This window comes from Bacillus sp. SCT118 (assembly GCF_058566435.1).
The window spans coordinates 3,054,774-3,111,124 of record NZ_CP191225.1; the positions used below are offsets into that span (position 1 = coordinate 3,054,774).

Here is a 56,351-nt window from a genome sequence, read left to right on the forward strand (position 1 = left end):
AATTGAGCATTTTCTGCATGCGTATCATTTTGAACAGGATTACGCCGTTTTAGAAAAGATGCTGTATTCCCTTCTCCGTTATATTGATCATGCCACAGAGCTGACTTATGAAGATCATATAGCCCTTCTCACATAAACAAATCCCGGCGTTTAGACGCCGGGATTTCCTGCTTTTGCGAACATGCTGAGTTCTTCGACAAGCTCTTTTAAGCTTTCCTTAATGTTTTCAGCCACTGTAGCATTTTCAACATCAATATGCACCGGATCAAGCACCAGCTGCTTCGGGATGACATTGGCGTAGACACCCCGCATCACAGTTCTCATATTGTTCAGCGCATTGATGCCGCCTTTTCCGCCTCCCGCTACTGCCAATAATGCAACGGGCTTATATTTGAATTGTTCGCTGCTTAGAAAATCCAAGGCATTTTTTAAAGCGCCGCTCATGCCGCTATGATATTCAGGCGATAATAATACAATCGCTTCCGCTTTAGTAACGCGTTGTTTAAGCTCCTGTACCTTCAACAGTACAGATTGATCCGCTTCACCGTTAAAAATCGGCAATACAAACTCACTTAGATCAATCAAATCCGTGTGATACAGTGCTGAAATATAGGATGCTGCAATTTTTGTCCTGCCATGTTTTCTAGGCGTGCCATTTATGACTAACATGTTCATTTCGAGATCTCTCCATTCAGGTTATATTTCACTGCGAAAAGCGCTGCTTGCGTACGATCAGCCACTTCAAGTTTTGCTAAAAGATTCGATACATGGGTTTTTACTGTTTTTTCTGAAATAAACAAGGCTGCTGCGATTTCTTTATTGCTTTTCCCGTTCGCTATTTCAGTCAGAACGTCTTTTTCCCTTCTTGTTAATTGATAGTATTTTTCTTTTTCCGGGTCGTGCTGATTTTTCATATGTGTCAGCACATGGGGCATAATAGCTGTAGAAAGCTTGTATTCGCCAGCATGCACTTGTCTTAGTGTTTTCACCAATTCCTCGGGCTCCGTATCCTTTAATTGATACGCCTTCGCGCCTGCCCGAAGCGCGGGGATGACGTGCTCCTGATCAGAGTAGCTCGTCAGCACAATGATATTCGTCTCCGGGAATTGCTGTATTGCTTTTTTAATGGCTTGAATGCCGTCCATCTCGGGCATAGACAGATCCATTAGCACAAGATCCGGCTTTGTCTCTTCGATGACACGGAGTGCTTCTAATCCGGTTGCAGCTTCTCCGACAACTTCAATATCATCCTGGGTGGCAAAGAAAAAACGCAGACCCTTTCTGACAACATGATGATCATCAGCAATGACAATTTTCATACCGCCCCTCCTTTTCGGCTTTTTAGCGGAAGCCTGATGGACAGCTTTGTTCCAGTTCCAAGCGCTGACTCAATCCAAAACTTAGCGCCGGCTTTTTCCGCCCGTTCTTTCATACCCTTGATGCCAAGTGAAGGCAGACCGGCATGCGCTTCATAGCGAAATCCTGCCCCATGATCGATTATATCCAGCTCCGCATGGCACAAAGAAGCAGTCAGACTAACATACGCCGTATCCGTTCCGGCATGCTTTTTGCAGTTATTTAAAGCTTCCTGTACGACACGCCATAGCATATGCTCCTGCTCATCAGTCAGAACAGGACAGCCTTTTTGTGTAAAAATGATCTTCAATCCAATGAGCGCACCATAGCTTTTAATGGCTTCAGCCAGCCCTTTTTCCAATCCTCCGGGGCGAAGCTGCCAAATTAACGCTTTCATTTCTGCGAGCGCGTCCTGTGATAGGTTTTGGATGAAATCAATCATCTGCTGTAAATTCTCATCTGTTGTTAGTGTCTTCGCAGCTTTGGCAGTTAAACTGACGGAAAACAGCATTTGATTGACTGAATCGTGAAGCTCCTGAGCGAGGCGGTTACGCTCCATTAAAAGAGCATTTTTTTGTTGATATTCAGAAAGCCTCATACGCTGAATTGCCGTTCCGATCTGAAAGGCGACAGACTCGAGTAAATGCAGCTCTTCCTCATCAAACATGGTTTTTCCGGCCGCCGCTACATTTAACAATCCGAATCTTCTGTCCCCATCTTCTAAAGGCACAGTTGCATGATGCGTAATCCCTTCTGTGTCAAAACAATGCAGGTTTTCTGCTGATTCGATGCGTTTGCAGTTCATGATATTTGCAGCCTTTCTAAGCCCTCCGTTATTGAATTTCGTCAGACAGTAACACTCCCCTTCGCACATCAGCACTTTTTCCTTGCGGCTTAAAGCCGGAGGCAGATACGCGTCGGCCGCTAACGTATAAGTTCCATCTTCTTCGATCAGAAAAATCCATCCGGATTGAAGGTTTGTCAGACTCAGCAACTCTTTTAAAACCTCATCCAGTGTTGCTTTGATATCGTGCCCTTGATTTAAGGTTTCCGCAATCGTTTTTAGCGTTTTTAATTTTTCCATCCCCGTTTTGCTCACGTTTCTCACTCCGGCATTGATCTTGTATTTAAGATTATACCAGTTTTTTGTATTTCATTACTTCACTTGTAGGATGATTTTCTTTCAGACTTTTGGATGAGAAAAAGAAAAAGCCGGATCATTTACAATGACCCAGCTCATACTTGAATTATTTTGCTGTCGACTCAACAATTTCATCCACCGTCTTCATTACATCTTCAGAAAGGGAGACAAGACGCTGTTCACTGTCTTCCAAAGATGACCCTTTTACGGCGAAATAAAATTTCACCTTCGGCTCAGTTCCAGAAGGACGAAGACAGAACCAAGACCCGTCTTCCAGGAAGTATTTCAATACATTTGATTTTGGCAAGTCGATGGCTTCTTCTTTGTTTTCAGTCAGAAGCGTCCGTTTGCTTACAGCGTAATCTTCTGCTGTGACAACCTGTTTGCCCGCCATTTTCTGCGGTGGATTTTGTCTGAAGGAAGCAAGAATCGCTTCAATTTGCTCTGCTCCTTGTTTGCCTTTCAGCGTCAGGGATTTCAGCCCTTCACGATAAAAACCATACTCGTTAAAGAGATTGATGAGCGCCTCATACAAAGACATTCCCTGTTTTTTATAAAACGCGCAAACTTCAACTGCCAAAAGCGCAGCCTGAATGGCGTCCTTATCGCGGGCAAAATCCCCGATTAAATAACCGTAGCTCTCTTCATAACCAAATTGGAAGGTATACTGGCCTGATGCTTCGTATTCCTTAATCTTTTCACCGATAAACTTAAAGCCTGTCAGCGTATCAATCGTATCAAGGCCGAATGAAGAAGCTACAGCACGACCGATTTCGCTTGTGACGATCGTTTTGAGAACAACACCGTTATCAGGCAGGATGCCTTGTTTTTTCTTTTCAGAAAGCAGGTAATGAAGCAGCAGCGCTCCGGTTTGGTTTCCTGTCAGCACTGTATATTTGCCTTGATCGTTTTTCACCGCGATGCCGAGGCGGTCAGCATCAGGGTCTGTCGCGATGAGAATATCTGCATTCTGCTCCTCCCCAAGCTTAATGGCATATTCGAATGCCGCATGCTCTTCCGGGTTCGGCGATGTAACAGTGGAGAAGTTTGAATCCGGCAGTTCCTGTTCTTTGACAACCGTTACATTTTTGTAGCCGAGTGCTTCAAGACCGCGTCTGACCGGTTTATTTGCAGTTCCATGCAGCGGTGTGAAAACAACCTTTACATCTACTTCTTCCGATAATTCAGGATGTACAGAAATCGACGCCAGTTTTTCTGTATAAACTTTATCAATATCTTCACCGATGATTTTAATTAAGCCTTTTTCTTTTAACTTATTTTCTTCGTCTACTGTGATCGTCAGCTCATTTTCAATCGCGTTTACCTGCTCAATGACAATGTCCGCTTCCTTTGGAGGCAGCTGACCGCCATCATCCCCATATACTTTGTAGCCGTTATATTCAGGCGGGTTATGGCTTGCCGTTACCACAATTCCACCATAAGCGTTCAGCTGTCTGACAGCGAATGACAGCTCTGGCGTCGGGCGAAGCTCATCAAACACGTATGTTTGGATGCCTTGTGTCGCAAGTGTTTTTGCCGCTTCCATCGCGAACTCCGGAGATTTATGGCGGGAATCATAAGCAATGACAACGCCCCGTTTTTTCGCTTCCTCACCTTGCTTCGAGATGTATGCCGCAAACCCGGCCGATGCTTTGCGCACAGTGTAAATATTCATCCGATTTGTCCCGGCGCCGATTTCCCCGCGCATTCCGCCGGTACCGAATTCAAGGTCTTTATAGAAACAGTCCTCAAGGGCCTGTTCATCTCCCTCTAATTCAATAAGGCGCTCTTTTAATTCCGGATCTAAATGTTCTGTCTGTTTCCAGCGTTCATAGCTCTTTCTCCAAGTCATATTCGTCCTCCTATGTATCAGCTTATGCCATTATTTTATATGAAGCGGGTGCCTCTGTCACTTGATAACCTGAGATCTGGCCCTTTCCACGTAAAAAGAAATAACGGGCTGCAGACAGCCCGTTATGATTTATTGCTCAAGCGGTACGACCGCATCGTGTAAAAGCTTGTTGAGGTTTTCTGTATGTTTGTTTTTCGCCTGCTCATCCCATTGGAATCGCTCGCTCATAAAATCAATAACGGCATCTTTATATGTTCTTACCCAATTGATATCAAAAAATAAACGTCCCGTTCTGCGGACAAAGAAGTCAGCAGGGGTTGCAGTCATCTCTTCTTCTATACTGTATTCTGCCTCAGCAAGAATATGAACCGGAATGTTGCGTTTCGCGGCTTCATCTTTCAGCGCTTCTACCCGGTCAAAGACGCGATCTACGTTAGAGCCGTATCTGATCGCCAGCTGTTTTGCGTCTTTTTCTGATAAACCGGCTGCAATTCCTTCTTTTGTTTTCGTGGTAACGAAGGACATGAGATTTTTCGAACCGCCGACGTGCCCGCCAGAGATTGGCATGTTTTTCGTTTTACATGGTCCAAAATCCTTTTCGCCCTCTTCTTTTAAGCGATCACGGACAAGATCAACGATGTGCTCCGCCATTTTTCTGTATCCAGTCAGTTTTCCGCCGGCAATGGTGATCAGGCCTGAGTCAGATGTCCAAATCTCGTCTTTCCGTGAAATTTCAGAAGGATCTTTGCCTTCTTCATGAATCAGCGGACGCAGCCCCGCCCAGCTGGATTCGATGTCATTCGCAGTGATATTCAGTTCCGGGAACATGTAATTGATTGATTTGATGACATAATCACGATCCTCCGTTGTCATCCGAGGATGCTCCAGCGCCTCTTTGTAAACAGTGTCTGTTGTTCCCACGTATGTTTTGCCTTCACGAGGAATCGCAAATACCATCCGGCCATCAGGTGTATCGAAATATACAGCCTGTTTCAGCGGAAAGACAGACTGGTCAAATACAAGGTGAATGCCTTTTGTATGCTGCAAATGCTTTCCGTTTTTCGAATGGTCTTTTTCTCTGAGCTGATCGACCCAAGGGCCTGTAGCATTGACAATTTTTTTCGCATACACTTTATATTCTTTCTTTGTCAGCACATCTTCAATTAATACGCCGACGGCTTTGCCTTTTTCGTAAAGAAGCTCCTTCACTTTGGAGTAATTCACAGGCTCTGCCCCGAATTTCACCGCTTCCTTCATGACTTCGATGGTCAGTCTCGCATCGTCAGTGCGGTATTCCACATAATACCCGCCGCCTTTTAAGCCGTCTTTTTTCACCAAAGGCTCTTTTTGCAGCGTTTCTTTTGCTGAAAGCATGCTTCTTCGTTCTGACTTTTTCACACCTGCAAGGAAGTCATAAACTCTTAACCCGATAGATGTTGTAAATGAACCGAATGTGCCGCCTTTATGAAACGGAAGCAGCATCCATTCCGGTGTAGTGACATGCGGGCCGTTTTCATACACAATCGCCCGCTCTTTTCCTACCTCAGCGACCATTTTCACTTCAAATTGTTTTAAATAGCGCAAGCCGCCATGTACCAGCTTCGTTGATCGGCTTGATGTTCCCGCCGCAAAGTCCTGCATTTCGCTTAGTGCGACCTTCATTCCCCTTGATGCCGCGTCAAGAGCTGTTCCGGCTCCTGTAATTCCTCCTCCGATAATAAATAGGTCATATGTTTTTTTCGTCATGTCTGTCAGCATGCGATCTCTTTCAAGACTTGAAAATTGATGTTTCATCATTACGTTTCCTCCTTGTTGTCACGGTAAATAGAAAAAGAGACCACAACAGCCAAAGTGCATGCTTACACTTTGGTGCTGTGGTCTCTCCTCATCTCAGGACCGTTCTTATTAACTTGTAACCATTATACCATAGTATTACTTTATTTAAAAGCCATAGCTGCTTTCACGGCTTTTTGCCAGCCTTTATACAGCTCATTTCGTTTTTCTTCTTCTAATTCAGGTTCAAACCGTTTATCCAGATTCCACTGGTTCGCGATTTCAGAACGGTCCTTCCAGAATCCCACAGCGATACCTGCCAAATAAGCCGCGCCAAGTGCAGTCGTTTCATTAATTTCCGGACGCTCCACAGGAACATTCAACAGGTCTCCTTGGAACTGCATTAGGAAATTGTTTTTTACAGCTCCTCCGTCTACACGAAGCGTCTTTAATGAAATGTTTGAATCTGCTTCCATTGCGTCAAGCACATCTTTTGTCTGATAAGCCAATGACTCCAGTGTCGCACGGATAAAGTGCTCTTTTGTTGTCCCTCTTGTCAGGCCGAAAACCGAACCGCGCACATCGCTGTCCCAGTAAGGCGTTCCCAGTCCGACAAAGGCCGGAACGACATATACGCCGTCAGTTGAATCCACTTTCTCTGCATATGATTCGCTAAGCGAAGAGTCCTGGAACATTCTCAATCCGTCTCTAAGCCACTGGATGGCAGAGCCAGCGACAAAAATGCTTCCTTCTAACGCATAGTTAACTTTTCCGTCAATGCCCCAAGCAATTGTTGTCAAAAGCCCATGTTCGGACTTAATTGCTTTTTCCCCTGTATTCATCAGCATGAAACATCCAGTGCCGTATGTGTTTTTCCCCATGCCTTCTTCAAAGCATGCCTGGCCGAACAATGCGGACTGCTGGTCGCCTGCCGCTCCCGCAATCGGGATATTTTTTCCGAAGAAGTGATAATCAACAGTCTCCGCATACACATGGGAAGACGGCTTCACTTCAGGGAGCATGGATTTCGGTACGCCTAGAATGTCGAGCAGTTCATCGTCCCATTTTAAATCGTAAATATTGAACATCAGTGTTCTTGAGGCATTAGAGTAATCGGTCACATGCGCTTTTCCGCCTGACATTTTCCAAATGAGCCACGTATCAATCGTTCCAAACAGCAGCTCGCCTTTTTCCGCTTTTTCTCTTGCGCCTTCCACATTGTCTAAAATCCACTTCACCTTTGTGCCGGAGAAGTATGGATCGATTAAAAGCCCCGTTTTTTCTCTGAATTTATCATTATATCCTTTTTCACGAAGTTCCTCACAAATGCCGGACGTCTGTCTGGACTGCCAAACGATTGCATTATAGACAGGACTTCCTGTATCTTTATCCCACACAACCGTCGTCTCGCGCTGGTTCGTGATGCCGATGCCGGCAATTTGAGAAGCGCTGATTCCTGATTCAGAGATGACTGAGGCAATAACCGCGAGGACAGAGCCCCAAATTTCATTGGCATTATGCTCAACCCAGCCAGGATGCGGGAAGTATTGTGTAAATTCCTTTTGAGCAGAGTGAACGATCTTGCCTTCTTTATTAAACAGAATCGCTCTTGAACTTGTCGTCCCCTGATCTAAGGATAAAATGTACGTTTCCATAAGATGTCTCCCCTTTGATTAAATATATTTTGAATTTGATAATGTTTTAGCTGAATGTGATTTCGTATACACATAGAGTCCTAACAATACCACAACCAATATAACGCTTACAATCCAGAAGCTGCTTGTGATGTGCCCTTTAAATGCAGCGTTGTAAAATACGCCGCCGAATGATCCGCCTAAAATCGGGCCGACTACCGGAACCCATGCGTATTTCCAGTTTGATGAGCCCTTCCCCGGAATCGGAAGAAAAGCGTGGGCTATCCGCGGACCTAAGTCACGTGCAGGATTGATAGCATAGCCGGTGGTGCCTCCCAGAGAAATACCGATTGCTACAATGAGGAAACCGACGATTAAAGGATTAAGTCCTTCTGTAAATTGATTTGCCCCAATGGCCAAGATTCCAAGCACAAGGACAAATGTCCCAATCACTTCGCTTAAAACGTTTGCAAATGTATGCGGAATGCTGGGCCCTGTTGAGAAAACACCCAGCTTGGCAGCGGGATCATCCGTTGACTTCCAGTGCGGGAGGTAATGCAGATAAATAATCACCGCACCGATGAACGCTCCGATCATTTGCGCCGCAATATAAACCGGAACCTCTTTCCAAGGAAAATCTCCTACAAATGCAAGCGCTATCGTTAGCGCCGGATTCAAATGGGCGCCGCTGATGCCGCCAACCGCGTATGCCGCCATGGCAACACCCAATCCCCATCCAAATACAACAACAATCCAGCCAGACTGGAATGAAAGCGATTTCTTTAAATTGACACCTGCACAAACACCTGCACCAAAAATGATAAGCAGCATCGTACCGATGACTTCTCCCCAAAATGCTGTCATAGCACATTCCTCCTAAAGTCACGATTAAAAAGCATGATAGAGAAGAAGAGAATAAAAAAACCACAACAAACCGCTTTACGGGTGCATAAACATTTGCCGTAAAGAGCTGCTGTGGTCTCCGAGTTCTCCATCACAATGTATTAACCTAGTGCAATTGTATCAGTGCATGAAAGCGGTGTCAATCACTTTCCGTCAAAAAGTTTTCATATTTTTTCCACAATTTGGTATTAGATGTTGTGACAGCTACAGCCCCCGCTTTCAATGCCTGCTCTACATCCTCTTCCGTACGGATGAAACCCCCGGCAAAGATGGGAATCCCTGTTTTCTCTTTTATTTCCTGAATGAGTGACGGAACGATGCCGGGAAGCACTTCGATGAAGTCAGGCTTATGCTTGCCGATAAACTCCATGCTTTTCTCCATCGCGCTTGTATCAAGCAAAAACAGGCGCTGAATGGCATAAATTTTCTTCTGCTTCGCTTTGGCAATCACGTTCGATCTTGTGGAAATAATCCCAGCGGGCTTGATATCCTGACATATAAATTCCGCACCGTATTCGTCATGCTTAATCCCTTGAATGAGATCGACGTGCACCATCATGTTCTTTCCGTGCTTTTGCGCTTCTTTGATCACGCCCTTCAGCTGGCCGAGATGAATATCAAGAATAACACCGTAAGAGAGCGAACTGTTCAAAAACTCATCAAATTGCTTCATATTGCGAATAGCCGGTAAGATCGGCTGGTTGTGAAAACTCATCATGTTCTCCTTTAATAAATCACTTTTATATTATATCGTTTGAAAGCTTTCTTTCACCGTTTTCACGATAAAGGAAAGGTCCTCTTCTGTCAGGCAAAATGGCGGCGCGAGCTGGATGACGTTGTTGTAACCGGCGACTGTATCGCCGTTTTTGCCGATGATCAGCCCTTTTTCTTTGCATGCCGCAACCACTTGGTTTACTTTGGCGGCATCAGCCGGCTCTTTAGTCAATTTATCTTTGACGAGTTCGATTCCGATCAGCAGCCCTTTTCCTCTAACATCCCCGACTGCCGGGTGTTCTCTCAGAGCTTGAAGCTCACCTAAAAGCTTTGCTCCAAGATCGCGGGATCGCTGAATCAGCTGTTCGTCCTCCATAATTTGCAGGTTTTTCAACGCCAAGGCACAGGCAGCCGGGCTTCCGCCGAACGTGTTCACGTGGCGGAAACGGTCATAAGGAGCTTCCCCCTGATACGCTTCGAAAATGTCCCGTTTAACAGCAGTCGCTGACAATGGCAGATACGCGCTTGTGATTCCCTTTGCCATCGTAATGATATCAGGCTTCACACCGTAGTGCATAAACCCGAACGGCTCGCCTGTCCGTCCAAACCCGCAGATCACTTCATCGCAAATCAAAAGGGCTCCGTGGCGCCGGCAAATGTCCTCCACCTTTTTCATATATCCGTCCGGCGGCATTAGGATGCCCCCGCCTGTAATGATGGGCTCCATAATGACCCCGGCAATCGTTTCGCTTAATTCCCATGTCATGATGCGGTCGATTTCATTTGCGCTTTCAAGCGTGTCTGCATCATCAGGATTCCGGTATATATCTGGCGGAGCTGCATGCAGAAATCCTTGGCTCAAAGGCTCGTATTTATATTTGCGCTGCGCCTGTCCGGTAGCTGAGAGCGCTCCCAATGTATTGCCGTGGTATGCCCGATATCTTGAGATGAATTTATAACGGCTGTGGTCGCCGTTTTGCAGATGGTACTGGCGGGCAATTTTAAAAGCAGTTTCGTTTGCTTCCGATCCGCTGTTGGAAAAAAAGATAACATAATCGCCGCCAAGCCATTCATTCAGCTTTTCCGCCAGTTGAATTGCGGGTGCGTGACTTTGCGTTAACGGGTAGTAAGGCAGCTCCTTTAGTTGCTCATAGGCAGCCTCCGCAAGCTCCTTTCTGCCGTAACCAATGTTGACGCACCACAAACCGGACATCGCATCCAAATAGCGGCGTCCGTCTATGTCGGTTACCCATGCCCCTTCGGCCTTCTGGGCTATCAGGCTGTCCGCTTGATGCGCTCCCTTCATGGCATGCCACACAAATTGCTCATCTTTTTGCTTTAATCCCTGATTTTGCTGAATGTTTTCCATCCCCATCATCTCCATTTCATTAGCGTTCCCTATAATGCCAATTCAATTGAAACAGACCTTCTCTTTATGTGATGTCTTGGTGATGATTTCCCTGCCTTCAATATAAAGCCAGACCGGGTCAGAGTCAATAAACCGTGTAAATAATAAAACATCCTCTTTCTCAAGAAGAAAGAGGATGCAGCATCCAAAGCAAAACAGGCAAAGTGACAATGCTCAACATCGTACTGATAAAGGTTGCACTCGAAACGACTTGGACAGCCATTATAATAGCAATGTGAAGCCTAGCCGTTTTCTGTATGATATATGAAATGGCGAAAATACAGAAACTCCATAAGGCACCTTCTTTTCCACTATACAATTTACTTTTAATTTAAAGAAAACCTAAACAATTCCGCTTTTGTTTAAAAAAACCCGCCAATGCAGGCGGGTTTTTTCGGGATTATTTTTTATATTGAATATGATAAATATCACGCCGTCTGTCTTTTAGCTGGCGCACTGTACCGTTTTGGCGCTGTCTTCTGAGAATTTCCAGGTCAACATCGCCGATGACGACCATTTCAATATTCGGGTTTGTTTCGCCGACAATGCCGTCTCGGGCGAATTCAAAATCAGACGGGGCAAAGATGCCTGACTGGGCGTATTGGATATCCATGTTTTCCGTTTGCGGAAGGTTTCCAACCGTTCCCGAGATAACCGTATAAATTTGATTTTCAACCGCTCTAGCCTGCGAACAGTATCTGACACGCAGATAGCCTTGACGGTCTTCTGTACAAAATGGCGTAAAGATGATTTTGGCTCCTTTATCAGCCGCAATCCGGGCAAGCTCAGGAAATTCAATGTCATAACAGATCTGGATCGCGATTTTTCCGCAGTCCGTATCAAACACGCGAACCTGGTCTCCTGCGCTGATCCCCCACCATTTGCGTTCATTCGGCGTAATATGGAGTTTGTATTGCTTTTCGATTGTTCCGTCCCGTCTGAACAGGTAAGCGATATTATAGATCTTACCTTCCTCTTCGACGAAATGAGATCCGCCGATAATGTTGACGTTATACTTCACAGCCAAGTCAGTAAACAGGCTGATGTAATCTTCTGTATACTCGGTAATTCTCTGCACCGCCAAGCTCGGTGACCGTTCCTCAAGGAAAGACATCAGCTGGGTTGTGAAAATTTCCGGGAACACCGCAAAATCAGATCTTGCGTCGGAAGCAACATCGACATAGTATTCTACTTGATTCGCAAATTCCTCAAAGGAATAAATTTTCTTCATTTCGTATTGGATCACACAAATTCTAACAGGGAACGCCGATTTATAATAGCGTTTTGTCTGCTGCGGTAGATAATCGACATTATTCCATTCCATCAGCGTCGCATACTTGATCGAAGCTGTATCATCCGGGAGATAGTTCGGGTTAATTCGCATAAGGGTAAAGCCGTTCATCAGCTGAAAAGAAAGAACCGGATCGTAAATTTGGTGGCGTGTCACCTGTTCAACATACTCTCTCGCTGTCATTTCCTCTGCATATTTGTGATAGTTTGGAATCCGTCCGCCTATGATGATGCTTTTCAGGTTTAAGCGTCTGGCTAAGTCCTTTCTCGCCTCGTACAAACGGTGGCCGATCTTCATTCGTCTGTATTTCGGGTGCACCATGACTTCAATTCCGTACATATTCAAGCCGTCAGGATTATGGTTGGTGATATAACCGTCATCTGTAATGTCCTGCCACGTATGGCGGTCATCATATTCATCAAAGTTAATCAGGAGACTTGAGCACGAACCGATAATTTCACCTTCGAATTCTGCACAAAACTGCCCGTCTGGAAAATGCTCCAAATGGCTGATTAAATGCTCTCGCTTCCAAGGCTCCATCCCCGGAAAGCAGTCCTTTTGAAGATCGATAATTTTGTCGATGTCTTTCTCTTCGATATTGCGGATAACCATTTTCTTTTCAAACCGGGTCAAATCTAATTTCTCAGACAACCTACTCGCTCCTTTCTAGTTTTGTGAGTTCAGATGATCAAGCAATAGGGTGAGCTCCATTTCCGCCATTGATTCAAGCCTGTGATCATAGTCTTCAAACATCAAGGTGCCCGTTACTTTATTCGGGACAATGACACACTTCATTCCTGCGCGTTTCGCAGCAATCGAACCATTGACAGAATCCTCAAACGCGAGACATTCCGCTGGCGATACCCCGAGGTTCTTTGCCGCCAATAAATAGAGTTCAGGATTCGGCTTCACCTCTTCCACATCATCAGCCGTTTGAATAACTTCAAAATCATCAAACAGGCCGATTAGCTTCAAATGGCCGGACACCCATTTATAATCAGAGCTGGAGGCAAGGCCTATTTTTAGGCCTAAATCCTTTGCCGCATTCAAATACGCTTCGACACCAGGTCTCGCTTTTTCTGTTTCCATGCGTTTGGCGAACCGCTCTCTTCTCAATTGTGTGAGCTCTTCATGGTTCAGCTTTTTCCCGATCTGCTCTTCTAAATAGTCAAAAGGCCGGAAACCCGCAGCAGTTCCGATGACCTTTCCCCAGACAGATAGCGGCAGCACTGAGCCGTGCTCTTCAAATATTTCCTGAAGAACCTCATATTCGTGTGTTTCTGTATCTAGAATAAGCCCGTCAAAATCAAAAATTAACGCTTTAATCACTGGGTACAACTCCTTTAGTCCGAATTGAGACATATGTATACACTCAACTATACCCTGAAACAAATCTGCTTTCAAAAAGTAAGGTTTTATGTGAAGAAAGAGCCTGCACACTGCAAGCTCTTTCTTATTAATGAATGTTTTGGTGAGAAATGTTTGTCAGCGCTGATCCCGCAGACTCGTTCGACATCTGATTGACTGCCAGGTCTCCAAGCGCAACGATCCCGACTAGATTGTTTTGATCTACAATAGGAAGGCGGCGGATTTGGTGCTGGGCCATCAGCTGCGACGCGTCTTCCAGACTCATATTAGGGTTTCCTGATACGAGTTCTGTTGACATCACTTCTGAAACGGGTGTCTGGCCATCACGGCCCTGAGCTGTAGTTCTTAATGCAATGTCACGGTCAGTCAGCATTCCTTTTAAAACACCTTGCTCTACAACGGGGATCGCCCCGACGTTATGCTGTTTCATTAGAGAAGCCGCTTCCTGAATCGTTTGATTCGGAGAAACGGTTGCCACCTGCGTTGTCATTGTATCTTTAACTGAACTCATTGTCAGCACCCCTTTCAATCATTAGTATGTTCAGACACGAGCCGTTTAAAAAGGGAGTTAGAGGAAAGGTTTTATGATATGATTTCTCTGATACAAAAAAGAGCTTTTCTAAAAACAGAAAAGCTCTTGCCGCATGATTATATCAGCCTTCTTTGACCGAAAAAGGCTTTGTTAGTCTTCTTTTGAAAGTCAGAAAAAGCAAACGGAAAATAAATCCCAAGATCATTCAGCATCTTGCTGTTTTTTTCAAAAATCGCCTGATCACTCAAATCAAAGTGCGGCGAAGGCTTGGTCAGGATAATATGTATCATTTGCAGACAAGCCATAATTTGAAATGCTTCTTTTAATGTTCCTTGGTAATAATGGTTATTTAAAGACAGAACGCCTTTCTTTTTAAAGCGCTGAATGTCCAGTTCGGAGAAATAAAGAGGAAATACATCATGGATCAGCTCCATAGACAGCTCCTTGATAAAGCTCTCCTGTTCTGCAGTTGCTGCGTTCACAATTCTCACGTCAATCACCTTTCTTGCCATCGAATATCCTAAGTCTTACTCAAGAATAGCACAGAAAAAAACGCGAAAGCTAAGGTAAGTGTTTCCTATGAGAAACAGCAGCCTTCCGCTTCGAAAAGGAGCCATTTAACATGAACCAAAAAGGCAGAGGGCTTGAGATCCTCATCAATGAAAAACAAGACGGCCAATGGCTGTTTTCCGTACTCAAAACAGCGCTCAAAGCTTCTAAACCAGTGATACAAGACTGGATGTCCCATCAACAGATAAAGGTCAATCACGAATCCGTCTTAAACAATATGATTGTAAAAAAGGGAGACCGCGTGTTCATTGATCTTCAGGAAAGTGAAGCATCTTCGGTCATTCCGGAGTATGGCGAGCTTGATATTTTATATGAGGACAATCATATGCTCATCGTCAATAAACCCGCTGGCATCGCGACGCATCCGAATGAGGATGGGCAAACCGGTACACTGGCTAATTTGATCGCTTATCATTATCAGATAAATGGCGAAACATGTAAGGTGCGCCACGTCCATCGTCTTGATCAGGATACATCTGGCGCTATCGTTTTTGCCAAGCATCGTTTGGCACACGCCATCTTAGACCAGCAGTTAGAGAAAAAGACGCTGAAGCGTACGTATACCGCCATCGCTGAAGGTAAGCTAAGGACGAAAAAAGGGACAATTAATTCACCGATCGGCAGAGACCGATCACACCCGACAAGACGCCGGGTTTCACCAGGCGGGCAAACAGCCGTCACTCATTTCAAGGTAATGGCCATCAATGCGAAAGAACGGCTGTCGCTCGTTGAATTAGAGCTGGAAACAGGAAGAACACACCAAATCCGTGTCCATCTGGCGAGCCTCGGACATCCGTTGACAGGAGACTCGCTTTACGGAGGCGGGAGCAAGCTGCTAAACAGGCAGGCACTGCACGCCAATAAAGTACAAGCGGTTCACCCCATAACAGACGAGCTCATAGTTGCTGAAGCCCCTTTCCCTGCTGATATGAAAAACCTTTGCCGCACATATTTTTCATGAAGAAAAGCCGCAGGCACAGCCTCGGCTTTTTAAGTCACTCGTTTTCCATATATAATATAGCGTTTCGGGGCATTTCCGACGTATGAAAACGGATAGCAAGTCGTCAGAATCAGCTCTTCCTTTTCATGCTGGAGCGTGATAATAGATGTGTCATCCTTATCGACAATTTTTGTTTTTACAATTTCATATGTGAATTCTCCATATGACAGGAGAAGACGGAGCTGATCCCCCTTTTCCAGCTCTCCCGTCCGGCGAAACACGGTATCTCGATGCCCTGACAGCACAATTTGTCCGTTTTCATTAGGATAATAGCTGTCCTTGTAATGCCCGACACCTTTTTCTAAATCATCAGCATCGGTGCCCTCCACGATCGGAAGCTCTGCATTGATTTTCGGTATTTCCAAAATGCCGCTCGCTTGGCCGGTCTCAGGCTTAAATGATGCTTTGTTCTTTACTTGATCTGTGCTATTTTTCGTCCCCAAAGGTTCCTGCGGCTTTTCAGCCGCCAGTTTTGCTTCTTTTAATGTCTGTTCCGTTTTCATATTCGTATCGATCAATTTAAAGCCTCCATAGCCTGCGATCACTAGGCCGGCAGCAATGATGAATAGTGGAATAACTTTTTTCACGTTCTGGAGGCGCTCCTTTTTCTTCTGACATATAGATAAGTTCCTGACAATGTCACCACCGCACCGATTACCATAAAGTTATAGTAGCCCGCTGACGTATCCGGAAGCGGATGATCAGACCCGCTTTCCGCAGTCTCGGTTTGTAACGGCAATGTGCTGATGCTATTAGCAGTATCAGCGGTTTTTGTGTTGTTGATTGGTATTTCATTGAATCTCGAAATGGCTGAAGGCGGCAGCTGATGAACCGGTGCTGTTCCCGGAGTTTCTTTTATATCAGGCAAATCTTCACCTGGCCTTGGATCCTCTTTAATCGGATCCTCCGTCCCCGGATCATCTCCAGGCTCTTCCGTAATCGGGTCTTCTGTTACAGGGTCTTCTGTTACAGGGTCTTCAATATCACTGACTTCAGCAAGCTTAATTCTTCCCTCTTTTGTATACGCAATTGGCTCATCAAAACTCTTCACGTACTCAACTGTCGCTTCCAAATCCTCAGGCCCTGTCACCGGATTTTTTCCCAGCAGTCCGATTGGCTGATATTTGGTTCCTGTCGCCGTCGCCATAAAGTTGTTGACGGTCAATGTATATGTGGCATCGGGTTGGATCTCGGTGCCATCTGCCATTTTCAAATCAACTGCTTTTCCGGTTTCTTTATCCCACGTATACGTAAACCCGCTGATGCTGTAGTCAGGCCCAAAAACCGGTGAGATTTGAGCATTGATAATCTCTCTTAAATCTTTTCCTTTAATCTCAAGCTTCGTTAACACATTTCCAAACGGCTGAATATTGTAAAGATCTCCCCACGTAATCGGGCCCTTCTTCAGCGCTTCACGTATGCCGCCGCCATTCATAAGGGCAAAATCCGTTTTCATGGCAGCTTTCATACCATCCGCAATCAGGTTTCCAAGAGGTGTATCGCCGTCATTTGAATACCCCCCTTCCATATCAACAGCGGCTTCGCCGACTACCTCGCTGATAATCGGTTCCGCAATTGTTTCGTATTTCTTTAAAATGGCTGACGCGCTGACATCCGGTTCGATTTTACTTTGATCAACATATACGATTTCCGCGGACTTTTTGACAATGTCTTTTGTCGTTTTATCGATCTCTACATCAACGACACCTATCGCTTTTCCATATTCAAACGCTTGAACAATCAGTTTTCCATTCACTTCACCGTTAACAACCTTATGATTATGCGCGGCAAAAATCACGTCAATTTCAGAATCTGTTTTGTTTGCAAGATCAGCAGACTCACCGGAAATGGCGTTGCCGTTTTGTTCAGCTGACATATGTGCGAGAACCGCGATGGCCTTCACGCCTTTTTTCTTCAGCTCTTTGGCCGACTTATTCACCGCTGTTGCTTCATCTGTAAACTCGATATTTTTTATTCCTTCAGGCATAACCATGCCAGCTGCCGACTGTGTGACAACCCCGATAAAAGCAACGGGTACGCCCTCCACATTTATGATGTCATAAGCCGGCAAAAAGGGCTCTCCAGTTGATTTCATTTTACAATTGGCACATACAAGGGGAAAGTTCTGTCCATCATATCCGCTTGTGCCTTTCGGATGATCACCGCCATTTAAGATCCTCAGCAGTTCATCCGTGCCTTCATCAAATTCGTGGTTTCCCACGGTTCCGACATCAAATCCGATGTCCTCCATCAGTTCTACAGTCGGTTCATCCTGAAGAAGAGAGGAAACTGGAGAGCTTCCGCCGATCATATCTCCAGCGTGCACAATCAGCGAGTTTTTCTTTTCAGCCTTTTTTTCTTTTAAATATGCGGCGGCATAATCCATGCGTCCAAACGTGCCGTCTGCAGTTCCATTTCCATCAAGATCAAGCTCATATTGCTGATCGATTTTGCCATGCAAATCATTCATGCTGAGAATTCTAAGCGGCACATGTTCTTGAGGTGCCGTTTGCCTTTTTTTATATCCCGCGCTCTCCGCTTCACTTGCTGAAGCGAAGAAAATTCTGTTTTCCACAGCTACCTTCTTCCAGTCAGCTGGCTGGACATATGTTTGATTCGACGAATCCCCTACATATCTTGTCAAGCCTTTCCCTTGCTCTCTGGCTCTGAATTCAAACGGCATTTCCATGAGCGGATCGTTTTCATTCCAGATTCCTTTTTGGCCTTTTTTTGCAGCGGCTACTGCGGCCTGAAACTGCTGATAATCCTCTTCATTGTCAACCGGCCAAATAAAATACGTCGGAGCATAGCCATTTTTCACAAGCTCTAAGTTCACGTTTGAACCTGATTCGGTTATGACTTGTCCGAGCAATCTGCCATAGCTGTCCTTGACTTCACTTCCGACCTTGACAGTAATTTTATCACCCGGGGACAGAACCGTTTTCAGATAGTCAGATGCTTTATTGCCAAATCTTAATTGATTTTCATCTGCGTCATTTTTTGGCGTGTGATATGTTTCGGGTGTATCTACATTTACAAACCGGATTTTTGTTGTTCCAAGCACCGGAGATTTAAGATGAATGGTATCGCCGTCAACTACCCGGTCAACAATCCCTTCATATTCTCCCTCCGCAGACGGAGGTGAAGGCTGCTCTTCAAGCAGCTTCAGGTCAGCCGATTTTCGCGGAAGCAGCTGAAAGGTTTGGTACCTGCTTAACACACCGGTAAAGTCATACCATTTGCCCTCACCAAGCTCGTCTATCACCCCTGTTTCATTCATAACCCGGAGCGTCATTGCATGATGGTCGTCATCAATCATTGTTACATTGTAACCGCCGCCGGCAGGAGAACTTGGAATTGAGGAAACAAAAGCGGTTAGTTTCACAAGGCGTCCTTCATACTGATCACCTAGGCTGCCGTTAATGAGTTCATTGATTGTTAAGTGTTTGGGGGCGGGGAGGGATTGGTTTGACTGGTTGATTTTGATGCCTGATGAGCTTGGAACGATTTCTTTCAGCCCCTGGTAAGACGTGATTTTCCCTGTCACCGTGACATCCATACCCTCTTTTAATTCGGGAAATTGTTCAGGGGATGGCGAATAAATGTTAATGCCTCCGGTTTCATCTTGCAAAAAGGTCGACAGCTTCCCGCCTCCGATTGCGTTTTGATCAGCTGTAATGATCCCTTTTATCGTTACTTCTTCATTCAGCCTTCCCCGTGCTTCATTTATGGTCACTGGCTGTTCAGCCGGCGGAGTTTTCGTGTCATCGGTTACGTTCATCGACTGAACGTTTTTAAGTCCTGTCGCATTAAAGTAATTTTCAAGCTTTCCTTGAACCGTTATCTTTTTCCCAAGAAGAAGCGGATTGGTTTGCAGCCCAAATTGGCTTCTGAAAGCGGAGGGGATTTGCACAGGAAGGATGTGTTCGGGCGATGTCTCGTTTTTACGGTCTGCCAGCGCGACATTATAATCATTTGAAAAAGGGCTTGTCAGCTTATAATGCTGCGGGGAAACAGCCTGGCCGACTGCATATCCTTCGACAAGCGCCTGTCCTTCTTTTTGCTGTATTGCCTTCTCAATCGATATAGGCTGTTGCGGTTCAGCTGCCTTTACAGCTTCGAACGTGTACATTACATTTAAGAACATCAATGCCGTGATCAACACAATATGCAGAATACGCCTCATCATATTTCCTCCCTTAATATACATGCTTATCATTTCGACAGGCAGCATATAATTCCTTTCAGGCTTCTGCATAATACACGGCAGACTGACACAAAATACAGCTGATCTGAAAAAAAAGGAGGAATTCGGTTTGGATCAGTTCAATCAGCAGCAGCAATCCCAAATGAACAAAGGTATTCCTGGCAAACCGCATAAAAACCACGGCGGACATGAAATGTTTGATATGCATGAGGTGCTTTCCGGAACACTTACTGTGCTAGATCAGTTTATGATGCTAAGACAATTCTGTAAGGATCAAGAATTATTAAACATCCTTGATCGTCAACATCAATTCATCACATCTCAATACAATATAACTGCAGAATGCTTCAAAACAGGAAGCGAACCTTCACAAAAAACAGCAACTTATATGATGAAGGAAGACAACCAGACTGTTTACGGCATGCAGCCGTCACAGCCTAAAAAACCTGTTCAATCCATGAATGATATTGATGACAGCATCATCAGCCGACAAATGCTTTGCGCGATTAAAGCACAAGCTTCTATGCTGACAATGGCTTCTCTGGAAATGACAAATCCGGCCGTAAGACGCGTACTGTCTGCGCAAATTCAGGAGTATGTTGAAATGGCATTTGAAATTTTCCTATACCAAAACAAACACGGCTATTACCAGGTTCCTCAGCTTGATGCGCAGGATATGGAACAGCTGAGAAATTCATTCGCCCCTGCCCAAGGACAAATGCCTCCGACACAAGGCGGAATGGGTCAGCAAGGACTTCACTAATAACAAAGGCATTGGATAGATACTATCCAATGCCGCACTGTTTTTTTCAAATTTTTTCTTAAAATCTTTTTCAAATTGATCTAGACTTTCCTTTGTTGCTGATTTAAACCCTTTTTCAAAGTCCCCTTTTTTTGCTGTTTCCTTAATCATTTCTGAAATAATGTCTTTCCCGTATTTGTCCGTCAGCTCATCGATCATATAAAAGCTTTGCAAATAGACATCAGTGTCATATTCGGCTCTGGCTTCCTGCCAGTCTCGATCAGTCTGCAAACCGTCAAAGGGCACGACAGAAAACGTGATCGGATCTATGAGCAATTCATAGTTCGCAATCCACTCGCTTAACCCTTCATGAAACCATAACGGAAACTCATCGGAATCCGTCTCAAGCTCCTTCAATTTCTGGTGAAATGCATGGTGCGAGTATTCATGAATCAACAATCTCTGGTACAAATAAACCGCTACCTCGTCCCCTTCTAACAGTTTCTTTTTCTCTTCAGGCAACAATCCGATCAGCTGCTCCCGTTCAGAATAAAAACCAACTACATCCAATAAACCGGAGTAAGCCTCCATCTGTTTTTCATTAGGAAAAAAAATAATGTCAATAGGCTTTTGATTCGAATATCCAATCATAATCTGATTAATACTGACCGCATATTCAAGCGTTTCTTTCGTCAATGGCAGTAAGGACTTTTCCTTAGAAGTGTAATAAATATCGGCCTGTTTGAATGACTCTTTCTTCATGTGCTTCGTCACTTGTTCTTTTGTTATTCCAGATGCCTGACCTGGAAAAGACAGGATATACATCGCGCTTGATACGATGGCTGAGCTTACAGCCAGCATCACAAGGACTCCGCACAGGAATAGAGCGGATGCCGCACGCTTTCCTATGCCATCCCGCAAACGTCTCCCTCCCTGAGCCGGTCCGTCTTGTACCTTTTTATTTTTACTCTATGCAGCCTGAGTTCGCAGTGTGTCATTAACGCAAAGAAAAAGCCGCACAATTTGTGCGGCTTTTTTCATTTATTCAGCGTTAGGGAATACGCGCTGTACAGTTTGTGTAAATTCATCAAATAATCCGGCGATTGGGTCACCATTTTGAATACGCTTTCCATATCCTTGCATACGCTCTACAAAATCAGGGTTAGCTGAAACGTAAACATTATCAATGTTTTTGTCAGTAGATCTTACCTTTTTGGCTATTTTTTTCTTCAAATTGTCTTCTACTGCACCTTTATTTCCATTGGTTAAAACGACTGCAACGTAGGCTTGATTTCCAGCCACAATGATATCGGCATGCTTTACTTCTTTTAGGTCTGTTACTTTATCAGCTGCTTCATCAGCAACCTCAAGTTTTCGGTCGTTGTTATTATCGTCATTTACACGATTGTTATTGACATTATCATTAACATTGTTGTCAACGTTATCCCGATTGTTTACATTGCGCATATCGTCATTGGCCGGATTTCGATAATTTACGTTTCTTACATCATTATTATCACGTCTGCCCTCACCTTGGTCGGCCACACCGCAGCCAGTCATAAGCAAAGGGATAAGAAGCATAGACGCAAGGACTTGTTTTTTTCCAAACATGTGAATTCCTCCTTTATCACTTTACGTATAGGTTTTTCTAACTGGCTTTAATTATGCATGCAAATCTGGAGGAAATGCTTTCCCGGGAAATATAACGGTTAATTTGTCTAACGAGGGGGAAAATATGAATACACTGCAAAGGAGGGATCATGTTGTTCAACCAGCGAAGAGGAATCAGCCCCGCAGCATTGATCATAGGATCAACTATGCTTATTGCTGCATTATCACCTCAGATCCGCCACAGAATCAGCGGGTTTATCACAGGACAAATGAACAGACGAAATTCAGAAAATAGCACGTTTGATGCTTCTAATGTAGGAAACATGGTCAAACAAGCATTTAGCGGAAGCAGCGGTGATAACCAAGACCGTTCGCAACATCAAAGCCAGCGGCAAAATGGCCGTCAGCACCAGCACGCAGGACAGCAGCAACCACAGAATCAGCATACACAGTCTCAAACTAGGCAAACTGAGACAGCCGCGAAAAAAAGACAGCCGCATTATGCTGAACCCATTCATTTTGAACAAAGCGCAATGAATGTCATGGACGACAACACGATGATGGAAATGCTGGAGGACTTAGAACCCGGCCGTTAAAAAAACGTGTAATCCTGTTGGATTACACGTTTTCATATGTTACGCTTCTTCAGCTTCAATCACTCTGGATTGATCATGAAATGCCCCTTGATCAATTTCCTTTGTGACCTTACTTGTAATAAGACCGGATGTCATGCTTCCGCTGACATTCAAAGCAGTACGCCCCATGTCGATTAACGGTTCAATTGAGATTAATAAACCGGCGAGCGCGACAGGCATGTTTAATGATGATAAAACAAGAAGCGCCGCGAATGTCGCTCCGCCGCCGACTCCGGCAACACCGAAGGAGCTGATGGCAACGACTGCGATAACAGTGATAATAAACACCGGGTCAAATGGATTTTGGCCGACAGTCGGAGCAATCATCATCGCCAGCATCGCAGGATAAATGCCGGCACATCCATTTTGGCCGATCGAAAGACCGAACGAACCGGCAAAGTTTGCGATTCCCTCCGGTACACCCATGCTTCTCTGTGTTTTAATATTCAGCGGTAAAGCACCTGCGCTAGACCTTGACGTAAATGCAAATACAAGTACAGGCACCGCTTTTTTCAAATAAATCACCGGATTCAAGCCGCTGAACGTCAGCAACAGCAAATGAATGATAAACATAGTGATTAACGCGGCATATGAAGCAATCACGAACATGCCCAGTTTTAGAATACTGTCAAGATCACTCGTTGCAATTGTTTTTGTCATGATGGCCAGCACCCCATAAGGCGTCAGTCTCAAAATGAGTGTGACAACACGCATGACAATGGCATAAACGGCATCAACCAATTTTTTAAATGTTTCTGCCTGTTCCGGCTGTTTGTGCTTTACGCCGAGGAATGCCACTCCAAGAAAAGCGGCAAAAATAACGACAGCGATCGTTGAAGTCGGTCTAGCTCCCGTAAAATCTAAAAACGGGTTTCCAGGCAGCAGTTCAACAATCTGCTGCGGCAGCGTTTTCGCTGTCATATCCTCTGATTTCTGCTGAAGCTCCTGTCCCCGTGAAAGCTCTGTACTTCCTTGGTCAACCTGAATCGCCTGCAGATCAAATGAAAGCGCGGACGCGATACCGACAGCTGCAGCAACTGCTGTTGTTGCTACTAAAATCCCGATAATCAAACCGCTGATTTTCCCAAGATTTTTTGTCAGCTTCAGCTTTGTAAATGCACCGAGAATCGAAATAAAGACGAGCGGCATGACAACCATCTGAAGCAATTTGACATATCCGCCCCCGGCAATATTAAACCAGTCGGCTGTTTGAATGACTATATTTGAAGTCGGGCCGTAAATCAGCTGAAGCGCAAATCCGAATACAATCCCCAGCCCCAGCGCAGTAAATACACGTTTAGAGAAGGAAACATGTTTTTTCTGCATAACAAAGAGCCCTAAGATAAGTAAAAATAAAATAAATACATGTAATACAACCAGTAAAGTCTCCAAAGCAGGTAAACTCTCCCTTCAAATTTTCTCATTTACTATATTACACTAATTCCGATGGGTCAAGTGCGAATTATTTCAACTTATCAATTCAAGTAAAAAAACCTTATATAATGCCTTTTTTGTTCTTTTCTTTCCCTTCCATCTTTAGTACCTTATATAAGGGTGATAATATTTGCTGAAAGAACTGTTTGTAAATTTGACCATTTTAATCACATTTAATTATCTCTTCACCCACCTGTTTAAAGAAAGGCTAGTACATAAAAAAGACAGCATATCTTTTCAAGCTGTTAAAGGACTGGCCTGCGGTTTGCTCGGGGTTATTCTGATGGTTTTTGGATTTACCTATCAGCATTCAATTATTGATCTTCGAAATATCCCTATTATGATTGCCGCTCTTTATGGAGGCTGGGTTTCAACGGCAACGGCTCTGGCCATGATCACTGCAGGCCGCTTGCTGATTACGATGAACACATCTGCACTATACTCGGTTATTATCATTTGTATCGCTGCCATTCCGTCACTCATTGTTTCTAGAAGAAAAAAAGTTCAACTAAAACATGCTTTCTATCTTTTAATCATCACAAATAGCTTGATCTCCTTTTCCTTTTATTTTCTTATAGATTTACATTCATACGAACTTCATTTGTATTTTTGGATCATATCAATAGCGGGCGGCATGCTCAGTTTATATATTATTGATCATGAAACAAATGCACATCTTCTTTTTAAACAATATAAGTTTCAGGCGCACTTTGACTTTTTAACAGGCGTGTATAACCGAAGAAAGTTTGAAGAAACCACAAAAGCTCTGTATCAGCAGGCGGCCGATACCCCGCATTTTCAATTTGCACTGATTTATATGGATATCGATCATTTTAAGACCATCAATGACCAATATGGCCATCATGAAGGAGATCAGGTGCTCAAAGAGCTGGGGTTACGTCTGAAGCAGAGCATCCGAAATACTGATCCTGCCGCTCGGATCGGCGGTGAAGAATTTGCCGTGCTCCTGCCGAACTGTTCTCTTGATAAAGCAGCCCGGATCGCTGAACGGATCAGGAGCACTGTAAGTGATGCACCGATTGTATTAACAAACGGCGAAGAGCTTTCAGTTACGATATCACTAGGGGCCGCTCATTACCCCAATAATACGGAACAGCCAGGATCCTTGCCCATTCTTGCCGATCAAATGCTTTACAAAGCGAAAGAAACGGGACGGAACAGAGTGTGTTTTTCAGAAAAAAAAGAATGAATTCAATGTACGAATTCATTCTTCCAATCTGAAAGACGTTTCAAAGGCAGAAAAGCGGGAACAAGATCTCCCTGATATTCTTTTTCTATAAATGCCGCTGTATCATCAGCTTGATAAAGCTCAAGAATGGTTTGCAGCGCTTCCCGATCTTGATCCTCCGCTCTGACAACAATCAAATTCATCTCTTCCTCAGACATGAGTCCGCCGCTCTTTAGCGTATGCTTTTTCGGGTTCAGGCCCGCTTTTTTTGCTTCTGATGGTTTCATGACAAACACGTCGGCACCGCTCACTGCATCCTGTTGCCGGACAGCTTTTAATTTCAGGTGTCTCGGATTATCTTTAATCATATCAACTGAACCTGTTCCGTTAAATCCGTTTTTCAGCGTTAGCAAACCCGCTTCCTGGAGCACTGTAAGTGCCCTGCCAAAATCGAACGCTTTATCCGGAACAGAAACGACCGCTCCTCGCGGTATATCTCGGATTCGGTCATATCGTTTTGAATAAATGCCCACGGGCGTTATGTATGTCGTCCCGAGCGGTGCCAAATTAAGTTTGTATTTTTGAGTGAACGACTGAAAATATGAAATGGTTTGAAAGGCGTTGGCATCAATTTCTTTGTTAGCAAGTGCGATATCAGACTCCGCATAATCAGAAAAAGGGATCAGTTGAATATCCAGCCCAGCCTCTTCAGCCTTTTGAGCAATATAGTTCCATATTGCCCCGTCAGACTCAGCAATCCCGATTTTTATCGATTCATGTTCTGCAGACGGTGAACATGCAGTAAATGAAACGAGAAGAACAAGGGCGAAACTGCATATAAGCCACTTTTTCATTGTGACCATACTCCTATCTATGTATTAGAGCATGCAAGCAATATCAGACATAAAAATCATACGCTCTCTTAGTTGATAAACGTTGTCATTTGTAATATTGATTAACTTTTACCTTACTCATATCCAATAAGGTTGTCAATTCCTATTACCTATCTTCCCCAAATGAAGAATACTAAGGCAAACGTATGATCACATATCGAGAAAGCAGATGAATTTCCGCAAATAAATATCAAATCGAAAAATAAATATGGTATTTTCCGAAAAAAGTTTCAATAAGCAGTTGTTTTTTCTGAAGATTACTGGTAGAGTAAAGGTAATTATTTTTGTTCGAACTATCTTTAAGAAGAAAGTTTTGTAAGAGTTTTCGTCTTGAAAGTTTGTTAAGAGCAAGAATAGTGAATTTAAGCGTTATGATCGCTTTAGGAGGAAATTTCATGTTAGAAGGTAAAGTAAAATGGTTCAACTCTGAAAAAGGTTTCGGATTCATCGAAGTAGAAGGTCAAGACGATGTATTCGTTCATTTCTCTGCTATTCAAGGCGAAGGCTTCAAAACTTTAGAAGAAGGCCAAGCTGTTTCTTTTGAAATCGTTGAAGGAAACCGCGGACCACAAGCTGCTAACGTTACTAAAGAAGCGTAAGCATAAATTGATATGAAAAACTGCAGGTGCAAACCTGCAGTTTTTATTTTGACAAAAAAGCTGTTTTGCTTATGCAAAACAGCTTTCTTTATTAGTTTGCAATATCCCGCTTCATGAAGATTCCGAAAGCAAGCAACAAGAAGATGATAAAGTAGATCGCCAGCATGACGATAGAAAACGTCATAGTCATCCCTTTTATTAACGGTGTGCCATCCACATACTGAGTCAAGTCGACATTAGCAAACAATATATACTTTGCCCAGTCAAATTTCGCTGCAATAAATGCAGTTGCAGTCGTACCGGCAACCAACAAGAAGATGGAAAAACCAACCGCAAGAGAGCTGTTTCTGAATACCGCAGACAGCATAAACGCCATCGTCGCCACCATTAAAGCCGAGACGGATTCAGAAAGATACGTTGTGGCCAAATGCCCCATCATGTTTTGCTCAATGACATGGCCATCCTTATAGATTAAATGAATATTCGCGGCGGTTTCACCACCCGTCCCGAAGAAGATCAACCCTAATAAAGTAGAACCGATAAATAAAATCAACAGCAATAGGAGCCCAAACAGGAGAATTGTAATATATTTGGACATCAAAATTTGAAAACGGCTGAGCGGCCGAATCATTAATAGCTTAATCGTTCCCCAATTAAATTCGTTAGCGACAATTCCGGCCGCGATGATAATAGTAAACAGACCGGTAAGAATGGTAAAGTTTGCTGAATCCGTTACATAAGACCATACCGTATAGCCCGTGTCACTAGGGATATTATGCTCGATGCGATAGTCGTTGAGTGTGATTGTTTCTTTATACCCATCTTTCAGTGAAGGATCTTCTTTGATTTCTTTCTTTAATTCGGCGTTTTGTGCTTGAAGTTCTTGTTTCCAATGGGAATTTGATTCACCAGCAGAAAAATGATTCGCCAAAAATGCAAATCCAACCATTGTCAGCCCCAGAATTCCGATCATCACCCATGTTCCGGCACGGCTGAAAATTTTGAGCCACTCATTATAAATCAAATTAAGCATGCTGAACCTCCTCTTTTGTTTCACCTGTCATTTCTAAGAAACGGTCCTCTAATGATTTTGTTATGACCTTGACCTCATAAATACGGATTTGCTGCATCACCAGCAATTCAATAACCGCAGGGACTTCCTCTTTAGCCAGTTTGATTTCTACACCATTTGTCTTACTCAGCAAATCGTACTGATTTAAAACAGTAGCGGCTTCACTCGGCTGCTCAACCTGGAAGAAATATGTATCGTTCTCATCAATGTTTTCATCTTTTACATTTTGAATATCAATCAGCTTTCCTTTTTGCAGAATCGCAATTCGATCACACATCAGTTCCATTTCTGACAGCAGGTGGCTTGAAACGATGACAGCCATTCCTCTTTCTCGGGTCAGCTTCTTTAAATGATCTCTGATTTCTCTGATCCCCGCCGGATCAAGGCCGTTTGTCGGTTCATCCAAAATTAGCACTTTCGGATCGTGCAGAAGGCATTGTGCCAAGCCAAGACGCTGTCTCATCCCCAGAGAATATGTTTTCACCTTGTCGTGGATTCTGTCTGTTAAACCGACCAGTTCAACAACTTCATCAATTTTTTCCTTCGTGACACCCTTGACCATCCTTGCGTATTGCTGGAGATTTTTATATCCGCTCAAAAATTTATACAGCTCGGGATTCTCAACGATCGCTCCGATATGCTTAATCGCCTTGGCATATTCTTTCGTAATTGATTGGCCGCAAATGAGGACATCACCTTTCGACAGCTTCATTAACCCCACCATCATCCGGATGGTTGTCGTTTTCCCAGCTCCGTTTGGTCCCAAAAAACCGAATACTTCGCCTTCACGAATCGTAAAACTGAGATCATCAATGATCGTTCGGCCTCTGATGTTTTTAGTCACGTTTTTCAATTCCAACACTGCTTTCATCATATTCCTCCTCTTTCTAGCAAACTTCCATTTTTGATTTAAACCATTGCAAAACAGACATGCCTTCCTGTTCACGAATATCTTCTACTTCACGCTGCGCAACTTTTTCTCCATTGGCGAGGATGATTACTTCGTCTAACAAAGTCTCAATTTCATCAATTTCATGTGTCGCGATCACGACAATCTGCTGCTCAAAATCAATGTACGACACAAGGCTGTTTACGATGGAATCCCTGACCATCGGATCAAGCCCGGAAAAAGGTTCATCAAGCAAGATGACGTCTGCCCGTCTCGCTAAAGCAAGAACGATTTTCAGCCGGCCCCGATTTCCTTTTGATAGCTTTTTGATCTTTTTTTCCGGATTCAGCTGCATCTCCTTCAATAGCTTATAAGCCTGTTCTGTTTGAAAATCAGGAAACTGCGACTGATAAAAATTCACCATATCTTTAACAGTGAAATGCGGATAAAACATATCAAGCTCAGTAAGATAAGCCGTTTGACGCACCATTTCTCTCGTAACCTGCTCTTCATCAACTTTCACAAATCCTGAAGTCGGAAACAGAAGGCCAGCCATCATTTTCAGGGTCGTTGACTTGCCGCTGCCGTTCGGTCCGATCAGGCCATAAATCCGTCCGGATGATAGGGTGATTGACACATCATTGACGGCCGTATGGCGGCCGTATTTTTTTGATACATGTTCTAGCTTGATTTCCATTTTAGCCTCCCTCTGTGAATGTTTTAATCCCTTCTACCATTTCCTCTTTCGTTAGCCCCAGCTCTTTCATTTGCTTGACAAAGCCTTCCAACACCTCTCGTGTCAGCTTGTCTTTCAGCTCGTCTACGATTTCTGCTTTTTCCGCAATAAACGTCCCTTGACCTCTTCTTGTCTCCACAATACCCAGCCTTTCCATCTCACTGTAAGTTCTTTGAATTGTATTGGGATTTACCTTAGTTTGAATCGCCATTTCTCTTACAGAAGGAAGCTTGTCTCCTGGGAGCAGCTCCTTCCTGACCAGCCTATAAAAGATCTGATCAGCGATCTGCAGATAAATCGGTTTCGAGGATTGGAATTGATTATCCATATTTACACCTCTACTTTACGATCAAGCAGTTTTGAAGCCATGATGAGCAGCAAGAACGTAATGACTATAGCAATAGGAAACCCTAGCACAGACAGATGGATAGGTTTTAATTCCAATCTCCAAACATTGTGGAAGTAGAAATCAAAATTGCAATAGACTGTTACAGGCCAGAAATGCTTTTGAGATTCAACCAAAGGGCTTATGATGTATTCATCGAAGAATAACCACACTGCGACCAACAGAACCATCGCAGCCCACCGCATTCCGCGCCAATTTCTGAGAGAGTGAAAAACAGTCCAAAACACAATGACTGTTACTGACATATCTAACGAAGAAATAAGCCCATACATATTCAGCAAAGCCACTGTACTCGTTATATCAACTTGATGCTCCAGCAGATTTTTTACAGAGAGCATATGATACATCCATATGCCATAGGCTGTTAATGCCAACTGAATCACAAATTGATAGAGCAAAGATGCTGCCAATTTAGAAGAAAACAGCCAGAAGCCGCCATTTGGATTGTACAGCCAAAGCTGTGATTTCCCTTCCTTGCGAAGGTGATAAAACACAAAAACAGGAGATAAGAAAAGCAGAAAAAAAGCAACTACAACAAAAAAACCAAAAATGACTAGAGGTTCTTTCGTGCGAGAAGCTATAATATGGCCTGTTCCCAATAAGAAAATGATTCCGCAAATCCATACTAGCAGCCACATTCTTGAAAGCTTGATATCTTTCTTTAATAAACCTAAAAAAGAATTCATGTCTTTACCTCCCGGAAAAAACCCTCGGTGTATGAGTAACATAGTACACTAGATCAAGATGGAATACAACATATTCCATGGATTTATTTGATAAAAACATAATTGATGGAAACAGCAAAAAAGGCAAACCCGCATGAGTAAACGGATTTGCCTTTTTCATTACTTTTTCTTATTTTTCATAGAGAGCAGCGCATCACGATAGCTGCGGTCCTGCATTTTGTCACTTTCCTCAGTGACCTCTTCTTCTGCATGAGCTTCATCAGAATGCTTAAACTTTTGCAGCGCCTGCCTGTAAATATCATCACCCATTGTGTCACGCTTCTCTTTTGGAGAATCGTTTTTGACAACGGATGGCGTATGCTCGGCAGCCCTTGCTTCAGCAGGGTAATGCGCTTCGTTTTTTTCCTCTTCTGGAGGTGCGATTCTATCGGTTGCTTCTTGCTTCTCAGGTCCAGGTGAGGCGTTGCGGACGTTAAATGTAATAAGGGCCGCAATGACAATGACAGCAGCAATTATTGCTATAATAATGGCCATTTCAACCTCTCCTTACTGTCCTGCTGTTAGGTTTCCTGTGACTTGGCTGACACGTCTTCCCAACGCGCGTCCAAGCTGAATACCTTCCTCAGACATTAACTCATCACTGTCTACCGGACAAGTGACACCTGCTCCGTAATAAGAGCCATAAAGTGCGTTTTCAGGCACGTTGCCAGGCAGTCCGACAACAATCATGCCTTGGTGGAACATCGGCGTGATTAAATTGTGCATTGTCATTTCCAAGCCGCCGTGTGTTGTTGCCGTTGTGCAGAAGACAGCACCGACTTTGTTGATCAGCTCGCCTTCAGCCCACAAGTAGCCAAGTCTGTCGATCCAAGTTTTAAGACCGGAGCTGATTGTTCCGAAATGCCCTGGGCATCCCCAAATAATCGCATCCATATCTTTAAGCTTGCGGATATCAGCCTGATCTACATGGTCGATGAACACTTCAGCCGCGTCGTTTTCTCTCGCGCCTTCAGCAATTGCTTCTGCAAGCACTTTAGTATGTTCGCCTTCACTATCATACACTACATAAATTTTCATTCAGGAAACCTCCCTGTACAGATTAAGATTCCTTAGCTTCTTTTGGAGCAGGAAGTAATGAAAGCTCCTCTTTTTTCTTCTTACGCAATTTATCTTTTCTGACGTCACGCAGGAAGATACTTAAAATCAGACCTGCTACACAGAATAAGGTTGCCCACATAAAGGCATCATTTATCCCCATGACATTGGAATCGAGTGACGCGTGTTTATAAATATGTGAGTACACATATGTTTTCGCCGTATCATAAGACACATTCATATTCACCATTAAATTCGAAACTGCATTTTGGAACGCATGGAGGAAGTTCGGGTCCGCCGTGCTTGTTTTATCTGCAATTTGTGAATAATGGAACGTCGTACGGTTTGTATAAATCGTCGTAATTAAGCTTGTACCAATTGATCCGCTGATTTGGCGAAGCGTGTTGCTCATCGCCGTACCGTGGCTGTTCAGACGGGCAGGAAGCTGGTTCATACCCGCTGTCATAACCGGCATCATTAAGAGTGACATACCGAATGCACGGATTGAGTAGATCAGCATGATGTGTGTATATGGTGTATCAATCGTTAATTGCGTATATTGATATGTTGTCACCACTGTAACGAGAAGCCCGATAATCGCAAGCGGTCTCGGACCGAATTTATCAAACAAAATACCTGAGATCGGTGACATGATCAGCATGACGATCGCACCTGGAAGCAGAAGCAGACCGGATTGAAGCGCCGTAAAGCCGACCAGGTTTTGCAGATAGATCGGTAAAAGGAACATACCAGTGTAAAGTGCCACTGTAATAATGATATTAATGACACTCGAGAGTGAGAAAATGTCATATTTAAACACTCTGAAATCAAGCATCGGATCATCATGGCGCAATTGCTGAACAACAAAAGCAACAATTGCAATGGCTCCGATAATAACTGTAGACAATACAATCGGGTCGGTCCAGCCGTCAGATCCGGCTTCACTGACTCCGTATAATAAGGAGGCGAATCCGACAATCGAGAGGATTGCGCCAAGAGTATCGAGTTTGATTTTTTGCGGCTCCACCATATTTTTAAAGATGAAGAAAGCCACAATGATAACAATTGCGCCGATCGGCACAAGTCCGTAAAACATAATGCGCCATGTATAATGCTCAATAATCCACCCGGAAAGAGTCGGGCCGACCGCTGGAGCAAACATCATCGCTAGCCCGAAAATCCCCATTCCTTTCCCCCTGCTTTCAGGCGGGAAAATTAACAGAATGGTTGTCATAACGAGCGGCTGCAAGATACCTCCGCCCACGGCCTGAATCAAACGGCCGATCAGCATTGTAGAGAAGTTAGGTGCGATACCGCAGACTAACGTACCGAGCGTAAAACAAAACATTGCGACGAGAAAGAGACTCCGCTGGCCAAATCGTGTAATCAGGAAAGCAGATAACGGAATCAATACTCCGTTAACAAGCATGTAACCTGTTGTCAGCCACTGAATCGTCGTTGCACTTACGCCAAATTCAGTCATTAAGTGCGGCATTGCAACATTAAGCAGTGTTTGGTTTAGAATTGCCAAAAATAAACCCGCCATTAGCACAATCAGCAATGACATAGGGTTTTTTGCATTTTTTTCTTTGCCTGTAGCCATCTAAGACAACCTCCTTTCATGGTTTGATGACTGATCTGTTTTACTCAGAAATTTTAACAGATGCATTCATTCCAGGAAGCACCTTATCAGATGGGTTTTTGATTGAAATTTTCACAGGAATTTTTTGTGTTACTTTTGTGTAGTTTCCGCTTGAATTTGTAGAAGGAAGCATATCAAAAGTTGAGTTAGTCGCATAGCCAATTTCTTCTACAGTACCGTCAAATGTTGTATCAGGGTCTCCGTCAACTACTACGTCTACACTATTTCCTACTTCAATATCCGCAATATCTGTTTCTTTAATATTTGCTGTGATGTATAGGTTGTCCATGTCAATCGTTTGTGCAATTGTTGTACCAGCTTGTACGGTTTGTCCATTTTTCACTTCGTTTTTCACAATTGTTCCATCCATAATGGATTTTACGTCAACAGTTTGTTCACCTTTGATTTTTGCAACTGTGTCGCCTTTTTTCACTGTTTTTCCTTCGTCCAGATCCCAGTCAGATACTTTACCTGCTGCTGGAGCAGTAATAGCAGCCATATCGCCCGCTACTTTTGCTTCATCTGTTTTTACGTAGTTTGTGCTTTGATAATAGTAATAAGCACCTCCAGCTATAATTGCAAGAACAACAATCAAACCGATAATGTTGGTCAGAATTAAACGTCCTCTGTTCATTTTGTTTTCTCCTTTCGTTTCATCCTCTATCATTTTGCGGAAAGCTGGTGAAAATATGTGAGAAGTTTTTAATTACCGCTTTTTTCTGAACAGCCTTCAGCAAGCTTCGTTAAGCTTCCGGCTAGTTTGCGCAAATACTGCAGCTGGGAGGTATCAAGCTTTTGGTACAAGCCAGCACCCATTTTTGCATATTGCACAGCGGCTTTTTCTATCAGTTCTTCCCCCTCTTCGGTTAACTGAATCATGACGATACGGCGGTCATCCGGACTGTCATATCGATTCATCAATTGGCGCTTATACAGAATATCTGTCATCCGCGTCACAGAAGCAGGCTTAAGATCAAGCGACATTGCCAGCTTGCTTAGCGGGGTGCTTCCGCTTTGATGAATTTTAAACATCAGCAAATATTGAAGGACTGTAATATCAAAAGGCTCAAGCACAATCTCCAATATCTTCTTCTGTTTTTTATATATCGCCCGAGACGTATCGAAGAGCTGTTCAAAAGTGAGCAAAGCACGTTCTGATTCAGTCAACTCCTTTTCACCTCATTCCTCAATAATAGTTCACAAGATAAAATATTAATAAATGAAAGAAGATTTGTCAAAGGAAAAATTTCTTTTTCTCCCGTATTTTTTTCGCAAACGTTTTCTTGCTTTTATTAAATAAAAAAAAGCCCTGAAATGGGCTTTTCATTACGAAAATTGATGGCTTACACCAGACTCTTCATTTCTGAAAAAATTCTTAAGAGCCTGAAAAACATCAGATTTCTGTTTTAAAATATAGTACTTAAATTTCTCATCTTTTACATTTTTATATGCAGACATTAACGTTGAATGCCTGTTGTACTGATTGACCTCGCCGTAGCAAAACAGATTGGCCTTCTTCATAATATCATTGACCAGCTTCACACAGCGCGCGTTATCCGATGTCAGGTTGTCACCGTCAGAAAAATGAAACGGGTAAATGTTATAGCGGGCGGGATTGTACTTTTCATCAATAAGCTCAAGCGACTTCCGATATACGGAAGAACAAATGGTTCCGCCGCTTTCTCCCTTTGAGAAAAAATCCTCCTCCGAGACCACTCTTGCTTCTGTATGATGGGCAATAAATTCAATTTCCACAGTCTCGTATTTTGTCCGCAAAAAACGGGTCATCCAGAAAAAGAAGCTTCTGGCCATGTATTTTTCCCAAACCCCCATACTGCCGCTTGTATCCATCATGGCTAAAACGACCGCTTTTGATTCGGGCTTTGTGATGTCATTCCACGTCTTATATTTCAGGTCCTCCGGATAAATTGGGTAGAACGACGGTTTTCCTGACATTGCGTTTCGTTTAAAGGCTGACATCATCGTTCTTTTCTTATCAATATTACCGGTTAACCCTGTTTTACGGATATCATTAAACTCGATATCTGTATGAATGATATTGTCCCGCTCTTTTTGCTGGAGATTCGGAAGCTCTAATTCTTTAAAAAGCGCTTCTTCTAAATCCATTAATGAAACTTCCGCTTCATAATAATCCTCGCCTGCCTGATCACCGGCACCCTGCCCTTTTCCAGGCCCTTGTTTTTTGTCTGAACCATCCCGGGCCACAACATCTCCAACCTGGCTCTCGCCGTCTCCTTGCCCTACATGTTTATTTTTATCATAGTTATAACGGATTTTATACTCATCAAGTGAACGGATTGGGATCTTCACTACATCTTTTCCATTAGACATAATAATGCTTTCCTCAGTTACGAGGTCCGGAAGATTGTTTTTGATCGCTTCCTGCACTTTTTTCTGGTGGCGCTGCTGGTCATCGAAGCCTTTGCGATGGAGGGACCAGTTTTCCTCAGAAATCAAAAAATGGCCGCTGTCATTTTGGGACATGAATTCCCCTCCTTAACCATTTGTGGTCGTGATACATACGTATTCCGGCTTGTGCCAGATTATGAAACAAGTCTTTCGAAAAGATTTATATTCATCATATGCATAAAAGCACATTTAATTGACAAACTATTTAGAAAATGGGACAAAATAACCCGCCCTATTCGGACGGGTCACGTTGCTTATCGGTTCAGCAGGCTGCCGACATATTTCAGCAGCTCATTGGCGCTCGTCGAGTTGTAGCCGTGCTCATCAATTAAACGGGCCACGACTTCGTTTACCTTTTTCAGCTGCTGCTCATCCGGCGTTTTTGTTGAAGTCGTAATTTTAACGACATCCTTCAGATCAGCAAACAGCTTTTTCTGGATAGCTTCACGCAGTCTTTCATGGGAATTGTAATCAAACCGCTTGCCTTTTCTCGCATAGGCCGAGATGCGGATTAAAATTTCTTCGCGGAACGCTTTTTTGGCGTTTTCCGAAATGCCGATCTGCTCTTCGATGGATCTCATCAGCTTTTCGTCAGGGTTCATTTCCTCTCCAGTCAAAGGATCACGAAGCTTGTTTTTATTGCAATAGGCCTCTACGTTATCGAGGTAATTGTCCATAAGTGTTTTTGCTGATTCTTCATACGAATACACAAACGCTTTTTGAACTTCCTTTTTCGCAATGTCGTCATATTCCTTGCGGGCGGCAGAAATAAAATTCAAATACCGCTCCCTGTCCTCGCTTGAAATTGATGGGTGCTGATCAAGACCTTCTTTTAAGGAGCGAAGGACATCGAGAGAATTAATCGATTCCATATTTTTTCTGATAATCGTTGAAGAAATCCGGTTGATCACGTACCGCGGATCAATGCCGCTCATGCCTTCATCATTATATTCTTTTTTCATATCCTCAACGTCGACAGAATTATATCCTTCCACACTTTCTCCATCATACAGTCTCATTTTCTTGACCAGATCAATATCCGACCGCTTCGGCTCTTTTAACCGGGTAAGGATTGAGAACATCGCGGCGACCTTCAACGTATGCGGGGCAATATGAACATCCGCCACATCGCTCTCAGCGATCATTTTTTCATAAATTCTCTCTTCCTCAGACACTTTTAAATTATAAGGAACCGGCATCACGATGATTCTTGAGTGCAGGGCTTCATTCTTCTTATTAGCAATAAATGAGCGATACTCCGTTTCATTCGTGTGAGCCACGATCAGCTCATCAGCAGAAATTAACGCAAACCGCCCAGCTTTAAAATTCCCTTCCTGTGTCAAGGAAAGCAAATGCCAGAGAAATTTCTCATCACATTTCAGCATCTCCTGAAACTCCATCATCCCGCGGTTCGCTTTATTCAGCTCTCCGTCAAACCGGTAAGCGCGCGGATCCGATTCTGAACCGTACTCGGCGATTGTTGAGAAATCAATACTCCCCGTCAAATCGGCAATATCCTGAGACTTCGGATCAGAGGGACTGAATGTTCCAATTCCCGTACGCTTATCTTCTGAAAAGAAGATGCGCTCCACCTTCACATCCTCAATTCTTCCTCCGTACTCTTCCTCCAGCCTCATGACATTTAAAGGAGAAAGACTTCCTTCTATTCTAATGCCGTATTCCCTGTAAAAGTCATCGCGTAAATGATGGGGGATTAAATGTAGAGGGTCCTCGTGCATCGGGCAGCCTTTAATCGCATATACAGCGCCATTATCTGTCAGCGTGTACGCTTCGAGACCTTTTTTGAGCATCGTGACCAGCGTGGATTTACCGCCGCTCACAGGCCCCATCAGCAATAGAATCCGCTTTCTGACATCTAGACGTTTGGCAGCCGGATGAAAATACTCTTCCACAAGACGCTCCAGAGATTCTTCAAGCCCGAACAGCTCGCGGTCAAAAAAACTGTACTTCTTGCGTCCGTCAATCTCCTCTATCCCGCTGTCTTTTATCATATTAAAAACTCGAGAATGAGCAGATTGCGCGACCATCGGATTTTCTTTAATAATCTCCAAATAATCGGCGAAAGTTCCTTCCCATTTCAGCCGCTGCTCTTCCTCTCTGTACTGTTCAATTTTCTTTAATATATCCATAAGGACCTCCTCTATCATGTTTGATACACTATGCAAATAAGGTACTTTGTTACAATCTATGCCGCCATCTCGTGATACATGCTTTGGTTTCTTAAAAATAAAGATACTTATACATCGTTGACAAGGCAGACTTCGACCGTTCATAATAAAGAAAAATACAGAATCATCCAGACTCGGACAGCACGGAAAAATTGAAGAGGGGGAGAGACGGTGAAAACAATCATCATGATGGGTGTCATTGTCACTTTTTTAGTATCAATTTTTACCGCAGGATACGAAAGCAAGCCTGGAAAAGAATAAAAAAGGGTGCTCCTGAAAGAGCACCCTTTTTATATAACAGAACAATGTTTTATAGTTTTGTTTTTTCTTTAATCTGTGAATGCGGATTGCATTCATATTTGTTTTCGTACTCAATTGTTCCGATGCTGCATCCTGGCCCGATGATCACTTCTTTTCCCCTGACGACTGCCGCTTCGGTATTCTCCAAATAAACCCGATCGCCTTCTATGACATCGGCGATCAGCTTCCCTTTCTTCCGGTTAAAAAAACTCGCGCGTCTTTTCACTGTAATTGTTGTTCCGCCGATTTCCTGCACATGGCTTATATCATGGCTCAATCCCAGCTTGATCTCACCCGAATTTAATAACCCCGATACATCAACACAGCCTGTGACATGGAACATTTCTGTTTCACAATCACCTTTTACGCTAAGCTTCCCTTTCACATCGCAGGATTCTCCAGTCATATTCCCGCCAATTTCAGTCTGGCCTTTCAGATTGAATCGATCAAATTGAAGTGAGCCGCTGACTTTCATTGTCCCATATATATTGATTTTGCCGGCTGTCAGATCGCCTTTACATTCACTTTCTCCGAGCACACGCAGCCGCTCAGTCTCTGCTTTTCCGAGAAAAAGGCCCGTTCCGTATATGCGGCAGCCTACAGCAGACAGCCCTTCTCCAACTACACCTTCTCCTTTGATGCTGACATTGTGATACGCGCCTCCTGCGGCATGCCCAGCGCCATATAATTTTAAATTTCCCAGTTTTGTTGTCTCCATTACGATCCTCCTTACAACTTTGTAGATGTTTCAACCGATGCGCTTGGGTCACAGGTATAGTCCCCGCTGTATTCGACAGTTTCAATCTGGCAATCCGGGCCGATAACCACTTTATTTCCGCGCACGGTTTTCGCCTTTGTATTTGTCAATTCAATCACGTCACCTTCGATCAGCTCTGCTGTTAGAACAGGCTGCGGCATCAATCTGAGCAATGTCAGCATTCCTTTTCTGCAGGTCACTTGAAGATGGCGGCAGCCGATCTCCCGCGCATAGCTTTCCCCTGCAGAAAGCTTAATGATCACCTGGTCTGCATTTAAAAGCCCGCTGATTTTGCATTTCCCTTCTGATTGAAAGGTTTCTGTTTCACAATCTGCTTCCATGACAGCTTTTCCGCTAATGTCAATGGCATCAGCCTTGACAGTGCCGCCAAATGTTGATGATCCAGCGATTTTCAATTGTTTTGCAGATACCTCTCCTTGAATAAAACCAGTGCCATTCATCCGGATAGATTCTGCTTCAACGTCTCCATGTATCTTTCCTGAACCGCTGATGGTTACCGCTTTCGCTTTGACGCTGCCGTCCGCTTTTCCGTTTCCATTAAAAGAAAAAGTGTCACACTCCACGTCCCCGGCCACTGTCCCGCTGCCATTAATCTCAACAGATTGAAATGTTCCTCCCTTTGAACTTCCTGATCCGTTTATCACCAGCTTTTCCACTACATCCATTGATGGCCCTCCTGCATAAATGTTGTTTTTAATTCCTCTGAAGCTTTTAATAAATCTATCCGTTCCACAACCTTTACGGATGATTCAAACAAAATGCTGTCCGCCGCAGCCGCTATAAAACAAGTTGTGACACCGAGCTTGCGGAGCACAATCAGCTCCGTCTGTTTTTCAATCTCTTCAGTATCATGCTTCTTTAATACCTCTGCAGCCATTTTTGCTTCTGCAAGGCTGACATTTCCAGACTGCAGCAGTCCCTCAAGCACATACAGCGAAAGCAAATCGCTGGATGAAAAAACCCGACTTTCTCCGTCTTCTGAATAGGCTTCAAGAGCAGGCCTTGAAACCAAACCCTTATGAAGCAATTCATCAGCGGTCATGCTGACATCCTTCATTTTCGGCGACAGCATTTCCCTCATTTCATCCAAAGACAAATTTTCTTTCATCTTTTGAATCATTGATATACGTTTTAAAATCTCCTCTCTCGGAAAAAACGTCTCTTGCCCTGTAAATGTGGATTTACGAATAAACCATTCCTCAGGTATTAAGTTTTTCCGCTTCCATCGATACAGCTGACCGTATGAAATCGATGTTCTTTCAAGTAATTCTTTTTTAGAGATTAATTGTTCTTCCATAAGTCCAGCTCCTTTGATGGGTACATTGTAACATAACACTGTTACGTTGTTAAGCCCAAAAACGAAACAAAGCATTTCAACATCTGCAAAAAACCCGCCCATCATCGATGAGCGGGTTTTTTCACTATTTTAAATCACGGTAATTTTGCTGGCGCAGCGCTTCATAAACAAGAATCGCGGCTGTATTGGACAGATTTAACGATCTGACGTGCTCTGTCATCGGAAGACGCAGGCAGCGGTCCATATTATTTTGAATTAAATCCTTTGGCAAACCGCTTGTTTCTCTTCCGAACACGAAGAAATAATCCTCGTCAAGATCAGTGTAATCAAATGATGTATGAGGCTGCTGGCCAAATTTTGTAATAAAGAAAAACTGGCCTTTTTCATATGCCTCAAACAATTCTTCTAACGAATCATGATACACAACGTTAACAAACTCCCAATAATCGAGTCCGGCACGCTTCAGCATTTTATCATCCGTTGAAAAGCCGAGCGGACGAATCAGGTGTAGCGTTGTATTGGTTGCTGCACAAGTACGTGCAATATTCCCTGTGTTAGCGGGAATTTCTGGTTGATATAAAACGACATGTAATGCCACAATGTTCACCTCTGTTTTTCTTATCCGCCCATCATTATAACATTAATTACTCTTTTGTCGTATCATCAACGATATGAAAAAAGGCATATCGTATTGAGGGTGTGTATGCCGTAGAATCCTCATATGACCAATACCTCATCCGGCTGTCATAGGTCTGGGCGTTGACAAGCGGCATATTGCCTTTGTCCTTTGCCACGACAATCGTTGTATGATTAAACCGGCCGTCTCCTTCGAAGTCATAGCAAATCACATCGCCCGGCATCAGTTCTTCCGCTGATTTCACCCGCACCGCACGCAGTCCGGCCTTTGAATTCGACAAATACATTTTCATAGAGTGAGCCACCGTCCAGCTGTAGCTCCATGAGCTTTGTTTCATCCACCAGCCTGATCCCCTGTTCGGATGACCGCGCATCGGCGCGCCTCCTGCATGAAGACACTGAGAAATAAAATTGGTACAGTTATCGCTGAAATTTTTATAAGCAGGATTGCGCTTGTTCCAAAATTTCTCGGCATATTGGACAGCGCCGAGACGATCGTATTGAAAAGCCCTGCCAAACGCTTCTCTTTCCTCTTCAGCTTCAGAATAGTCAATAATACTGGTCCCTTCATGAAATCCAGCCTGCTTTTTCGCAATTTCCTGATCACTAATCAAAATGTGATCATACAGGAAAGCCATTCGCTCCTCTATGTGCTCTTCTATATACAAGCTGTCATCTTGTTCCTTACACACGTATTCGTAATGGATGGTATACGAAAGGCAGGTCGTTCCGTCATCCTCAACCCGCACATGATTAATCACGGCCTTTGCTTTCGCTTTTATGATGTCAACTTTACGTTTTTCCAGAAGCTTTTTCTTACGCTCCATGACTTTAAGGTCTCCGACTTGAGACTCCTGTCTCATAGCATGCCCGTTAACCAGAAAGCCCAGCCGCTCCTCCGCTAATTGTTCTAAAATGTGCTTCAAGCTCACCCCACCCGCCATACTTTTTTATAGAGAAAAAACACTTGGATGATCTCAAGTGTTTTTTCCTTCTGCTCTATACGTATGTCAGGACAGGCCTTGTTTAGTCATGCCTGAAGCTTTTAGCAACTCAATTCCTTTTTCAATTTCCAGCTTTGCCTCTTCATCCTTCTCTTTTTCCAGCGCTTTTTCAAGCTCTTCCGCGTATGCGGGGTCTCCGATTTTCCCGATTGCCCATGCGGCTGTCCCCCTGATGACAGGACGCGGATCCTTGTGCATCAATTCCGCCAATTCAGGCAGTGCGGAAGCATCCTTAAAATGCGCAAGCGCGAGAATGGCGTTTCGCTGAATCGGTTTTTTCCCGCGCCAAGAACCTGAGACATGCCCGAATTTCTCCTTAAATTCCCGATTGCTGATGGTCAAAAGCGGCTTCAATAACGGTTTGGCAATCTCAGGATCAGGCTCCATTTCCGGATGAAGTTGAAAATCCTTCCCTTTATTGAGAGGGCATACCGTTTGGCACGTATCGCACCCGTACAGGCGGTTTCCGATTTTTGTCCGGAATTCATCAGGCAAAAATCCTTTTGTCTGGGTCAGAAAAGAGATGCAGCGCTGCGCATTAAGCTGTCCGGGATTAACCAGTGCTCCCGTCGGACAGGCGTCCAAGCATTTCGTGCAGGACCCGCACATATCTTCAATCGGCACATCAGGCTCAAAAGGGATATTTGTGATCATTTCCGCCAAATACACATAAGAGCCATACTCGGGCGTTGTGATCATACAGTTTTTCGCACTGAATCCGATTCCGGCACGTTCCGCAACGGCGCGATCAGACAATTCACCTGTATCAACCATTGACTTCGTTCTGATATCCTCATGCTTGCTTTTTAGAAAATCCTCCAGCAGATCAAGCTTTTCCCTCAGCACATCATGATAGTCTTTCCCCCAGGAGGCTCTGCAAAAAATGCCCCTGCGCTCAGTTCTCGTGCTTCTCGGCGCATCCTTCATTCTGGAAGGATATGCGAGAGCAATTGCCACTATTGATTTCGCTTTCGGCAAAAGAAGCTTTGGCGTCACCCTTTTTTCGATATCCGGCTCTTCAAAGCCGGAGAGATAGCCGAGCGATTCTTGAAGAATCAAACGGTCTTTTAAACTGTCAAAAGTATCAGCAGTCGTAAAACCAATCTTGTCCACGCCAATGCTTTTCGCGTATTCAATTAATTCTTCTTTGAGCTGATAAACGTTCATGTTTTGCACAGCCTCCTTTCTTTGTGATAAAACGATACAGCGTTTATAATAGGTTGATATCACGTAACTGGAGTGAATGCTAGTGAATATCAAACTTGATTCTGTTATTACTGAACGTGCGGCCGGCTTACGAGCAGCGGCTGTCATTTATGAGAATATCGAAGTCGGCTCCTCACCGCAAATGCTGAAAGGCAGACTCCGCCTGTTTCAAGAATCCTTGTTTTTCGACTATGCGGACTGCGGTATATCCGATGAATCCTTCGTCAAGGAATGGCAGGAACTCTTTAAACAGCTTAACCCTTCATTTGAGGGAGAAACAACCCCAATGGAGGACATGCTGGTCCCGATATCCAAGGAACAATTCATGGAAAGTAAAGACTCGGCCCATGACACAATCAATTTTTTCGCATTAAAATATTCTCTGCCCATTATGATTTATGATGCCGGCAAGCTTCACGAGCAAGTCCGGATCTCATTGGGCGAAAAAGAAAACATATTGATTTTCTCTGATGAAAACGGCGTATTTGGCGATTTCAAAAACAACGTCAACCACTATCCCGTTTCAAACGAGACTAAGAATATGCTGCAAATCATTTTTTTCCCGCCATCCATTGAGAAAAGCAGCGCTGTTAACCTCTTATCATCATTAACGAAAATGTTTGAACAAATTCACGGCGGCACCCATACAGTACATTGGCTTACGTAAAAGAACACGAATACCGTGTTCTTTTTTACATAAAAAAACGCAATACTTCGTTTATCTGAGAAACGAAACACTGCGTTAATAACGTATGTATGGAGCGGGTGATGAGAATCGAACTCACGACATCAGCTTGGAAGGCTGAGGTTTTACCACTAAACTACACCCGCATTTGTGGTTGTCAGTAACAGTACCGCTCTGACTTTTTTTATATTACATGTTTATTTATTTTTCGTCAAGGGAATATAAAAATTTTGTCGAAAAAAAGTTGTCTTTTTGTAAAGTTGTTAAGTTCCATTTACATAATGTTAAGTATACTATACAATATAATCAATCGAGATTGTGAAGGGGACAGACGTCATGATGAAAAATAAAGTAAAAGAGCTGAGGGCACGCTTCGGCTATTCTCAGGAAAAACTAGGAGAAACAGTCGGCGTCACAAGACAGACTGTGGCTGCTATCGAAAAAGGCGATTATGTTCCCTCACTGCTGTTAGCACTGAAAATCTGCAAAGCCTTCTCCATGAAAATGGAGGATGTCTTTTGGTTAGAGGAGGAAAACTAAGATGAGCATGAAAACAAAAGCAGCTTTTCACCTTGTGTTATTTGGCCTTGCATGCTGGACGCTGATTTCATACTTTGAAGCCTCAGAAGGCATAGCATCTTTTTTCGGCACAAAGAGCGGCGGGATGGTATTTGAATTAAACCTCACCCCCTTTATTCTGTTTGTTGCGGCGTCTGCGGTTTATTTGTACTTACAGAAAAAAAGCCGCCCTGCCAGAAAGCAGCTTCTTCTGCCTGATGAGTTTGAAGAGCAGGATGAAAGAGAGCAGATGATGACGGCAAAAGCATGTCGCGCGTCATATATCGCTGTCTACTTCTCGCTGCCTGCCGCAGCGGTTCTTCTCATTTTTTATCCGCTATTTCAATCACGTATTCCGTTTTTCCCTATTATTATTGTGTTTATCATCATGATCATCCAGCACCTATCCTACGTCATCTCTTTCAAGAAAAACGAAAAAAACTCCGGCGCGCTGTAATCGGCCGGAGTTTTTTCTTACCAGCTTGCTTTTTTCACACCGGGAATCTGGCCTTTATGGGCCAGCTCCCTGAAAGCGATTCTGGACATTTTAAACTTCCTCATATATGCTCTCGGGCGCCCCGTTACCATGCAGCGGTTGTGAAGCCTTCCCGGTGCTGAATCTCTTGGCAGCTTGCTGAGTGCCTCGTAATCTCCTTTTTCCTTCAACTCGCTTCTAATACCAGCGTATTGCTCAACAAGCTGTTGGCGTTTTAACTCTTTTGCCACTTTTGATTTTTTAGCCAAGTCACATAGCCTCCCTTTTAAATCGAAATTGTTACGATTTAAAATGTATCATGCACCATTCAAAAAAGCAAGCATACCGCTTTGTAAAACAGACGGCCTGAAGCCGCCCATTCTAATGATGCAATTCCACATAATACAGTAACGCATCTTGATGCTTAATGAGCTCTTTTTTATGTTCAGAGGTGTGCATTGTCTCGTCAGTCCCTCTAATACTGCTGCCGATCAAAGCAGGCTTCTCGAAAGTAATTGGTTCCGGCGATGAAATATTCTGAGTCATTTCCTGTGTTGTGCTATCGTCGCGTTTCACCGATGAATCAGCCGCTATATTTCCCTGTTTATCTACAATGCCAAAATGAATGGTGGTATGTTTATTCTTTCCTTCCCCCTCTTCATTCTCAAAATAAACAAATTGTATGGTATCGGTTTTTTCCTCTGAATAATCTGCACGAACCGGTCCAAACCTCTCAACAAGCTTCCCTTTTGATAATGTTCGATGTACATGTCAGCTGAAGAAATACCTTCACCGATATTGACGGCTTCGGCAGTGAATGCCTGTGAAGCTGCGACATCCATTCTGTTTTTTTCAAGATCTGATATGTCCGCCGCTTTGATTTCCATCTGTTTTGAATGTCCGCATGCTGACAGCATAGCTATGAGACAAATGACTGCCGCGCTTCTCAATGTTTTCAGAAAAAAAGCCCCTTTTTTTGAATATCATACCATGTTCGGGGGCTGTATTTTAGTTAAACTCATACATTTTTCTCTTTGACAAAATAAGTGTTTCCTACCGCTTCTCCCCTTTTGTTCTGATGCTTTCTCGTCCGATCATTTTCAAACGGCAAAAGCGGAAATACAAGCTCTGCAAAATAATACGCTTCTTCTAAATGCGGATAGCCTGAGAATATAAACGATTCTATGCCGAGTGCCTGGTACTCCGCTATCCGGTCGGCAATCGTCTGCGGATCACCGACAAGAGCTGTTCCTGCCCCTCCTCTGACCAGGCCGATCCCCGCCCACAGATTCGGGCTGATTTCAAGCTTCGTCCGATCGCCTTGATGAAGGACGGCCATCCGCTGCTGGCCTGAAGAGTCGTAACGGCTCAAAGCTGCCTGCGCTTTGGCAATGGTGTCATCATCCAAGTGGCTGATCAAGCGCTCTGCCGCTTCCCATGCCTCTTGTTCAGTTTCACGAGCAATGACATGCAGCCTAATGCCAAATCGAACGGACCTCCCTTCTTTTTCCGCTTGCTTTTTGACTCTCTCTATCTTTTCTTTTACTTGTTCAGGCGGCTCACCCCATGTCAAGTACACGTCTGTATGCTTTGCGGCAGCTTCAATTCCAGCCTGTGACGAACCACCGAAATAGATGGGCGGATGCGGCTCTTGCTGCGGCGGGAAAAGCAGATTGCTGTTTTCCACTTTTATATGCTTTCCTTCATAGGAAACCGTTTCTCCCTGCAAAAGTCTCCGCCAAACGGTTAAAAATTCGTCTGTTGCCTCGTAGCGCTCATCATGGCTGATAAACAGGCCATCGCCTGCCAGCTCATACGGATCGCCCCCAGCCACAACGTTGATCAGCAGCCGGCCGTCTGAAATGCGGTCTAGGGTGGATGTCATTCTGGCTGCTAAAGAAGGCTGCATTAAACCAGGTCTTACCGCGACTAAAAACTTTAAGTCCTTTGTTTCTCCTGCCAGTGCCGACGCTGTAAGCCACGGGTCCTCGCACGATCTTCCCGTTGGCAGAAGAACTCCTGTATATCCCAGCCTGTCTGCCGCCTGCGCGACTTGTTTAAAGTAAAGATGATCCGCAGTCCGTCCATCACTTTCAGATCCTAAATATCTCGCGTCTCCATGAGTCGGTATAAACCAAAGAATTTCCATATTCATCTCCCCTTTATATCTTTTATCCTTCGTAGCTGTTTCTCCACTTTAACAGCTTTCGTTCAAGCAGCCTGACAAAGGAATCCGTCAGCTTTCCAACCACTGCAAAAATGATAATCCCTGCAAAGACTTTATTCGTTTGTGAAAACTGTCTCGCATCCATGATCATATAGCCGACTCCCGAGCTTGAGCCCATCAGCTCTGCCACAACGAGCCCGAGCCATGCAATGCCGAGCGATAATCGAATGCCTAGCAATATATTGGGCAGGGCTGCCGGCAATATCACTTTGGATATCTGCTGATGCCATTTAAATTCAAGCACCCGGGCGACTTCAAATAACTTCGCGTCAACCCCGCGGATGCCATTAAACGTATTGATATAGACAGGAAAGAAGGCACCGAGCGCAATCAGCAAAATTTTAGATACTTCGTCAAATCCGAACCATAAAATAAACAGCGGCGTGACGGCCAGATGAGGTACGGTTCTAAGCATTTGCAACGACGGATCAAGATACAGCTCCGTCCGTTTGGAGAACCCGACCAAAATCCCGATCATCAATCCAAGTCCCGTGCCAAGCAAAAAACCAAGCGCCGCCCGATAAATGCTGATTTGCAGATGGCCGAACAGCTCGCCGGACAAAATAAGCTCCTTAAAGGTCAGAACAATCGTAACAGGTGTAGGCAGCACTGTAGCGGACACAACCCCCAGCCCGCCGATGACCTGCCATATGGCAATGATGACAGCGGGCAGTAAAAGCCCCTTCATCCAGCCGTATCTCTTCCTTCCGGGCTTTTTTCGCACCGCTTCCGCATTCGTTTTGGGCAGCGAGCCCGCAGCCTCTGCTTTCATCATTGATCACCTCCTGAGGAATGTTCCTTTAATGCTTTTTTGATAAAAGTGTTATCGACAACATCCTTCACATCAATCTTCTTATCTATCGCCTTTGTTCGAAATTGAAAATCTGCTGTTTCCTGCTGCGCTTTCACAATGTCGTCACTGATGACCTCATTCAGAGGTTCAGTATTTTTCAGCACATTTTCGACGACCTTTTTATCGAGATCTTTAATGTCAGAATATAAGTCCGCTGCTTCATCCAGATGTTCCTTTTGCCATACAACGGCTTTATTAAACACCTTCAGAAAACGGACCACTTCGTCTGGATGCTCTTCTGAAAACTTTGTTCTTACTAAAGTAAAACCCGGTGAATATAAATCTGTGCTTTCTCCGTTCACAAGGATTTTTGCTCCGTGTTTTATTGTTTCTAAGGACAAGTACGGCTCCCAAATGGACCAGGCATCAACAGATCCGTTTTCAAATGCGGAAGCTGCTTCATCAGGCTGAAGCTGAATAATTGTCACATCGTTAGCTGACAACCCCACTTGATCAAGCGCTTTATATAAAAAATCAAACCCGCTGCTGCCTTTGGCGACTGCAATTTTCGTCCCCTTTAAGTCCTTAACGTCTTGAATGCCGCTGTTTTGATTGACAAGGATGCCGTTTGCTTTCAAGCCGTCCTGAGACAAACCGATTTCTTTAAAGTCAATGCCTGCCGCCTGTCCAGCGATCACAGGCGAATTACCGACTTGAGAAAAATCAAGTTTGTCTGCCGCAAGGCCTTCAAATTGGGGCGGACCGCTTTGAAACTCCACCCATTTCACTTTGATGCCTTCTTTTTCAAATGCATCTTCGAACCAGCCTTTTTCCTTTGCGATCAAAAGCGGGCTTAAGCTTTGCTGAATACCAATACGAATTTCCTTCAATTGTTTGTGGTCACCGCTGGCTCCATTTGCTCCACAGCCTGCGAGCAGAAAAATAACGGCAACCAATACAATGAGTCCTTTTTTCATTTCCGCTTCCGCCCTTTCTATATCCCTGATCCTTCTGCGTACTCCAAATCTTCTGTTTTCTCGAATTCCGACAGCACTTTCTGTCTGATCACTTGGAAATCCGGAGTCGTCCGGTTCCGCGGATACGCCAGGTGAATGGGCATCAGCTTATGGATTTTCCCAGGTTTGGCCTTAAGGATCGCAAGCTCATTTCCTAAATAAACAGATTCATCTATATCATGAGTCACGAGAATCATCGTTGTTTTTTTCCTCCTCCATATATCCAGCAGCACGTCCTGCAGGTGTTTTCTTGTAAAAGCGTCGAGTGCACCAAACGGTTCATCTAAAAGCAGCACCTCAGGCTCCCGCAGAAGGGCCCGGGCGATGGCTACTCTTTGTGACATGCCGCCTGACAGCTCGCGCGGATATGCTTTTTCCGATCCTTTCAATCTGACAATCTCGATCAGTTCATCCACCTTTTGTTTGACTTTTGGGTCCTTCAAATTCAAGTCGGCTGCAATATTCTGCTCAACAGTCAGCCAAGGAAAGAGGCGGTGTTCCTGAAAAATAAATCCTTGCTGAATACCCGGAGCTGTTACGCTGCGGCCGTTAATTTCAACACTCCCGTCATATTCAGAATCAAGCCCTGCAATAATCTTTAACAGGGTGCTTTTTCCGCACCCGCTCGGTCCGATAAGCGTTAGAAATTCGCCTGGTGCGATTGATAATTCTATGTTCTCTAAGACCGTGTTTTTGCGGCCCTCTTGAACAAATGCCTTTTCTTTGATGCTGATGGTCACAGCCACTTTTATCCCTCTCTTTCTGCCAACCCCGCCTTCAAAAAAAACAAAAAGGCCCCCATCTCTGTTCTTGTAGAGATGAGAGCCTTCGGCGGTCCGATCAGCTGCCCAATTGTTTTTTTGTTTGAATAACATGTTAATTCAAATTATTCCGATATGTCAACTCTTTTTTAAATACGATTTTTGATATCCTTGTTTATCACTTACTCTGCTTGTTTCGCAAATAGAGAAGGAAAAATTATTTCTCCAAAAATTATTAAGTGTCATAAAAAGCTGTTACAACAAGGTTTTTCAACACTTTCGATACTAGATATCGATTAATAGAGATAACTATTTTATAATAATTATAAAATAATATTGACTTTTTAATTAGAGATGATATTATGTTCTTATAAATTCCAAGAGGTGATAACATGAGTTCAAATAAACTGACAACTAGCTGGGGCGCTCCGGTTGGAGATAATCAAAACTCAATGACTGCCGGTTCTCGCGGACCAACTTTAATTCAAGATGTACATTTACTCGAAAAATTGGCCCATTTCAACCGAGAACGTGTTCCTGAACGTGTTGTTCACGCCAAAGGAGCAGGCGCACACGGATATTTTGAAGTGACAAACGACGTAACAAAATACACGAAAGCCGCTTTCCTTTCTGAAGTCGGCAAACGCACACCGTTGTTCATCCGTTTCTCAACAGTTGCCGGTGAACTTGGCTCTGCTGACACAGTTCGCGACCCGCGCGGATTTGCTGTTAAATTTTATACTGAAGAAGGAAACTACGACATCGTCGGCAACAATACGCCTGTATTCTTTATCCGCGATGCGATTAAGTTCCCTGATTTCATCCATACACAAAAAAGAGATCCAAAAACACACCTGAAAAATCCTACGGCTGTATGGGATTTCTGGTCACTTTCACCAGAGTCACTTCACCAAGTGACAATCCTGATGTCTGACCGCGGAATTCCTGCAACACTTCGCCACATGCACGGCTTCGGAAGCCATACATTCAAATGGACAAATGCCGAAGGCGAAGGCGTATGGATTAAATATCACTTTAAAACGGAACAAGGCGTGAAAAACCTTGATGTCAATACGGCAGCAAAAATTGCCGGTGAAAACCCTGATTACCATACAGAAGACCTTTTCAATGCAATCGAAAACGGTGATTATCCTGCATGGAAACTATATGTGCAAATCATGCCTTTAGAAGATGCAAACACGTACCGTTTCGATCCGTTTGATGTCACAAAAGTTTGGTCTCAGAAAGACTATCCGTTAATCGAGGTCGGACGCATGGTTCTAGACAGAAATCCGGAAAACTACTTTGCAGAGGTAGAACAAGCGACATTTTCACCTGGAACACTCGTGCCCGGTATTGATGTTTCACCGGATAAAATGCTTCAAGGCCGACTGTTTGCTTATCATGATGCACACCGCTACCGTGTCGGTGCAAACCATCAAGCGTTGCCAATCAACCGCGCACGCAACAAAGTAAACAATTATCAGCGTGATGGACAAATGCGCTTTGACGATAACGGCGGCGGATCTGTGTATTACGAGCCTAACAGCTTCGGCGGTCCAAAAGAGTCACCTGAGGATAAGCAAGCAGCATATCCGGTACAAGGTATCGCTGACAGCGTAAGCTACGATCACAACGATCACTACACTCAAGCCGGTGATCTGTATCGTTTAATGAGTGAAGATGAACGTACCCGCCTTGTTGAAAATATCGTTAATGCTATGAAGCCGGTAGAAAAAGAAGAAATCAAGCTGCGCCAAATCGAGCACTTCTACAAAGCGGATCCTGAATACGGAAAACGCGTGGCAGAAGGCCTTGGATTGCCGATTAAAAAAGATGCTTAATGTAGAAATGCAAAAACCCGCTGTAATCAGCGGGTTTTTTTATATTTAGTTACACATTGCGTATGCTTCTCATCAATCTTCATATAAATTTCTTCCATTAGCTCCGCGCTGTTTATAATCTCTCGTTTGTTTTTTTCAATCAGCAGCTCAAGCGGCAAAATCTGATTCCCGTAGGTTTTTCGCTTCCTGAATCGTTTTCTCCCCTTTTCTTTTTTGACTCCCATCAATAATCCCTCCTTTTTCATACAAAAAAGGCCCTTATCTAAACGATAAGAGCCTTCGGTGTTCCGATCAGCGCGATAAATTTGAAAAATTTGTACTGACCATGTTAATTCATACAATACCGACCTGTCAACTATTTTTTGAGAGTGTTGACACTGTATCAGATTGCATCTCCGCTTTTTCCTTATACACTCTTTTCCCCTAACGCATAAGCTAGAGAAACTAGAATACGAGAGAAAGAGAGGTGGGAGTGTGGAAAAGACAAAATTGACCGGACGTATCGTAACACGGGATGATCCGGACTATCGAGAGAAACGATGGGAGACTACGTAAATTGGCCAGATATCGAAATCAGAAACTGGCCAAGAACATATTACGGCGAAAACGTTGAACGACTCCGCCGTGTCAAAACGAAATATGATACAGAAAATGTTTTCCGCTTTGAACAGAGTATTCCGCCGCTTCGACGCTCTCTGTTTTTCTAAAAAAAAATCAAGATGGAGCATTCTCCATCTTCATCTTTTTTATTGATATAAATTGCTTCCCGTATCGACAAACTCTTTTGCTTTTTCTTTTAATCCTTTATTTATGGCTTCTGCTTCACTGAGATCGTTTTTCTTCGCATAATCCCGAATATCCTGTGAAATTCTCATGCTGCAAAATTTCGGACCGCACATGGAACAAAAGTGAGCGGTTTTTGCTCCTTCAGCAGGCAAGGTTTCATCATGGTATTCAAGCGCTCTCTCCGGATCAAGAGATAGATTAAACTGATCCCGCCAACGGAATTCAAAACGGGCTTTCGATAACGCATCATCCCGGATTTGCGCCCCAGGATGCCCTTTTGCAAGGTCTGCAGCGTGCGCAGCAATCTTATATGTAATGACTCCTTCACGAACATCATCACGGTTTGGCAGCCCTAAATGCTCCTTCGGCGTTACATAACAAAGCATTGCTGTCCCGTACCAACCGATCATCGCCGCTCCGATCGCTGAAGTAATATGGTCATATCCCGGGGCAATATCCGTTGTCAGCGGCCCCAATGTGTAAAAAGGCGCTTCTTTACAAATGTCCATTTGTTTATCGACGTTCTCTTTGATTTTATGCATCGGAACATGTCCAGGCCCCTCAATCATCACCTGAACATCATGCTTCCAGGCAATTTGCGTCAGCTCTCCAAGCGTCTCTAATTCAGCAAACTGCGCTTCGTCATTGGCATCAGCAATTGATCCGGGACGCAAACCATCCCCAAGAGAGAAAGCAATATCATACGTTTTCATAATCTCACATATTTCTTCAAAATGTGTGTATAAAAAGCTTTCTTGATGATGAGCCAGACACCACTGCGCCATAATCGCTCCCCCGCGTGACACAATACCAGTTGTCCGTTTGGCAGTCAGCGGTACATACCTAAGCAAAACACCCGCGTGAATCGTAAAATAATCCACTCCCTGCTCTGCCTGCTCGATTAGCGTATCACGATAAATCTCCCACGTTAAATCCTCCGCTACGCCGTTTACTTTTTCAAGCGCCTGATAAATCGGAACAGTTCCCACAGGCACGGGGCAATTGCGGATAATCCATTCACGCGTCGTATGAATATCTTTTCCGGTAGAGAGATCCATCATTGTATCTGCTCCCCAGCGGATGGCCCACGTCATTTTTTCCACTTCTTCTTCAATGGATGACGTAACCGCTGAATTCCCGATATTTGCATTAATCTTCACATGAAAATTCCGGCCGATAATCATTGGCTCACTTTCAGGGTGATTAATGTTTGAAGGAATAATCGCCCGGCCGCTGGCTACCTCGTCTCTGACGAATTCAGGAGACACATGCTCACGAATGGCGATAAATTCCATCTCAGGTGTAATGATCCCCTTTTTTGCATAGTGCATTTGAGTAACATTTTGACCTGCCTTCGCCCTCAGCGGTTTCCGCTTTAATCCTGGGTAGCTTACGTTTGGATTTGCTTTTTTATAACCGTTATCTTCTGGTTTTATAGCCCGACCTTCATACTCTTCCACGTCACCGCGCTCTGTGATCCATTTTTGGCGGAGCGGCTTTAATCCTTCTTGAATATTAATGGTTACTCCAGGGTCCGTATACGGTCCGCTTGTATCATAGACACGCACAGGCGCGTTTTCCTCTTCGCCGAACGATCCCGTCGTCGGACTCAATAGGATCTCCCTCATCGGCACTTGGATGTCCGAAGAAGAACCCTCCACGTATACCTTCTTGCTACCTGAAAAACTTGACATAATGGAAATGTTGGCTTGCTGCACTGAATTGTTTTGCATTACTTTTCCTTCCCCTCTCTACGTTTGAAAGGACAAAATCAAGCCCATAACCAGCACAAAAAACCGGATTCATATAAATGAACCCGGTTACAGTCAGAAAGAAACATATTATTGCCCAGCACGACAATAACAAAAACTATTCCTCTACTTCCCCACGCTGGTACGAACCAGATCAGGTCCAAAGGGTTAAGAAGCTTACCTTCCCTCTCAGCCCGAAAGCGGGCACCCCCAGTAACTATTGATTTCGCCCTCATCTTAACATAAAACCAATCTGAAAAAAAGAGGAATATAGAAAATATTCAGCTAATTCATCCCAAATATTTGACCGGCAACGGGATTTCAGATACTTCATGTTCCCCCATTATCACCCGATATGCCTTTGCACCCGCTCTTGAACTCACGGTTTGAAACAGCTGATCATTTATGAAATGGAGAGCAGCCCCATCATCCGCTGCATAGCCACTGCATAAGAACTTGTTAGATATCAACTGGTGGTATGCCGGTCTCCGATCCTTTTCCCCGTCATAATGGGGACAAAAGCTCCCTTGCAAAAAACCTAAACTTTTCAAACCTGTCAGCGGTCCGGCTGAATCTGTCACCCCTTCTTCAAACCAGCAGATCGCACCGGCACTTAATCCAGCTAGGACCACACCGTTCTTCCATGCTTCCCTGAGAATATGGTCCAGCCCCCACTCTTTCCATAACACAAGTAAATTCCGCGTATTTCCCCCGCCAACATAAATCACGTCCATTTCCATAACAAAAGAAGCTAAATCTGTTGATGGCGGCTTAAACAAAGATAAATGAGACGGCACACAATCCAGTGTTTGAAATGCATGATAAAACCGCTGAATATAGTTTTGGGAATCTCCGCTCGCCGTCGGCAAAAAACAAATACGAGGCTGCTCTCGTTTTGATTGATTGAGGATATATTGATCGAGGGACAAATTATCCGGCTCCATCGAAAAACCCCCGCCCCCCATCGCAATAATCTGCTTCATCATCACACCCCCCAACAAATTTGTTGCTTATTATAGCATTTTGTATAGAAGCAAGAAACAAAGCCAAATACTTTCTTATCAGGAGCTGCTAAAAAAACAAAGGAGGTGGTTTCCCATTGAACAAAGTCTTTGCCCCAAAGATATTCTTGATTTGTTAACAACAATAAAAACCAGCATTAACAAATACACTGTCGCAATAACAGAAGCCGAAAATCCCCACATCAGAAGAGCGTTGCATGATCAATTAGATACAGCCATTCATCTCCAAGATGAACTGTCAGATTTTCTGTTAGAAAAGGGGTGGCTCGGGTGAGCAATTTCAAATCGATTCGCTTTTATCTTACAGCAAAGACCACCAAAAGAGACGGGATCTCAAAGATGAGATGCCGTCTCTTTTTTATTGCTCCACTCTTCTTAAAGCCTCGTTTACCGTTTCTTTTATAAACGCGTCTTCACCGCTTAATCGGTCTAAACTGAGATCGCCGTTTCTCAGCCTTTCGGAAATATTGTTTATATCTTCCTCTACTGTGATTTGCAGCTCACCAGCCAAAAACATTCTGTGTAATTCATCTGCAACCAAACTTTCTTTATTCACTTCCATCCACTCCTTTATTTTCAATATTATTCTTAGTCTGTCCCTAGGCCGAGACGAATAATAGGAAAAAAGTATGAATTAAACGAATCTTTTTTCCTCCTTCTTACGTATATCTGTTGAGAAAAAAGAAAAAGGGGAAGATCTAACATGTCATTTTTTAAAAAGCTTGCGGCAAGTGCCGGAATTGGAGCTGCAAAAGTAGATACAATTTTAGAAAAAGACGCATATTTTCCAGGAGAAGAAGTACGGGGAACGGTACATGTCAAAGGCGGAAAAATCGCTCAGGACATCCGTTATATCGATTTACAGCTTAGCACACGGTATGTCATTGTAAAAGACGATGAAGAGCACCGGAAATACGCTACAATTCATTCTTTCCGGGTCACTGGTTCATTTACCATTCAGCCTGGTGAAGAGCATCAATTTCCGTTCACATTCACTCTGCCTCTAGATACGCCGATCACTGTAGGGAAAGTAGAGGTTGCCGTGGTGACAGACCTTGACATTCAAGGCGGTATCGATAAATCCGATCATGACCGCATTTTCGTTGAAGCGCACCCTTGGATTGAAAATGTGCTTGAAGCAATCGAAAACCTGGGCTTCCGTCTTAACGAAGCAGACTGCGAACAAGCGCCCTACTTCCAGCGTCGTCTTCCGTT

61 protein-coding genes, 1 tRNA gene, 2 pseudogenes and 1 riboswitch (2 of these 65 cut by a window edge) are annotated in these 56,351 nt (G+C 43.9%); of the genes and pseudogenes, 13 read left to right on the plus strand and 51 right to left on the minus strand.

Features of this window, described 5'->3' with window-relative positions:
* Positions 1–136, plus strand: partial view of a YhdB family protein gene (locus tag ACQVGT_RS15640; protein WP_015483005.1) — the 3' portion only. It extends 107 nt beyond the left edge of the window; the window shows 136 of its 243 coding nt (coding positions 108–243); the start codon falls outside the window, past its left edge; the stop codon is at positions 134–136.
* Positions 137–150: 14 nt separating this feature from the next.
* Here ACQVGT_RS15640 and yhdA read toward each other — a convergent pair whose 3' ends face one another.
* The 14 genes and pseudogenes from yhdA to ACQVGT_RS15710 all read right to left on the minus strand — a co-directional run bounded on the left by yhdA (position 151) and on the right by ACQVGT_RS15710 (position 14,484).
* Positions 151–675: an FMN-dependent NADPH-azoreductase gene (yhdA, locus tag ACQVGT_RS15645; RefSeq protein ID WP_015483004.1), complete on the minus strand. Its 525-nt coding sequence runs from the start codon at positions 673–675 to the stop codon at positions 151–153.
* Entirely contained in the window at positions 672–1,319 is a 648-nt protein-coding gene (gene yhcZ, locus ACQVGT_RS15650) for a two-component system response regulator YhcZ (RefSeq protein ID WP_015383201.1), read from the minus strand. Before yhcZ ends, yhdA begins: the two co-directional genes overlap by 4 nt.
* On the minus strand, positions 1,316–2,455 hold the full coding sequence (gene yhcY, locus ACQVGT_RS15655) for a two-component system sensor histidine kinase YhcY (RefSeq protein WP_015483003.1): 1,140 nt from the start codon (positions 2,453–2,455) through the stop codon (positions 1,316–1,318). The genes yhcZ and yhcY overlap by 4 nt, the downstream gene beginning before the upstream one ends.
* A gap of 148 nt (positions 2,456–2,603) precedes the next feature.
* Positions 2,604–4,349 (minus strand): phospho-sugar mutase, encoded by a 1,746-nt coding sequence (locus ACQVGT_RS15660; protein WP_015383199.1) that lies wholly within the window; start codon positions 4,347–4,349, stop codon positions 2,604–2,606.
* 129 nt (positions 4,350–4,478) lie between these two features.
* Positions 4,479–6,146, minus strand: a complete 1,668-nt coding sequence (glpD, locus tag ACQVGT_RS15665) for a glycerol-3-phosphate dehydrogenase (protein ID WP_015383198.1) — start codon at positions 6,144–6,146, stop codon at positions 4,479–4,481.
* A gap of 140 nt (positions 6,147–6,286) precedes the next feature.
* Positions 6,287–7,777, minus strand: coding sequence for a glycerol kinase GlpK (gene glpK, locus ACQVGT_RS15670; RefSeq protein WP_003233384.1), 1,491 nt, complete (start codon positions 7,775–7,777; stop codon positions 6,287–6,289).
* 18 nt (positions 7,778–7,795) lie between these two features.
* Positions 7,796–8,620, minus strand: coding sequence for a glycerol uptake facilitator protein GlpF (gene glpF / locus ACQVGT_RS15675; protein WP_015383197.1), 825 nt, complete (start codon positions 8,618–8,620; stop codon positions 7,796–7,798).
* Positions 8,621–8,798: 178 nt separating this feature from the next.
* Positions 8,799–9,377 carry a glycerol uptake operon antiterminator GlpP gene (gene glpP / locus ACQVGT_RS15680; protein ID WP_015383196.1) on the minus strand — a complete coding sequence of 193 codons (579 nt, stop codon included), beginning with the start codon at positions 9,375–9,377 and terminating at the stop codon, positions 8,799–8,801.
* A gap of 27 nt (positions 9,378–9,404) precedes the next feature.
* A complete protein-coding gene (locus ACQVGT_RS15685) occupies positions 9,405–10,757 on the minus strand; it encodes an aspartate aminotransferase family protein (protein ID WP_003233390.1) in 1,353 nt (450 codons plus the stop codon).
* Positions 10,758–10,902: 145 nt separating this feature from the next.
* Positions 10,903–11,007: pseudogene (locus tag ACQVGT_RS15690) on the minus strand (AEC family transporter); the annotation flags it as partial.
* A gap of 174 nt (positions 11,008–11,181) precedes the next feature.
* A complete protein-coding gene (locus ACQVGT_RS15695; protein WP_015383195.1) occupies positions 11,182–12,723 on the minus strand; it encodes a bifunctional GNAT family N-acetyltransferase/carbon-nitrogen hydrolase family protein in 1,542 nt (513 codons plus the stop codon).
* Positions 12,724–12,738: 15 nt separating this feature from the next.
* Positions 12,739–13,401 carry an HAD family hydrolase gene (locus ACQVGT_RS15700; protein WP_015383194.1) on the minus strand — a complete coding sequence of 221 codons (663 nt, stop codon included), beginning with the start codon at positions 13,399–13,401 and terminating at the stop codon, positions 12,739–12,741.
* A 127-nt stretch (positions 13,402–13,528) separates the two neighbouring features.
* Positions 13,529–13,951, minus strand: a complete 423-nt coding sequence (locus tag ACQVGT_RS15705) for a CBS domain-containing protein (RefSeq protein WP_003245462.1) — start codon at positions 13,949–13,951, stop codon at positions 13,529–13,531.
* A gap of 137 nt (positions 13,952–14,088) precedes the next feature.
* The gene (locus ACQVGT_RS15710; RefSeq protein WP_015383193.1) at positions 14,089–14,484 is read right to left on the minus strand and encodes a YhcU family protein; all 396 of its coding nucleotides are present in this window, start codon (positions 14,482–14,484) and stop codon (positions 14,089–14,091) included.
* A gap of 110 nt (positions 14,485–14,594) precedes the next feature.
* Here ACQVGT_RS15710 and ACQVGT_RS15715 point away from each other — a divergent pair, with 110 nt between their 5' ends.
* Entirely contained in the window at positions 14,595–15,503 is a 909-nt protein-coding gene (locus ACQVGT_RS15715) for an RluA family pseudouridine synthase (RefSeq protein WP_046340219.1), read from the plus strand.
* A 29-nt stretch (positions 15,504–15,532) separates the two neighbouring features.
* Here the strand turns inward: ACQVGT_RS15715 and srtD are convergent, their stop codons facing one another.
* The gene (gene srtD, locus ACQVGT_RS15720) at positions 15,533–16,129 is read right to left on the minus strand and encodes a class D sortase, LPxTATN-specific (protein WP_015383191.1); all 597 of its coding nucleotides are present in this window, start codon (positions 16,127–16,129) and stop codon (positions 15,533–15,535) included.
* A complete protein-coding gene (yhcR, locus tag ACQVGT_RS15725; RefSeq protein WP_041517768.1) occupies positions 16,126–19,728 on the minus strand; it encodes a sortase-dependent nonspecific endonuclease YhcR in 3,603 nt (1,200 codons plus the stop codon). Before yhcR ends, srtD begins: the two co-directional genes overlap by 4 nt.
* A 130-nt stretch (positions 19,729–19,858) precedes the next feature.
* On the opposite strand from yhcR, the gene ACQVGT_RS15730 reads away from it, so the two are divergent.
* On the plus strand, positions 19,859–20,512 hold the full coding sequence (locus tag ACQVGT_RS15730) for a spore coat protein (protein ID WP_009966881.1): 654 nt from the start codon (positions 19,859–19,861) through the stop codon (positions 20,510–20,512).
* Here the strand turns inward: ACQVGT_RS15730 and ACQVGT_RS15735 are convergent.
* Positions 20,444–21,412 carry a hypothetical protein gene (locus ACQVGT_RS15735; RefSeq protein ID WP_015482996.1) on the minus strand — a complete coding sequence of 323 codons (969 nt, stop codon included), beginning with the start codon at positions 21,410–21,412 and terminating at the stop codon, positions 20,444–20,446. The genes ACQVGT_RS15730 and ACQVGT_RS15735 overlap by 69 nt on opposite strands.
* 120 nt (positions 21,413–21,532) lie before the next feature.
* Positions 21,533–22,102: a YhcN/YlaJ family sporulation lipoprotein gene (locus ACQVGT_RS15740; RefSeq protein ID WP_015383188.1), complete on the minus strand. Its 570-nt coding sequence runs from the start codon at positions 22,100–22,102 to the stop codon at positions 21,533–21,535.
* A 149-nt stretch (positions 22,103–22,251) separates the two neighbouring features.
* Between ACQVGT_RS15740 and ACQVGT_RS15745 the strand changes: the two genes are divergently transcribed.
* Positions 22,252–22,698, plus strand: a complete 447-nt coding sequence (locus ACQVGT_RS15745) for a hypothetical protein (protein WP_041520043.1) — start codon at positions 22,252–22,254, stop codon at positions 22,696–22,698.
* 39 nt (positions 22,699–22,737) lie between these two features.
* On the opposite strand, the gene tcyP is transcribed toward ACQVGT_RS15745, so the two are convergent.
* Positions 22,738–24,129: an L-cystine transporter TcyP gene (gene tcyP, locus ACQVGT_RS15750; RefSeq protein ID WP_003244685.1), complete on the minus strand. Its 1,392-nt coding sequence runs from the start codon at positions 24,127–24,129 to the stop codon at positions 22,738–22,740.
* A gap of 172 nt (positions 24,130–24,301) precedes the next feature.
* Here tcyP and dgcK point away from each other — a divergent pair, with 172 nt between their 5' ends.
* On the plus strand, positions 24,302–25,381 hold the full coding sequence (gene dgcK / locus ACQVGT_RS15755) for a diguanylate cyclase DgcK (RefSeq protein ID WP_015383186.1): 1,080 nt from the start codon (positions 24,302–24,304) through the stop codon (positions 25,379–25,381).
* A gap of 2 nt (positions 25,382–25,383) precedes the next feature.
* Here the strand turns inward: dgcK and ACQVGT_RS15760 are convergent, their stop codons facing one another.
* On the minus strand, positions 25,384–26,214 hold the full coding sequence (locus tag ACQVGT_RS15760; protein WP_015482994.1) for a MetQ/NlpA family ABC transporter substrate-binding protein: 831 nt from the start codon (positions 26,212–26,214) through the stop codon (positions 25,384–25,386).
* 434 nt (positions 26,215–26,648) lie between these two features.
* Here ACQVGT_RS15760 and cspB point away from each other — a divergent pair, with 434 nt between their 5' ends.
* A complete protein-coding gene (cspB, locus tag ACQVGT_RS15765; protein WP_003224086.1) occupies positions 26,649–26,852 on the plus strand; it encodes a cold shock-like protein CspB in 204 nt (67 codons plus the stop codon).
* Between the two features lie 91 nt (positions 26,853–26,943).
* On the opposite strand, the gene ACQVGT_RS15770 is transcribed toward cspB, so the two are convergent.
* From ACQVGT_RS15770 to queG, 19 genes are all read right to left on the minus strand, one after another.
* A complete protein-coding gene (locus ACQVGT_RS15770; RefSeq protein WP_015383184.1) occupies positions 26,944–27,885 on the minus strand; it encodes an ABC transporter permease in 942 nt (313 codons plus the stop codon).
* Positions 27,878–28,795 carry an ABC transporter ATP-binding protein gene (locus ACQVGT_RS15775; protein WP_015482993.1) on the minus strand — a complete coding sequence of 306 codons (918 nt, stop codon included), beginning with the start codon at positions 28,793–28,795 and terminating at the stop codon, positions 27,878–27,880. The genes ACQVGT_RS15770 and ACQVGT_RS15775 overlap by 8 nt, the downstream gene beginning before the upstream one ends.
* Before the next feature lie 16 nt (positions 28,796–28,811).
* The gene (locus ACQVGT_RS15780) at positions 28,812–29,510 is read right to left on the minus strand and encodes an ABC transporter ATP-binding protein (RefSeq protein WP_015383182.1); all 699 of its coding nucleotides are present in this window, start codon (positions 29,508–29,510) and stop codon (positions 28,812–28,814) included.
* A gap of 1 nt (position 29,511) precedes the next feature.
* Positions 29,512–29,877 carry a GntR family transcriptional regulator gene (locus ACQVGT_RS15785; RefSeq protein WP_015252495.1) on the minus strand — a complete coding sequence of 122 codons (366 nt, stop codon included), beginning with the start codon at positions 29,875–29,877 and terminating at the stop codon, positions 29,512–29,514.
* 2 nt (positions 29,878–29,879) lie between these two features.
* Positions 29,880–30,641, minus strand: coding sequence for a hypothetical protein (locus ACQVGT_RS15790; protein ID WP_015383181.1), 762 nt, complete (start codon positions 30,639–30,641; stop codon positions 29,880–29,882).
* A gap of 4 nt (positions 30,642–30,645) precedes the next feature.
* On the minus strand, positions 30,646–30,801 hold the full coding sequence (locus tag ACQVGT_RS15795) for a hypothetical protein (protein WP_015383180.1): 156 nt from the start codon (positions 30,799–30,801) through the stop codon (positions 30,646–30,648).
* On the minus strand, positions 30,801–31,175 hold the full coding sequence (locus tag ACQVGT_RS15800; RefSeq protein ID WP_015383179.1) for a hypothetical protein: 375 nt from the start codon (positions 31,173–31,175) through the stop codon (positions 30,801–30,803). The genes ACQVGT_RS15795 and ACQVGT_RS15800 overlap by 1 nt, the downstream gene beginning before the upstream one ends.
* A 12-nt stretch (positions 31,176–31,187) precedes the next feature.
* On the minus strand, positions 31,188–31,718 hold the full coding sequence (locus ACQVGT_RS15805; protein ID WP_003233428.1) for an NAD(P)H-dependent oxidoreductase: 531 nt from the start codon (positions 31,716–31,718) through the stop codon (positions 31,188–31,190).
* A 22-nt stretch (positions 31,719–31,740) separates the two neighbouring features.
* A complete protein-coding gene (locus ACQVGT_RS15810) occupies positions 31,741–33,339 on the minus strand; it encodes an MFS transporter (RefSeq protein WP_003233429.1) in 1,599 nt (532 codons plus the stop codon).
* Between the two features lie 40 nt (positions 33,340–33,379).
* A complete protein-coding gene (locus ACQVGT_RS15815; RefSeq protein ID WP_014476241.1) occupies positions 33,380–34,045 on the minus strand; it encodes a biotin/lipoyl-containing protein in 666 nt (221 codons plus the stop codon).
* 35 nt (positions 34,046–34,080) lie between these two features.
* Complete coding sequence (locus ACQVGT_RS15820; RefSeq protein ID WP_003233431.1) at positions 34,081–34,545, minus strand: MarR family transcriptional regulator; 465 nt, start codon at positions 34,543–34,545, stop codon at positions 34,081–34,083.
* A gap of 159 nt (positions 34,546–34,704) precedes the next feature.
* On the minus strand, positions 34,705–35,883 hold the full coding sequence (gene yhbH / locus ACQVGT_RS15825; RefSeq protein WP_003233432.1) for a sporulation protein YhbH: 1,179 nt from the start codon (positions 35,881–35,883) through the stop codon (positions 34,705–34,707).
* Between the two features lie 179 nt (positions 35,884–36,062).
* Positions 36,063–37,958, minus strand: a complete 1,896-nt coding sequence (gene prkA / locus ACQVGT_RS15830) for a serine/threonine protein kinase PrkA (protein WP_014476240.1) — start codon at positions 37,956–37,958, stop codon at positions 36,063–36,065.
* Positions 37,959–38,307: 349 nt separating this feature from the next.
* On the minus strand, positions 38,308–39,015 hold the full coding sequence (locus tag ACQVGT_RS15835; protein WP_015383177.1) for a polymer-forming cytoskeletal protein: 708 nt from the start codon (positions 39,013–39,015) through the stop codon (positions 38,308–38,310).
* An 11-nt stretch (positions 39,016–39,026) separates the two neighbouring features.
* On the minus strand, positions 39,027–39,740 hold the full coding sequence (locus ACQVGT_RS15840; protein WP_015383176.1) for a bactofilin family protein: 714 nt from the start codon (positions 39,738–39,740) through the stop codon (positions 39,027–39,029).
* Positions 39,731–40,372, minus strand: a complete 642-nt coding sequence (locus tag ACQVGT_RS15845; RefSeq protein WP_015482991.1) for a YhbD family protein — start codon at positions 40,370–40,372, stop codon at positions 39,731–39,733. Before ACQVGT_RS15845 ends, ACQVGT_RS15840 begins: the two co-directional genes overlap by 10 nt.
* A 124-nt stretch (positions 40,373–40,496) precedes the next feature.
* Positions 40,497–40,979 carry a tRNA (uridine(34)/cytosine(34)/5-carboxymethylaminomethyluridine(34)-2'-O)-methyltransferase TrmL gene (gene trmL / locus ACQVGT_RS15850; RefSeq protein ID WP_003233442.1) on the minus strand — a complete coding sequence of 161 codons (483 nt, stop codon included), beginning with the start codon at positions 40,977–40,979 and terminating at the stop codon, positions 40,497–40,499.
* Between the two features lie 37 nt (positions 40,980–41,016).
* A complete protein-coding gene (locus tag ACQVGT_RS15855; RefSeq protein WP_080030648.1) occupies positions 41,017–41,952 on the minus strand; it encodes an amidase domain-containing protein in 936 nt (311 codons plus the stop codon).
* 66 nt (positions 41,953–42,018) lie between these two features.
* Positions 42,019–43,179 (minus strand): tRNA epoxyqueuosine(34) reductase QueG, encoded by a 1,161-nt coding sequence (gene queG, locus ACQVGT_RS15860; protein ID WP_015482989.1) that lies wholly within the window; start codon positions 43,177–43,179, stop codon positions 42,019–42,021.
* 82 nt (positions 43,180–43,261) lie between these two features.
* Between queG and ACQVGT_RS15865 the strand changes: the two genes are divergently transcribed.
* Positions 43,262–43,885 carry a B3/B4 domain-containing protein gene (locus ACQVGT_RS15865; RefSeq protein WP_015383172.1) on the plus strand — a complete coding sequence of 208 codons (624 nt, stop codon included), beginning with the start codon at positions 43,262–43,264 and terminating at the stop codon, positions 43,883–43,885.
* 90 nt (positions 43,886–43,975) lie between these two features.
* Here ACQVGT_RS15865 and ACQVGT_RS15870 read toward each other — a convergent pair.
* Positions 43,976–44,049 (minus strand) — tRNA-Gly (locus tag ACQVGT_RS15870).
* Between the two features lie 193 nt (positions 44,050–44,242).
* Here ACQVGT_RS15870 and ACQVGT_RS15875 point away from each other — a divergent pair.
* Positions 44,243–44,443: a helix-turn-helix transcriptional regulator gene (locus tag ACQVGT_RS15875; protein WP_009966860.1), complete on the plus strand. Its 201-nt coding sequence runs from the start codon at positions 44,243–44,245 to the stop codon at positions 44,441–44,443.
* Position 44,444: 1 nt separating this feature from the next.
* Complete coding sequence (locus ACQVGT_RS15880) at positions 44,445–44,918, plus strand: membrane protein (RefSeq protein ID WP_014476230.1); 474 nt, start codon at positions 44,445–44,447, stop codon at positions 44,916–44,918.
* A 17-nt stretch (positions 44,919–44,935) separates the two neighbouring features.
* On the opposite strand, the gene rpsN is transcribed toward ACQVGT_RS15880, so the two are convergent.
* The 7 genes from rpsN to ACQVGT_RS15915 all read right to left on the minus strand — a co-directional run bounded on the left by rpsN (position 44,936) and on the right by ACQVGT_RS15915 (position 49,718).
* Positions 44,936–45,205 carry a 30S ribosomal protein S14 gene (gene rpsN, locus ACQVGT_RS15885; RefSeq protein ID WP_015383171.1) on the minus strand — a complete coding sequence of 90 codons (270 nt, stop codon included), beginning with the start codon at positions 45,203–45,205 and terminating at the stop codon, positions 44,936–44,938.
* A 112-nt stretch (positions 45,206–45,317) separates the two neighbouring features.
* A complete protein-coding gene (locus ACQVGT_RS15890; RefSeq protein WP_491798135.1) occupies positions 45,318–45,620 on the minus strand; it encodes a YgaN family protein in 303 nt (100 codons plus the stop codon).
* Positions 45,545–45,823 carry a YgaN family protein gene (locus tag ACQVGT_RS15895; protein WP_491797731.1) on the minus strand — a complete coding sequence of 93 codons (279 nt, stop codon included), beginning with the start codon at positions 45,821–45,823 and terminating at the stop codon, positions 45,545–45,547. The genes ACQVGT_RS15890 and ACQVGT_RS15895 overlap by 76 nt, the downstream gene beginning before the upstream one ends.
* Positions 45,824–45,954: 131 nt before the next feature.
* Entirely contained in the window at positions 45,955–47,085 is a 1,131-nt protein-coding gene (ssuD, locus tag ACQVGT_RS15900) for an FMNH2-dependent alkanesulfonate monooxygenase (protein ID WP_041520041.1), read from the minus strand.
* A 22-nt stretch (positions 47,086–47,107) separates the two neighbouring features.
* Entirely contained in the window at positions 47,108–47,938 is an 831-nt protein-coding gene (locus ACQVGT_RS15905; protein WP_080109032.1) for an ABC transporter permease, read from the minus strand.
* The gene (locus ACQVGT_RS15910) at positions 47,935–48,933 is read right to left on the minus strand and encodes an aliphatic sulfonate ABC transporter substrate-binding protein (RefSeq protein ID WP_015383166.1); all 999 of its coding nucleotides are present in this window, start codon (positions 48,931–48,933) and stop codon (positions 47,935–47,937) included. Before ACQVGT_RS15910 ends, ACQVGT_RS15905 begins: the two co-directional genes overlap by 4 nt.
* 17 nt (positions 48,934–48,950) lie before the next feature.
* A complete protein-coding gene (locus ACQVGT_RS15915; protein WP_015482984.1) occupies positions 48,951–49,718 on the minus strand; it encodes an ABC transporter ATP-binding protein in 768 nt (255 codons plus the stop codon).
* Positions 49,719–50,125: 407 nt separating this feature from the next.
* Here ACQVGT_RS15915 and katA point away from each other — a divergent pair, with 407 nt between their 5' ends.
* Entirely contained in the window at positions 50,126–51,577 is a 1,452-nt protein-coding gene (katA, locus tag ACQVGT_RS15920) for a catalase KatA (RefSeq protein WP_014476225.1), read from the plus strand.
* Between the two features lie 26 nt (positions 51,578–51,603).
* Here the strand turns inward: katA and senS are convergent, their stop codons facing one another.
* Complete coding sequence (gene senS, locus ACQVGT_RS15925) at positions 51,604–51,801, minus strand: transcriptional regulator SenS (protein WP_003245192.1); 198 nt, start codon at positions 51,799–51,801, stop codon at positions 51,604–51,606.
* A 294-nt stretch (positions 51,802–52,095) separates the two neighbouring features.
* On the opposite strand from senS, the pseudogene ACQVGT_RS15930 reads away from it, so the two are divergent.
* Positions 52,096–52,284 (plus strand): annotated as a pseudogene (locus ACQVGT_RS15930) (BBE domain-containing protein); the annotation flags it as partial.
* 39 nt (positions 52,285–52,323) lie between these two features.
* Here ACQVGT_RS15930 and thiC read toward each other — a convergent pair.
* On the minus strand, positions 52,324–54,096 hold the full coding sequence (gene thiC / locus ACQVGT_RS15935) for a phosphomethylpyrimidine synthase ThiC (RefSeq protein ID WP_015482983.1): 1,773 nt from the start codon (positions 54,094–54,096) through the stop codon (positions 52,324–52,326).
* 132 nt (positions 54,097–54,228) lie between these two features.
* Positions 54,229–54,336, minus strand: a riboswitch (TPP riboswitch).
* A 68-nt stretch (positions 54,337–54,404) separates the two neighbouring features.
* Positions 54,405–55,097 carry a Type 1 glutamine amidotransferase-like domain-containing protein gene (locus ACQVGT_RS15940; RefSeq protein WP_015482982.1) on the minus strand — a complete coding sequence of 231 codons (693 nt, stop codon included), beginning with the start codon at positions 55,095–55,097 and terminating at the stop codon, positions 54,405–54,407.
* 40 nt (positions 55,098–55,137) lie between these two features.
* On the opposite strand from ACQVGT_RS15940, the gene ACQVGT_RS15945 reads away from it, so the two are divergent.
* A complete protein-coding gene (locus tag ACQVGT_RS15945) occupies positions 55,138–55,410 on the plus strand; it encodes a spore coat protein (RefSeq protein WP_015383160.1) in 273 nt (90 codons plus the stop codon).
* An 84-nt stretch (positions 55,411–55,494) separates the two neighbouring features.
* Here the strand turns inward: ACQVGT_RS15945 and ACQVGT_RS15950 are convergent, their stop codons facing one another.
* Positions 55,495–55,698: a hypothetical protein gene (locus ACQVGT_RS15950; protein ID WP_014479229.1), complete on the minus strand. Its 204-nt coding sequence runs from the start codon at positions 55,696–55,698 to the stop codon at positions 55,495–55,497.
* Between the two features lie 141 nt (positions 55,699–55,839).
* Here ACQVGT_RS15950 and spo0M point away from each other — a divergent pair, with 141 nt between their 5' ends.
* Positions 55,840–56,351 carry the 5' portion of a sporulation control protein Spo0M gene (spo0M, locus tag ACQVGT_RS15955; protein WP_015383158.1) on the plus strand. 265 nt of this gene lie beyond the right edge of the window, so the window shows 512 of its 777 coding nt (coding positions 1–512); the start codon lies at positions 55,840–55,842; its stop codon lies off the right edge, out of view.

Excerpts from the sequence above, each read along its gene's own strand:
- yhdA (WP_015483004.1), bottom strand. The coding sequence starts at position 675 with ATGAACATGTTAGTCATAAATGGCACGCCTAGAAAACATGGCAGGACA.
- yhcZ (WP_015383201.1), bottom strand. The coding sequence starts at position 1,319 with ATGAAAATTGTCATTGCTGATGATCATCATGTTGTCAGAAAGGGTCTG.
- ACQVGT_RS15660 (WP_015383199.1), bottom strand. The coding sequence starts at position 4,349 with ATGACTTGGAGAAAGAGCTATGAACGCTGGAAACAGACAGAACATTTA.
- glpD (WP_015383198.1), bottom strand. The coding sequence starts at position 6,146 with ATGATGAAACATCAATTTTCAAGTCTTGAAAGAGATCGCATGCTGACA.
- glpK (WP_003233384.1), bottom strand. The coding sequence starts at position 7,777 with ATGGAAACGTACATTTTATCCTTAGATCAGGGGACGACAAGTTCAAGA.
- glpF (WP_015383197.1), bottom strand. The coding sequence starts at position 8,620 with ATGACAGCATTTTGGGGAGAAGTCATCGGTACGATGCTGCTTATCATT.
- glpP (WP_015383196.1), bottom strand. The coding sequence starts at position 9,377 with ATGATGAGTTTTCACAACCAGCCGATCTTACCGGCTATTCGCAATATG.
- ACQVGT_RS15685 (WP_003233390.1), bottom strand. The coding sequence starts at position 10,757 with ATGGAGATGATGGGGATGGAAAACATTCAGCAAAATCAGGGATTAAAG.
- ACQVGT_RS15705 (WP_003245462.1), bottom strand. The coding sequence starts at position 13,951 with ATGAGTTCAGTTAAAGATACAATGACAACGCAGGTGGCAACCGTTTCT.
- ACQVGT_RS15710 (WP_015383193.1), bottom strand. The coding sequence starts at position 14,484 with ATGGCAAGAAAGGTGATTGACGTGAGAATTGTGAACGCAGCAACTGCA.
- ACQVGT_RS15715 (WP_046340219.1), top strand. The coding sequence starts at position 14,595 with ATGAACCAAAAAGGCAGAGGGCTTGAGATCCTCATCAATGAAAAACAA.
- yhcR (WP_041517768.1), bottom strand. The coding sequence starts at position 19,728 with ATGAGGCGTATTCTGCATATTGTGTTGATCACGGCATTGATGTTCTTA.
- ACQVGT_RS15740 (WP_015383188.1), bottom strand. The coding sequence starts at position 22,102 with ATGTTTGGAAAAAAACAAGTCCTTGCGTCTATGCTTCTTATCCCTTTG.
- ACQVGT_RS15745 (WP_041520043.1), top strand. The coding sequence starts at position 22,252 with ATGTTGTTCAACCAGCGAAGAGGAATCAGCCCCGCAGCATTGATCATA.
- ACQVGT_RS15760 (WP_015482994.1), bottom strand. The coding sequence starts at position 26,214 with ATGAAAAAGTGGCTTATATGCAGTTTCGCCCTTGTTCTTCTCGTTTCA.
- cspB (WP_003224086.1), top strand. The coding sequence starts at position 26,649 with ATGTTAGAAGGTAAAGTAAAATGGTTCAACTCTGAAAAAGGTTTCGGA.
- ACQVGT_RS15770 (WP_015383184.1), bottom strand. The coding sequence starts at position 27,885 with ATGCTTAATTTGATTTATAATGAGTGGCTCAAAATTTTCAGCCGTGCC.
- ACQVGT_RS15775 (WP_015482993.1), bottom strand. The coding sequence starts at position 28,795 with ATGAAAGCAGTGTTGGAATTGAAAAACGTGACTAAAAACATCAGAGGC.
- ACQVGT_RS15780 (WP_015383182.1), bottom strand. The coding sequence starts at position 29,510 with ATGGAAATCAAGCTAGAACATGTATCAAAAAAATACGGCCGCCATACG.
- ACQVGT_RS15785 (WP_015252495.1), bottom strand. The coding sequence starts at position 29,877 with ATGGATAATCAATTCCAATCCTCGAAACCGATTTATCTGCAGATCGCT.
- ACQVGT_RS15790 (WP_015383181.1), bottom strand. The coding sequence starts at position 30,641 with ATGAATTCTTTTTTAGGTTTATTAAAGAAAGATATCAAGCTTTCAAGA.
- ACQVGT_RS15795 (WP_015383180.1), bottom strand. The coding sequence starts at position 30,801 with ATGAAAAAGGCAAATCCGTTTACTCATGCGGGTTTGCCTTTTTTGCTG.
- ACQVGT_RS15800 (WP_015383179.1), bottom strand. The coding sequence starts at position 31,175 with ATGGCCATTATTATAGCAATAATTGCTGCTGTCATTGTCATTGCGGCC.
- ACQVGT_RS15805 (WP_003233428.1), bottom strand. The coding sequence starts at position 31,718 with ATGAAAATTTATGTAGTGTATGATAGTGAAGGCGAACATACTAAAGTG.
- ACQVGT_RS15810 (WP_003233429.1), bottom strand. The coding sequence starts at position 33,339 with ATGGCTACAGGCAAAGAAAAAAATGCAAAAAACCCTATGTCATTGCTG.
- ACQVGT_RS15815 (WP_014476241.1), bottom strand. The coding sequence starts at position 34,045 with ATGATAGAGGATGAAACGAAAGGAGAAAACAAAATGAACAGAGGACGT.
- yhbH (WP_003233432.1), bottom strand. The coding sequence starts at position 35,883 with ATGTCCCAAAATGACAGCGGCCATTTTTTGATTTCTGAGGAAAACTGG.
- prkA (WP_014476240.1), bottom strand. The coding sequence starts at position 37,958 with ATGGATATATTAAAGAAAATTGAACAGTACAGAGAGGAAGAGCAGCGG.
- ACQVGT_RS15835 (WP_015383177.1), bottom strand. The coding sequence starts at position 39,015 with ATGGAGACAACAAAACTGGGAAATTTAAAATTATATGGCGCTGGGCAT.
- ACQVGT_RS15840 (WP_015383176.1), bottom strand. The coding sequence starts at position 39,740 with ATGGATGTAGTGGAAAAGCTGGTGATAAACGGATCAGGAAGTTCAAAG.
- ACQVGT_RS15845 (WP_015482991.1), bottom strand. The coding sequence starts at position 40,372 with ATGGAAGAACAATTAATCTCTAAAAAAGAATTACTTGAAAGAACATCG.
- ACQVGT_RS15855 (WP_080030648.1), bottom strand. The coding sequence starts at position 41,952 with ATGGCGGGTGGGGTGAGCTTGAAGCACATTTTAGAACAATTAGCGGAG.
- queG (WP_015482989.1), bottom strand. The coding sequence starts at position 43,179 with ATGAACGTTTATCAGCTCAAAGAAGAATTAATTGAATACGCGAAAAGC.
- ACQVGT_RS15875 (WP_009966860.1), top strand. The coding sequence starts at position 44,243 with ATGAAAAATAAAGTAAAAGAGCTGAGGGCACGCTTCGGCTATTCTCAG.
- ACQVGT_RS15880 (WP_014476230.1), top strand. The coding sequence starts at position 44,445 with ATGAGCATGAAAACAAAAGCAGCTTTTCACCTTGTGTTATTTGGCCTT.
- ACQVGT_RS15895 (WP_491797731.1), bottom strand. The coding sequence starts at position 45,823 with ATGGAAATCAAAGCGGCGGACATATCAGATCTTGAAAAAAACAGAATG.
- ssuD (WP_041520041.1), bottom strand. The coding sequence starts at position 47,085 with ATGGAAATTCTTTGGTTTATACCGACTCATGGAGACGCGAGATATTTA.
- ACQVGT_RS15905 (WP_080109032.1), bottom strand. The coding sequence starts at position 47,938 with ATGATGAAAGCAGAGGCTGCGGGCTCGCTGCCCAAAACGAATGCGGAA.
- ACQVGT_RS15910 (WP_015383166.1), bottom strand. The coding sequence starts at position 48,933 with ATGAAAAAAGGACTCATTGTATTGGTTGCCGTTATTTTTCTGCTCGCA.
- katA (WP_014476225.1), top strand. The coding sequence starts at position 50,126 with ATGAGTTCAAATAAACTGACAACTAGCTGGGGCGCTCCGGTTGGAGAT.
- senS (WP_003245192.1), bottom strand. The coding sequence starts at position 51,801 with ATGGGAGTCAAAAAAGAAAAGGGGAGAAAACGATTCAGGAAGCGAAAA.
- thiC (WP_015482983.1), bottom strand. The coding sequence starts at position 54,096 with ATGCAAAACAATTCAGTGCAGCAAGCCAACATTTCCATTATGTCAAGT.
- ACQVGT_RS15940 (WP_015482982.1), bottom strand. The coding sequence starts at position 55,097 with ATGAAGCAGATTATTGCGATGGGGGGCGGGGGTTTTTCGATGGAGCCG.
- ACQVGT_RS15950 (WP_014479229.1), bottom strand. The coding sequence starts at position 55,698 with ATGGAAGTGAATAAAGAAAGTTTGGTTGCAGATGAATTACACAGAATG.